General features: G+C 67.1%; 53 protein-coding genes and 1 tRNA gene (2 of these 54 running past the window's edge). 24 read left to right on the top strand and 30 right to left on the bottom strand.

The features are described from left to right. The 7 genes from KB874_RS10410 to KB874_RS10380 form a co-directional block, all read right to left on the bottom strand. Window positions 1–421, bottom strand: partial view of an NHL repeat-containing protein gene (locus KB874_RS10410; protein ID WP_212536519.1) — the 5' portion only. It extends 350 nt beyond the left edge of the window; the window shows 421 of its 771 coding nt (coding positions 1–421); the start codon lies at window positions 419–421; its stop codon lies beyond the left edge, outside the window. 83 nt (window positions 422–504) lie between these two features. After that, window positions 505–1854: a phosphoglucosamine mutase gene (glmM, locus tag KB874_RS10405; RefSeq protein WP_212536518.1), complete on the bottom strand. Its 1350-nt coding sequence runs from the start codon at window positions 1852–1854 to the stop codon at window positions 505–507. Next, the gene (gene folP, locus KB874_RS10400) at window positions 1844–2863 is read right to left on the bottom strand and encodes a dihydropteroate synthase (RefSeq protein WP_212536517.1); all 1020 of its coding nucleotides are present in this window, start codon (window positions 2861–2863) and stop codon (window positions 1844–1846) included. The genes glmM and folP overlap by 11 nt, the downstream gene beginning before the upstream one ends. 40 nt (window positions 2864–2903) lie before the next feature. Next, a complete protein-coding gene (locus KB874_RS10395) occupies window positions 2904–3842 on the bottom strand; it encodes a dihydroneopterin aldolase (RefSeq protein ID WP_212536516.1) in 939 nt (312 codons plus the stop codon). 72 nt (window positions 3843–3914) lie between these two features. Continuing rightward, window positions 3915–4553, bottom strand: coding sequence for a cell wall hydrolase (locus KB874_RS10390; protein ID WP_249200409.1), 639 nt, complete (start codon window positions 4551–4553; stop codon window positions 3915–3917). A gap of 127 nt (window positions 4554–4680) precedes the next feature. Then, a complete protein-coding gene (locus KB874_RS10385) occupies window positions 4681–7254 on the bottom strand; it encodes a putative PEP-binding protein (protein ID WP_212536515.1) in 2574 nt (857 codons plus the stop codon). A 99-nt stretch (window positions 7255–7353) separates the two neighbouring features. Further along, entirely contained in the window at window positions 7354–9099 is a 1746-nt protein-coding gene (locus tag KB874_RS10380; protein WP_212536514.1) for a trypsin-like peptidase domain-containing protein, read from the bottom strand. 150 nt (window positions 9100–9249) lie between these two features. On the opposite strand from KB874_RS10380, the gene KB874_RS10375 reads away from it, so the two are divergent. The 5 genes from KB874_RS10375 (at window position 9250) to KB874_RS10355 (ending at window position 14860) form a co-directional block, all read left to right on the top strand. Then, window positions 9250–10179, top strand: a complete 930-nt coding sequence (locus KB874_RS10375) for a glycine--tRNA ligase subunit alpha (RefSeq protein ID WP_212536513.1) — start codon at window positions 9250–9252, stop codon at window positions 10177–10179. Continuing rightward, on the top strand, window positions 10176–11078 hold the full coding sequence (locus KB874_RS10370; protein ID WP_212536512.1) for an FkbM family methyltransferase: 903 nt from the start codon (window positions 10176–10178) through the stop codon (window positions 11076–11078). The genes KB874_RS10375 and KB874_RS10370 overlap by 4 nt, the downstream gene beginning before the upstream one ends. Then, window positions 11075–11590 (top strand): DUF6446 family protein, encoded by a 516-nt coding sequence (locus tag KB874_RS10365; protein ID WP_212536511.1) that lies wholly within the window; start codon window positions 11075–11077, stop codon window positions 11588–11590. The genes KB874_RS10370 and KB874_RS10365 overlap by 4 nt, the downstream gene beginning before the upstream one ends. Before the next feature lie 3 nt (window positions 11591–11593). Continuing rightward, window positions 11594–13819 carry a glycine--tRNA ligase subunit beta gene (gene glyS, locus KB874_RS10360; RefSeq protein ID WP_212536510.1) on the top strand — a complete coding sequence of 742 codons (2226 nt, stop codon included), beginning with the start codon at window positions 11594–11596 and terminating at the stop codon, window positions 13817–13819. A 624-nt stretch (window positions 13820–14443) separates the two neighbouring features. Continuing rightward, a complete protein-coding gene (locus tag KB874_RS10355) occupies window positions 14444–14860 on the top strand; it encodes a hypothetical protein (protein WP_212536509.1) in 417 nt (138 codons plus the stop codon). Window positions 14861–14924: 64 nt separating this feature from the next. On the opposite strand, the gene ilvC is transcribed toward KB874_RS10355, so the two are convergent. Beyond that, the gene (gene ilvC / locus KB874_RS10350; protein WP_212536921.1) at window positions 14925–15992 is read right to left on the bottom strand and encodes a ketol-acid reductoisomerase; all 1068 of its coding nucleotides are present in this window, start codon (window positions 15990–15992) and stop codon (window positions 14925–14927) included. An 87-nt stretch (window positions 15993–16079) separates the two neighbouring features. Between ilvC and KB874_RS10345 the strand changes: the two genes are divergently transcribed. The 3 genes from KB874_RS10345 to KB874_RS10335 all read left to right on the top strand — a co-directional run bounded on the left by KB874_RS10345 (window position 16080) and on the right by KB874_RS10335 (window position 18225). Next, window positions 16080–16535, top strand: coding sequence for an Lrp/AsnC family transcriptional regulator (locus KB874_RS10345; protein WP_212536508.1), 456 nt, complete (start codon window positions 16080–16082; stop codon window positions 16533–16535). Beyond that, complete coding sequence (locus tag KB874_RS10340) at window positions 16532–16987, top strand: Lrp/AsnC family transcriptional regulator (protein WP_212536507.1); 456 nt, start codon at window positions 16532–16534, stop codon at window positions 16985–16987. The genes KB874_RS10345 and KB874_RS10340 overlap by 4 nt, the downstream gene beginning before the upstream one ends. Before the next feature lie 110 nt (window positions 16988–17097). Continuing rightward, window positions 17098–18225 carry an aminotransferase class V-fold PLP-dependent enzyme gene (locus KB874_RS10335; RefSeq protein WP_212536506.1) on the top strand — a complete coding sequence of 376 codons (1128 nt, stop codon included), beginning with the start codon at window positions 17098–17100 and terminating at the stop codon, window positions 18223–18225. Window positions 18226–18292: 67 nt separating this feature from the next. On the opposite strand, the gene KB874_RS10330 is transcribed toward KB874_RS10335, so the two are convergent. The 3 genes from KB874_RS10330 to KB874_RS10320 all read right to left on the bottom strand — a co-directional run bounded on the left by KB874_RS10330 (window position 18293) and on the right by KB874_RS10320 (window position 20496). Next, the gene (locus KB874_RS10330; RefSeq protein ID WP_212536505.1) at window positions 18293–19486 is read right to left on the bottom strand and encodes a UbiH/UbiF family hydroxylase; all 1194 of its coding nucleotides are present in this window, start codon (window positions 19484–19486) and stop codon (window positions 18293–18295) included. A gap of 64 nt (window positions 19487–19550) precedes the next feature. Next, window positions 19551–19754, bottom strand: coding sequence for a hypothetical protein (locus tag KB874_RS10325; protein WP_212536504.1), 204 nt, complete (start codon window positions 19752–19754; stop codon window positions 19551–19553). An 82-nt stretch (window positions 19755–19836) separates the two neighbouring features. Then, window positions 19837–20496 carry a pyrimidine 5'-nucleotidase gene (locus KB874_RS10320; RefSeq protein ID WP_212536503.1) on the bottom strand — a complete coding sequence of 220 codons (660 nt, stop codon included), beginning with the start codon at window positions 20494–20496 and terminating at the stop codon, window positions 19837–19839. Between the two features lie 100 nt (window positions 20497–20596). Here KB874_RS10320 and KB874_RS10315 point away from each other — a divergent pair, with 100 nt between their 5' ends. Beyond that, a complete protein-coding gene (locus KB874_RS10315; RefSeq protein WP_212536502.1) occupies window positions 20597–21241 on the top strand; it encodes a GntR family transcriptional regulator in 645 nt (214 codons plus the stop codon). Here KB874_RS10315 and KB874_RS10310 read toward each other — a convergent pair whose 3' ends face one another. After that, on the bottom strand, window positions 21242–23134 hold the full coding sequence (locus KB874_RS10310) for a glycosyltransferase family 2 protein (RefSeq protein ID WP_212536501.1): 1893 nt from the start codon (window positions 23132–23134) through the stop codon (window positions 21242–21244). 101 nt (window positions 23135–23235) lie between these two features. Further along, entirely contained in the window at window positions 23236–24390 is a 1155-nt protein-coding gene (gene carA, locus KB874_RS10305; protein ID WP_212536500.1) for a glutamine-hydrolyzing carbamoyl-phosphate synthase small subunit, read from the bottom strand. A gap of 179 nt (window positions 24391–24569) precedes the next feature. Here carA and KB874_RS10300 point away from each other — a divergent pair, with 179 nt between their 5' ends. Beyond that, complete coding sequence (locus tag KB874_RS10300) at window positions 24570–25034, top strand: GatB/YqeY domain-containing protein (protein ID WP_212536499.1); 465 nt, start codon at window positions 24570–24572, stop codon at window positions 25032–25034. A 28-nt stretch (window positions 25035–25062) separates the two neighbouring features. On the opposite strand, the gene KB874_RS10295 is transcribed toward KB874_RS10300, so the two are convergent. From KB874_RS10295 to KB874_RS10280, 4 genes are all read right to left on the bottom strand, one after another. Continuing rightward, the gene (locus KB874_RS10295; protein WP_212536498.1) at window positions 25063–25968 is read right to left on the bottom strand and encodes a hypothetical protein; all 906 of its coding nucleotides are present in this window, start codon (window positions 25966–25968) and stop codon (window positions 25063–25065) included. Between the two features lie 12 nt (window positions 25969–25980). Continuing rightward, window positions 25981–26475 (bottom strand): DUF2244 domain-containing protein, encoded by a 495-nt coding sequence (locus KB874_RS10290; protein WP_212536497.1) that lies wholly within the window; start codon window positions 26473–26475, stop codon window positions 25981–25983. A gap of 67 nt (window positions 26476–26542) precedes the next feature. Beyond that, window positions 26543–28216: a cytochrome c oxidase subunit I gene (ctaD, locus tag KB874_RS10285; RefSeq protein WP_212536496.1), complete on the bottom strand. Its 1674-nt coding sequence runs from the start codon at window positions 28214–28216 to the stop codon at window positions 26543–26545. 143 nt (window positions 28217–28359) lie between these two features. After that, the gene (locus KB874_RS10280) at window positions 28360–29406 is read right to left on the bottom strand and encodes an endonuclease/exonuclease/phosphatase family protein (protein WP_212536495.1); all 1047 of its coding nucleotides are present in this window, start codon (window positions 29404–29406) and stop codon (window positions 28360–28362) included. Window positions 29407–29568: 162 nt separating this feature from the next. On the opposite strand from KB874_RS10280, the gene KB874_RS10275 reads away from it, so the two are divergent. Then, window positions 29569–29775 carry a hypothetical protein gene (locus KB874_RS10275; protein ID WP_212536494.1) on the top strand — a complete coding sequence of 69 codons (207 nt, stop codon included), beginning with the start codon at window positions 29569–29571 and terminating at the stop codon, window positions 29773–29775. Window positions 29776–30077: 302 nt separating this feature from the next. After that, entirely contained in the window at window positions 30078–31004 is a 927-nt protein-coding gene (locus tag KB874_RS10270; RefSeq protein WP_212536493.1) for a sulfurtransferase, read from the top strand. Between the two features lie 175 nt (window positions 31005–31179). Here the strand turns inward: KB874_RS10270 and KB874_RS10265 are convergent, their stop codons facing one another. Beyond that, window positions 31180–33084 carry a PhoX family protein gene (locus KB874_RS10265; protein ID WP_212536492.1) on the bottom strand — a complete coding sequence of 635 codons (1905 nt, stop codon included), beginning with the start codon at window positions 33082–33084 and terminating at the stop codon, window positions 31180–31182. A gap of 105 nt (window positions 33085–33189) precedes the next feature. Further along, entirely contained in the window at window positions 33190–33870 is a 681-nt protein-coding gene (lipB, locus tag KB874_RS10260; protein WP_212536491.1) for a lipoyl(octanoyl) transferase LipB, read from the bottom strand. A gap of 142 nt (window positions 33871–34012) precedes the next feature. Here lipB and KB874_RS10255 point away from each other — a divergent pair, with 142 nt between their 5' ends. After that, on the top strand, window positions 34013–35686 hold the full coding sequence (locus KB874_RS10255) for a peptidoglycan-binding domain-containing protein (RefSeq protein WP_212536490.1): 1674 nt from the start codon (window positions 34013–34015) through the stop codon (window positions 35684–35686). Window positions 35687–35786: 100 nt separating this feature from the next. Continuing rightward, window positions 35787–35873, top strand: a tRNA-Leu gene (locus KB874_RS10250). Between the two features lie 55 nt (window positions 35874–35928). Here the strand turns inward: KB874_RS10250 and KB874_RS10245 are convergent. From KB874_RS10245 to KB874_RS10215, 7 genes are all read right to left on the bottom strand, one after another. Next, the gene (locus KB874_RS10245; protein WP_212536489.1) at window positions 35929–38094 is read right to left on the bottom strand and encodes an ATP-binding protein; all 2166 of its coding nucleotides are present in this window, start codon (window positions 38092–38094) and stop codon (window positions 35929–35931) included. A 165-nt stretch (window positions 38095–38259) separates the two neighbouring features. Continuing rightward, entirely contained in the window at window positions 38260–38991 is a 732-nt protein-coding gene (locus KB874_RS10240; RefSeq protein ID WP_212536488.1) for a hypothetical protein, read from the bottom strand. After that, a complete protein-coding gene (locus KB874_RS10235) occupies window positions 38988–39608 on the bottom strand; it encodes a cysteine hydrolase family protein (protein WP_212536487.1) in 621 nt (206 codons plus the stop codon). Before KB874_RS10235 ends, KB874_RS10240 begins: the two co-directional genes overlap by 4 nt. Window positions 39609–39617: 9 nt before the next feature. Next, window positions 39618–40421, bottom strand: coding sequence for an ABC transporter permease (locus tag KB874_RS10230; RefSeq protein ID WP_212536486.1), 804 nt, complete (start codon window positions 40419–40421; stop codon window positions 39618–39620). Beyond that, window positions 40418–41389, bottom strand: a complete 972-nt coding sequence (locus KB874_RS10225) for an ABC transporter permease (protein ID WP_212536485.1) — start codon at window positions 41387–41389, stop codon at window positions 40418–40420. Before KB874_RS10225 ends, KB874_RS10230 begins: the two co-directional genes overlap by 4 nt. Next, window positions 41386–42447, bottom strand: a complete 1062-nt coding sequence (locus tag KB874_RS10220) for an ABC transporter ATP-binding protein (RefSeq protein ID WP_212536484.1) — start codon at window positions 42445–42447, stop codon at window positions 41386–41388. Before KB874_RS10220 ends, KB874_RS10225 begins: the two co-directional genes overlap by 4 nt. A 2-nt stretch (window positions 42448–42449) precedes the next feature. Further along, the gene (locus KB874_RS10215) at window positions 42450–43529 is read right to left on the bottom strand and encodes an ABC transporter substrate-binding protein (RefSeq protein ID WP_212536483.1); all 1080 of its coding nucleotides are present in this window, start codon (window positions 43527–43529) and stop codon (window positions 42450–42452) included. 263 nt (window positions 43530–43792) lie between these two features. Between KB874_RS10215 and KB874_RS10210 the strand changes: the two genes are divergently transcribed. Then, window positions 43793–44893: an isopenicillin N synthase family dioxygenase gene (locus tag KB874_RS10210; protein WP_212536482.1), complete on the top strand. Its 1101-nt coding sequence runs from the start codon at window positions 43793–43795 to the stop codon at window positions 44891–44893. Between the two features lie 3 nt (window positions 44894–44896). Further along, window positions 44897–45352, top strand: coding sequence for a hypothetical protein (locus KB874_RS10205; RefSeq protein WP_212536481.1), 456 nt, complete (start codon window positions 44897–44899; stop codon window positions 45350–45352). On the opposite strand, the gene KB874_RS10200 is transcribed toward KB874_RS10205, so the two are convergent. Together KB874_RS10200 and KB874_RS10195 are read right to left on the bottom strand one after the other, a co-directional pair. After that, on the bottom strand, window positions 45349–46203 hold the full coding sequence (locus KB874_RS10200; protein ID WP_212536480.1) for a polysaccharide deacetylase family protein: 855 nt from the start codon (window positions 46201–46203) through the stop codon (window positions 45349–45351). The genes KB874_RS10205 and KB874_RS10200 overlap by 4 nt on opposite strands. Before the next feature lie 18 nt (window positions 46204–46221). Continuing rightward, the gene (locus tag KB874_RS10195; RefSeq protein WP_212536479.1) at window positions 46222–46836 is read right to left on the bottom strand and encodes a TetR/AcrR family transcriptional regulator; all 615 of its coding nucleotides are present in this window, start codon (window positions 46834–46836) and stop codon (window positions 46222–46224) included. A gap of 148 nt (window positions 46837–46984) precedes the next feature. Between KB874_RS10195 and KB874_RS10190 the strand changes: the two genes are divergently transcribed. From KB874_RS10190 to ppsA, 6 genes are all read left to right on the top strand, one after another. After that, entirely contained in the window at window positions 46985–48049 is a 1065-nt protein-coding gene (locus KB874_RS10190) for an ABC transporter substrate-binding protein (RefSeq protein WP_212536478.1), read from the top strand. Window positions 48050–48077: 28 nt separating this feature from the next. Continuing rightward, window positions 48078–48878, top strand: coding sequence for an ABC transporter permease (locus tag KB874_RS10185; RefSeq protein ID WP_249200405.1), 801 nt, complete (start codon window positions 48078–48080; stop codon window positions 48876–48878). Then, the gene (locus KB874_RS10180; RefSeq protein WP_212536477.1) at window positions 48875–49666 is read left to right on the top strand and encodes an ABC transporter ATP-binding protein; all 792 of its coding nucleotides are present in this window, start codon (window positions 48875–48877) and stop codon (window positions 49664–49666) included. Before KB874_RS10185 ends, KB874_RS10180 begins: the two co-directional genes overlap by 4 nt. Next, a complete protein-coding gene (locus KB874_RS10175; RefSeq protein ID WP_212536476.1) occupies window positions 49663–50436 on the top strand; it encodes an SDR family NAD(P)-dependent oxidoreductase in 774 nt (257 codons plus the stop codon). The genes KB874_RS10180 and KB874_RS10175 overlap by 4 nt, the downstream gene beginning before the upstream one ends. Beyond that, window positions 50433–51164 (top strand): SDR family NAD(P)-dependent oxidoreductase, encoded by a 732-nt coding sequence (locus KB874_RS10170; protein ID WP_212536475.1) that lies wholly within the window; start codon window positions 50433–50435, stop codon window positions 51162–51164. Before KB874_RS10175 ends, KB874_RS10170 begins: the two co-directional genes overlap by 4 nt. An 82-nt stretch (window positions 51165–51246) precedes the next feature. Continuing rightward, the gene (ppsA, locus tag KB874_RS10165; RefSeq protein WP_212536474.1) at window positions 51247–53643 is read left to right on the top strand and encodes a phosphoenolpyruvate synthase; all 2397 of its coding nucleotides are present in this window, start codon (window positions 51247–51249) and stop codon (window positions 53641–53643) included. 72 nt (window positions 53644–53715) lie between these two features. Here the strand turns inward: ppsA and KB874_RS10160 are convergent, their stop codons facing one another. Both KB874_RS10160 and KB874_RS10155 read right to left on the bottom strand, forming a co-directional pair. After that, a complete protein-coding gene (locus KB874_RS10160) occupies window positions 53716–54381 on the bottom strand; it encodes a cytochrome b/b6 domain-containing protein (RefSeq protein ID WP_212536473.1) in 666 nt (221 codons plus the stop codon). Then, window positions 54374–54700 carry a PepSY domain-containing protein gene (locus KB874_RS10155; RefSeq protein ID WP_212536472.1) on the bottom strand — a complete coding sequence of 109 codons (327 nt, stop codon included), beginning with the start codon at window positions 54698–54700 and terminating at the stop codon, window positions 54374–54376. The genes KB874_RS10160 and KB874_RS10155 overlap by 8 nt, the downstream gene beginning before the upstream one ends. Before the next feature lie 144 nt (window positions 54701–54844). On the opposite strand from KB874_RS10155, the gene KB874_RS10150 reads away from it, so the two are divergent. Together KB874_RS10150 and KB874_RS10145 are read left to right on the top strand one after the other, a co-directional pair. Then, entirely contained in the window at window positions 54845–55504 is a 660-nt protein-coding gene (locus KB874_RS10150; protein ID WP_212536471.1) for a response regulator transcription factor, read from the top strand. Next, window positions 55501–56085, top strand: partial view of an ATP-binding protein gene (locus tag KB874_RS10145; RefSeq protein WP_212536470.1) — the beginning only. The gene runs 762 nt beyond the window's last position; the window shows 585 of its 1347 coding nt (coding positions 1–585); the start codon lies at window positions 55501–55503; its stop codon lies off the right edge, out of view. Before KB874_RS10150 ends, KB874_RS10145 begins: the two co-directional genes overlap by 4 nt.

The following is a 56085-nucleotide window of genomic DNA, read 5'->3' as shown; positions in this document are numbered from 1 at the left end:
TGCGCAGCAGGCGCGATGGGTCATCCTCGACCACAAGGAACGATCCGTCGGCATCGCGGTGCAGGCCTTCGGTGTCGCGCAGGGTCTGCGACAGCGAGAACACCGCGTCGCGGCGGTTGCCCTGCCGGTCGATCCGCAGGAAGCGGCCCCAGCCATCGGCCAGCAGCAGCCCGTCCTCTTCCACCGTCAGGCTGCGCACGCTGCGCAATTCCGTCTCCAGCCGCAGGATCTCTCGCCCGTTGACCGCCGAGAGTAGCAGAACCGAGGGTCCCTCGGTCGCAACCCAAATCGCGCAGAGCTGGGCGTCATAGGCCAGGCTCACGCCGCGCGTGCCGAACAGCGTGTCGATATGCAACAACTCCGCCCGGGCGGGCAGGGCGGCCGTAAAAGCGGCCAGGAGGACGGCGAAAGCCTTGCGCATGGCAGCCTCGTTCGTGTTTCCACGCAACAGAGGGTGGCGCGGCCGCGCGCGGTTTCAAGCCTGTCCGGCGGCTCGGCGCGGGTTCAGGCCGCCGCGACCGCCTGCACCTCGGCCACGATGCCATCGACGACCTGCGCCAGCAGGCCCTCGTCCTCGCATTCCGCCATCACGCGGATCAGCGGTTCGGTGCCCGACTTGCGGATCAGCAGCCGCCCGTGGCCAGTCAGCCGCGCCTCGGCCTCGGCGATGACGCCCTTGACAGAGGCCGCCTCGAGCGGGGCCTGGCCCGCACCATACCGTACGTTCTTGAGCAGTTGCGGCACCGGCTGGAAGCTGCGGGCCAGATCGCTGGCCTGGTGGTTGGTGCGCACCATCTCACCCAGGAATTGCAGGCCCGCCATCAGCCCGTCGCCCGTGGTGGCGTAATCGGTCATCACGATGTGGCCCGACTGCTCGCCGCCCAGGTTGTAGCCGCCCGCGCGCATCGTCTCGACCACGTAGCGGTCGCCGACCTGCGTCCGTTCCAGCCGCAGCCCCATGCCCTGGAGAAAGCGTTCCAATCCGAGATTCGACATGACCGTGGCCACCAGCGCGCCGCCACGCAGGCGGTCCTCGGCGGCCCAGCGCGCCGCCATCAGCGCCATGATCTGGTCGCCGTCGGCGATCTTGCCGGTCTCGTCGATGATGACGATGCGGTCGGCGTCGCCGTCAAGGCAGATGCCCACATCGGCGCCATGCGCCACAACCGCCTCGGCAGCCGCCTGCGGCCGGGTCGAGCCGCAGTCGCGGTTGATGTTCAGGCCGTCCGGGCTGACGCCGATCTTGACCACCTCGGCGCCCAATTCCCACAGGACCTCGGGCGCGGTGCGATAGGCGGCACCATTGGCGCAGTCCACCACCACCTTCATCCCGTCCAGCCGCAAGCCGGCGGGCAGGGTGGACTTGACCCGCTCCTGGTAGCGGAAGCGGCCGTCGTCGATGCGCTGGGCGCGGCCAATATTGCGCGCCTGCGCGGGCTGCACGCCCTGTTCCAGCAGCGCCTCGATCTCGGCCTCGACCTCGTCCGACAGCTTGTAGCCGTCGGGACCGAAAAACTTGATCCCGTTGTCCTCGGCAGGGTTGTGGCTGGCCGAGATCATGATGCCCAGGTCGGCGCGCATGGAAGGCGTCAGCAGGCCCACGGCGGGCGTCGGTACCGGCCCCAGCAGCAGCACGTTCATGCCGGTGCTGGTCAGGCCGGCGGTCAGCGCGTTCTCGAACATGTAGCCTGACAGACGGGTGTCCTTGCCGATCACCACGCGGTGCACGCCGGCATGTTCCCGCCGGAAATGCCGACCCACGGCGGCGCCCAGATGCAAGGCCATCTCGGCGGTCATCGGCCAGGTGTTGGCCGTGCCGCGCACCCCGTCGGTTCCGAACAGCTTACGTCCCATTGCCTTGCCCTTCCACGATTGCCTGCCACAGTTTCAGGGCCTGCGCGGTCTCTGCCACGTCATGCACCCGCAGGATCTGCGCACCCTGCGCAACGGCGGCAAGTGCCACCGCGACCGATCCGTGCACCCGTTCCGCCGCGGTCTTGACCCCGGTGATCCGCCCGATGAACCCCTTGCGCGAGGCGCCGACCAGCATCGCGCAGCCCAGACCGTGGAACAGCGACAGGCCGTTCAGGACGGTCAGGTTGTGCGCCTCGGTCTTGCCGAAGCCGATACCCGGATCGACCAGGATGCGCGCCCGCGGGATGCCCAGCCCCTCGAGATGAGCGACCTGCCGTTCTAGGAAATCGTAGATGTCCAGCAGCACGTCGGCATAGCTCGGGTTCAGGTGCATCGTCTCTGGGTCGCCCTGGGCATGCATGACGCAGACCGGCAGCCCGTGCCGCGCGCAGTAGCGCGCCAGAGCCGGATCGTGGGTAAAGCCCGAGACGTCGTTGACTAGGCGGGCGCCGGCGTCCACCGCCGCCTGGGCGACAGAGCACTTGCGCGTGTCGATCGAGATCGGCACGCCCGCTTCGTGGCGCAGCGCGGTGATCACGGGTTCGACCCGCGCGATCTCAGCCTCGGCTGGAACGGTCTGCGATCCTGGCCGCGTGCTTTCGCCGCCGACATCGATGATTGCCGCGCCGGCCTGCACCATCTCGCGGGCATGCAGCAGGGCCGCGGTCGTGTTCTTGTGCCGGCCGCCATCGGAAAAGCTGTCTGGGGTCACGTTCAGGATGCCCATGAGGCAGGGCGCGTCCATCGGAATGCCCAGCAGGGGCGCCCGCGCGGCGGTCAGCCGCGTCATCCAGTCCTGCGGGATCTCGGACAGCGGCACGACCTGCGGCGCGGCATCGCGGCTGTGCCGCACGGCATGGGTAAACCAGAGAGTGCCACCGGCCAGTGGCGCGGCGTCCGTGGGCCGCGGGCGGGCCTGCTGCACGAGTGGGCGGTAATAGGCGCTCATGCGCCGTTCCTTCGACGATCCTGCGCGTTTTGGCAATGCTCTAGATTACCGGGTCGTTTACGCCAACGCCGCGCAGCGGCACAGAGGCGCTTTCCGGCAGATCTTCGCCGATCACGACCAGTTCGCGGGCCTCCATCTCGGCCGCGAACCAGGCCGCCAGCGCAACCGAGTCGCGCGGCCGCGTCCGTGGTCCCTGGGTCGCGTCCAGCACGATCTTGGAGGGTGCCCAGACGCAGGTCTGGCCGTTCTTCATCGCCCAGTCCAGCTCGGTGCGTGTCGCCACGACCTTGCAGCGCGGGTCGCGCGAGGCCAGGACCCAGCCGTTCTGCTCGATCGCCAGCAGATCGATGCGGCGCTGGGTCATCGGGTGGCCAGTCTGCGGGATCGCGCTTTGCGGGCGGCCGACGCAGAGGATCAGCGGTTCGGGTCGCGCGGTCAGCGCGTCGATCCAGCCGGTCAGCCGCTCGTCGGCGATGGCGCCGTTGGACAGGTAGACGACGCGGGGATGCGGGCGGGCGCGTGCAGCCTCTTCGGCCTTCTCGTTCAGATGATGGCCGAAGTCGCGCCGGGTGCGCACGATCTCGACGCCCAGCGCGCCGGGCCCGCGGTCGAGTTTCTCGATCCGGACGAAGGCGCGCATTGCCTGGGGTTCCAGCAGGATGCGTTCGGCGATACGTTCGGCCAGCGTTTCCAGCAGGTTCAGCCGCTCTGCGGCTAGTTCCTGCGCGATGGCCTCGGTCACGCGGTCATAGGACAGGATGCGGTCGACGTCGTCATCCAGCGGCGCGGCAAAGGGCTGGATCTCGACCACCACGTTGAAGCGCAGGCGCTGCGTGGTGCCGCGTTCGGCCTGAAAGGCGCCGATCTCGGCGGTGACGATGTGGTCGCGCAGGCTGATGCGGTCGCGTGGGGCGTCGCCCTCGGTGGCGATGGCGCGTTCGGACGGATGCGCGAAGGCAAGTCGGATCTCATCGGCCATGGGGGCCCTTTCTGACGGATGCCAGACCATAGCCTGCGGAGGCGGGTGGCCGCAATCGCGGTGCCGACCCGCTCAGCGCATCGAGGAGCGCCACTTGTGCCGGTAGAACAGGTGCGTTCCGATCGAGGCGGTGCGGGTATAGGTGCGCGACCATTTCGGGGCAACGGCGGTCGTGTGGTAATGCGTCGCGCCGTCCGTCAGCGCGCGAGGGGCGCCGCGCAGAACCGCGCGCGCCACCTTGCCGACCCGTTCCCAGGCGTCTGGCTCGGCGATCTGTTCGGGTTGGCCGTCGCAGGTATAGGTGAACTGGCAGGCATATTTCCGGCCCGTGCCTTGGTGCACCACGTCGCAGACGCTGTCGGGGAAACGCGGGCTGTCCACGCGGTTCATGATGACCTCGGCCACCGCGAACTGGCCCTTGACCGTCTCGCCGCGGGCCTCGAAATACAGCGCCTCGGCCAGGCAGCGCCATTCCTGGCCACCCTTGGCGGCGGGTTGCCGCTCCAGCCAGTCGCGGTTGTAGCGCACGTTGCCCGTGGTGGTGGGCGGGGGCGAAACCAGCCGAGACAGGTGGCCGCCGGTGGCCTTGTTCAGCGCCCGCTTTTCGAGCGAGACAAGCTGCATCGCGTTCGGATCACCCTCGGCATGGACGGGCAGGGCGAGCATCGAGAGCGCGAGAATGACGCGCAACGGGCGCAACAGGCGGAACATGAAACGGTCTCCTTGGCTGGCCGCGTCCGTCCTTGGGGGCGTTTTCCGCGACCCGCCTCTCCTACAGAAATTAATGAATTGCGTAAATAACCACAAATTGTGCCTATTGACACCACAAACAACGATATCAGCGTGCTGACACCATCCTGTCGCGAATCGCCAGCTGCGCGGCGGCGAGTCGCGCGACCGGAACCCGGAAGGGCGAACAACTGACATAATCCATGCCGATCGCCCGGCAGAAGGCGATTGATTCCGGGTTGCCGCCATGCTCACCGCAGATCGACAGGGTCAGCCCGGGGCAGGCCTGCCGCGCCCGTTCCGCGCCGATGGCCAGCAGCTCTCCGACGCCCTCGATGTCGAGCAGGTGGAACGGATCCTCGCGGAACACGCCCTGGCTGACATAGTCGGACATGAAGCGCCCGGCATCGTCGCGTGACAGGCCGTAGGTCATCTGTGTCAGGTCGTTGGTGCCGAAGGACAGGAACTGCGTATACGGCGCGATCTCGTCGGCGCGCAGGCAGGCGCGCGGGGTCTCGACCATCACGCCCAGCCGATAGTCGAAGCCGCGCCCGCGCTCGGCCTTGACCGCAGCGGCCACCGCGTCGATCCGGGCGCGCAGCAACTCGACCTCGCGCTTGGCCGAGACCAGCGGCAGCATGATCTCGGGCACCACGGGCGCGCCGTCGCGGCTGGCGTCCAGCGTCGCCTCGAAGATGGCGCGGGCCTGCATGTCGTAGATTTCCGGCACGGTGATGCCCAGTCGCACGCCGCGCAGGCCCAGCATGGGGTTGTACTCGCCCATCGATTCCACCCGTCGTGTCACGTCGGATACGGGCAGGTCCAACGCCTCGGCCAGGTCACGCAGGCCGGCGCGGTCGGTGGGCAGGAATTCATGCAAAGGCGGGTCGAAGAGGCGGATGCAGACCGGCATCCCTTCCATGATCCGGAACAGCTCGGTGAAGTCGGCGCGCTGCATCGGCAGGATGCGGGCCAGCGCGGCCTTCCGGTCCTCCGGCGCGTCGGCAAAGATCATCTCGCGCATGGGCGTCAGGCGATCGGCCTCGAAGAACATGTGCTCGGTCCGGCACAGGCCGATCCCCTGCGCGGCAAAGTTGCGCGCGGTTGCGGCGTCGTCGGGCGTGTCGGCATTTGCGCGCACGCCGATGTCGCGCCAGGTGTCGGCCCAGCCCATCAGCGTCTGGAACGCATCGTCGAGCGCCGCCTCGACCATTGCGGGCGCCCCGGCCAGGACCTGCCCGGAGGAGCCGTCGATGGTGATGACGTCGCCCTCGCGCAGGGTGCGGCCATCTTCGGCCACCAGGAACTTGCGTGTGACGTGGAACTTCATCCGCGCGGCACCCACCACGCAGGGCAGGCCCATGCCGCGCCCGATCACCGCCGCGTGGCTGGTCATGCCGCCGCGTTCGGTCAGCACCGCCGAGGCCGCGTGCATCCCGCGCACGTCCTCGGGCGAGGTTTCGCGGCGGACGAGGATGCAGGCCTCACCCCGTGCCGCGCTGGCCTGCGCCTCGGCGGCGGAAAAGACGATCTTGCCGGTGGCAGCCCCCGGCGAGGCGGCGACGCCCCGGCCGATCACATCGCGCCTTGTGCCCGGCGCCACCTGGCGGTGCAGCAGTTCGGTGATGGCATGCGGATCGATACGCAGGATGGCCTCCTGCGGGGGAATGATCCCGTCCTCGGCCAGCCGCACCGCGATCCGCACCGCCGCGCGGGCCGAGCGGCGCACGCGTACCCCGTCCAGGATGTGCACCGCGCCGTTCTCGATCGTGAACTCGATCTGCATTTCCTCGCGCAGGCGGTTGCGCATCGTCTCGGCAAAGCCGCACAGCGCCTTGAACGCCTCGGGCGCGGTTTCCTCGAGCGAGGGGCCGCGCGGATCGCAGGTCAGGAACAGCGCCGGGCTACCCTGTTCCAGCGCTTCGCGCCCCTGGCTCTGGCTCAGGTAACGTCCGGTGATCTGGCGCAGGCCGGTGTCGGAATCCGCCAGTTGCAGCACGCCCGAGCCGCATTCGCCCCGGCCGATCCCCAGCGCCATCTCCTGCACGACAAGGCCCAGGCCCGCATCCATCGGCGCGCCCTTGGCCTGTCTCAGCAGCCGCGCGGTCGTGCCTTCCCAGGCGCGGGCCATCGAGCGCAGAACCTGCGCCAGCTGGTGCGCGGGGTCCTGCGGAAAGGGCGCCTCGGCCTCTTCCTCGTAGGCGGCCATCGCGGCGGCAAGGCCTTCCTCTCCGGGATCCTCGATCTCGTCGAACAGGTCCGCGTCCAGCCGTTCGACATGGATCGCATAGGCTTGCACGAAGCGGAGGTAGAGGCAGGCGGCGGCCTCGGCGCCGATCCTTTCGGCCAGCAGGGCGCAGCTGGCGTCGTTCATGCCGATGTTCAGGATCGCGCCCGGCCCGCCCCAGTCTGGGTCCTCGGACGAGGGCCGCACGCACAGCAGCGCGCCGGCGCCGAAGATATCCAGCATGGCGCGGATGTCGGGCAGCTCTCCGGACGCGATCCGGTGCACGGTGCCAAAGGACAGTGCGACGGTGCGCGGCACCGGCAGATCGAGTCGGACAAGCCGTTGCAGGCATTTGGCCCGCCCCCCGTGCGTCGGCGTGGCGATTGGCGCCGAGGGTGTGATCAGCGTCACGTGCGGGTTGGCTTCGCCTGGTTTCTGCGGTGCGGCATCATTCATGCGGGCAGAATACGCCGCCTGCGCGCCCTGACAAGCGGGATTGACGTCGCGCTTGTCAGGTTCAGGATGCACCTTTTGCCGCAACTGCGAAAGGCGGCGTCATTCCCAGCAGCTGACCAGCACCGTCATGTCCGAGGCAAGCGCCGTCAGGTCCTCGGGCGCCATGACGCCCACCGACTGGCCAGAGGCGCTGCGCACACCGTTCTGCGCCAGAAAACCGACGATCCTCTCGGCCTTGGCGGCAAAGCTGACCTCGTCGGGCAGACGGCGGGTGGCGTCCTCGTCGCGCGGCAGCAGCATGCCGACAACGCCGCCGCCGGCATCCAGAACCGGCCCGCCGGCGTCACCCGGCAGGGCCGCCAGCGCGAGACGCTTGAGATCGGCCTCGCCGCCCAGCCCCTGGAGATCCTCGAGCGTGCCGAAGGTCAGCGTCGGCGCGGCCAGCACACCGCCAAAGGAATAGCCGGCCACGGCCACGTCCGATTGCAGGCGCGGGTCTGTCTGCGCGAAACTCGCGACGCCGCGCGGCGCCAGCGCCTCTGTCGGGCGCAGGATCGCCAGGCCCAGGGCCGCGTCGCGCGCCGCGATCCGGGTCTCGTGCACGCCGTCCAGCGTCACGCGGCCACAGCCCTCGACGGCGGCGGCGCTGGTCAGCACCGCGCCGCTCCGGTCGACGAAAAAGCCCGAGGCGGTGCGCAGGGGCGAGCGCACCCGCAGCCCCGCCACAAGATCGATGCGCTGGCCGTCATCGGTCACCGCGGCCGGGTCCAGCACGCCGCCGATCCGCTGAAAGCTGTCGCGCATGACCGACAGGACGCGCGTGCGCCGTTCCTCGTCGCCGGTGGGCCAGATCAGGGTCCAGCCCTTGATCTCGTTGCCGACCAGTGAGACCTCGGTATGGCTGACGAATCGCTCGTTCGCCCCGGTCAGCACAAAGCTGTCGCGGTCGCGCCGCCGCTCGCCCTGCAACGGCACGATTTCCAGCGTCTGCATGATCTCGTAGAGGCCCGCCATGGTCTGGCGGTCGCCGGGCTGCGAGATCAGCAGCACGCGCGCGCCCTCGACCGCGCCGGTGGGCTGGAACAGGGCAAAGGGCGCCTCGAACCGGTCGAAGCGCACGGTGCCCAGCGGCAGTTGCATGGCGATACCCGTCCGCGGGTCGCGATACGCGGCCATGCCGACGCTTTCCAGGGGGGCGTTATACTGTCGCAGCAGATCGGCGCGCTGCATCGTGGTCAGGATACCCGTCACCTCGAACCCGTTGGCCTGCTGCCAGGCGGCCATGGCGTTGCGTGTGCCTGGGCCAAAGGCCGCGTCGATGGCGGAATCGTAGAATCCCGCCCAGCGCAGGGCGACCTGCAAGGCGGCGCGCTCGTCGCGGTTCAGCAGCCCCTCGCTCGCGCGGGCCTGGCGCGGCGTTTCATCCACGACCGGGGCGACGATCGCGGGCGGCTCTGGCTGCGGCGCGACCAGCGCTTGCGTTCCGGGCTCGGGCGCGCGGGGCACCTGCATCGTGGCGCCGCCGATGGGCCAGAACTGCTGGCCATAGGTCGCGGCACTTTCGATATAGCTGTCGGGCGGGATGCGGCCCGATGCCCGCAGTTGCGACAACAGCGCCGCCGCCTCGTCGCGCGAATAGGGGCCCAGCGCCACGCCATACCATCCGCCGCCCAGTGCGAAACCGTTCACATCCGGCAGTTGCGCCGCGTAGCCGCGCACGTTGTCCTGCGCGACGGCCAGGCTCGACCGTGCCTCGATCTGGATGTAGACTGTGTCATCCTGTGCCTGCGCGGCCGTCGCCATCGCACCCGCGACGATGCACGCCGCGACAAATCCTCTGAACATGCCTGTCCGACCCTCTGGGTTCCAATTTCTTCTATACTGACCCGCATTGTTAGCAGATGGTCCGGGCGGTGCACCTCAAAACTTCGCGGGTTCGATTGACGCCCTGCGCGGGCTTGCCTAATCAGGCGCCAGATCCAGCCGGAGGCCGACATGACCCTTGCCACGGAGAAGCCGCGCAGTTTTCAGGAGATCGTCCTGAGGCTTCAGACCTACTGGGCGTCCAGGGGATGCGCGGTGCTGCAACCCTATGACATGGAGGTCGGCGCCGGCACCTTTCACCCGGCCACCACCCTGCGCGCGCTGGGATCGAAGCCGTGGGCGGCGGCCTATGTGCAGCCCTCGCGCCGCCCCACCGACGGGCGCTATGGCGAGAACCCGAACCGGCTGCAGCATTATTACCAGTTCCAGGTGCTGATCAAACCCAGCCCGCCGGACCTGCAGGACCTCTACCTCGGCAGCCTCGCCGCCATCGGCATCGACGCCTCGGTGCATGACGTGCGGTTCGTCGAGGATGACTGGGAAAGCCCGACGCTGGGCGCCTGGGGCCTGGGATGGGAAGTCTGGTGCGATGGGATGGAAGTCAGCCAGTTCACCTATTTCCAGCAGGTCGGCGGGCATGACTGCCACCCGGTCTCCGGCGAGCTGACCTATGGGCTGGAACGTCTGGCCATGTACGTCCTCGGCATCGACCACGTGATGGACATGCCGTTCAACGATCCCGCCAGCCCGCAGCCGCTGACCTATGGCGATGTCTTCCGCCAGACCGAGGAGGAATACAGCCGCTGGAATTTCGACGTGGCCGATACCGAGGTGCTGCTGCGCCACTTCGCCGAGGCCGAGGCCGAATGCGCCCGCATCCTGTCCTTGCCGCACGAGGACCCGCGCAACGGCAAGCGCATCGTCATGGCGCATCCCGCCTATGACCAGTGCATCAAGGCGAGCCATGTCTTCAACCTGCTCGACGCGCGCGGCGTGATCTCGGTGACGGAACGGCAGGCCTATATCGGCCGGGTTCGGGCGCTGGCCAAGATGTGCGCCGACGCCTTCGTGCAGACCGAAGCCGGGGGGCTCGGCGCATGACCGGCGGCACCTGGCACAAGGCCGCACTGGCCGCGCATGGACTGGCATATCGGCTCAGGCCGCCGACGGACCTGTTCCGGCGGTCGACGCTGAGCCACCTCAGGAAGCTGCCTCCGCAGGAGGCGGCGGAGGCCGCCAATGCCGTGCTGCGTGCCTGCGGTGTCACCGGGCAGCATTACACCCATGACGCCGAAAGCGGGCTTTTCGCCTGTCACGCCGGCGACCGGGTTCATCGCTTTTCCGAATACACCTGGATGAGGACGCTGTCCGCCGGACTGGAAAAGCGCGCCGAAAAGCTGATCCGCGAGTATCATCTTGCGCAGGTGCCGCTGGCGGATGGCGACAGTATCGTCGAGGTGGGGGCGAATGTCGGGGATCTGACCCTGGCGCTGCGGCACCTCGGCAAGTCGGTCCATCTCACCAGCTTCGAGCCTTCGCCAAGGGATTACCAGGCGCTGGCCCTCAACATCGCGGCAGCCGCGCCCCTGATCACCGGCGAAGCCCGCAACATCGCCCTGTGGAAGGACAATTCGGCGGCGCTGACCTTCTACCTCAAGACGGCCACCGCCGACAGTTCGATCCTGCCCATCGAAGGCTATGACAAGGTCATCGAAGTGCCGGCCATCCGGCTGGACGAGGCGATTCCGCGCGGTGCCTACCGGTTGCTGAAACTCGAGGCCGAGGGCGCCGAGCCCGAGGTTCTGGAGGGTGCCGGGGACAGCATCCGCCAGTTCCAGTATGTCACGGCGGATGTCGGCTATGAACGTGGCGTGAGCCAGGACACGACCCTGCCGCAGGTGACCAACTTCCTGCTGAAACATGGGTTTGAAATGCAGGCCATCGGACGCCGCCGCCTGGTCGTCCTGTATCGCAACCCGAGCTGGAGCGCGGACGCATGACCGGCAAATTCCTGGCAGGGATCATCGTGGCCTGTTCGCTGATCGCGGGCATCGCCATCTACTATCTTCAGGTCTACTACTTCTACGAGACCCTGCCGCCGCAGGCCAGCATCACGCTGACCGGCGCGGACGGCGCCCCGGTCGAGCTGGCCGTGACCGGCTTCGAGGGGATCGACGCCGACAGTTCTCCGATCCGCTACCGCGCCTGTTTCGACGTGGCGCTGTCGCTGGACGAGGCCACGGCCCGGCTGGACCCCTACCAGGGGAGCGAGCCGCGCACGGCACCGGGCTGGTTCACCTGTTTCGATGCCGAGGCGATCGGCGACCGGATCGAGGCGGGGACGGCCCGCGTCTTTGCGGTGCAGCGCAACCTCGAGTTCGGCATCGACCGCGTCATCGCCATCACGGATGACGGTCGCGGCTATGTCTGGCACGAGATCAACGATTGCGGCGACAAGGCCTATGACGGCTCGCCGCTGGGCGACGACTGTCCGCCGCGCGAAGGAAACTGACCCATGCCCGATCTGCTGATCGAACTCTTTTCCGAGGAAATCCCCGCGCGGATGCAGGGCAAGGCCGCCGAAGACCTGCGCAAACTGGTGACGGATGGCCTGGTCGAGGCCGGGCTGACCTATGCCGGCGCCGCCGCCTTTGCGACGCCGCGCCGCCTGACGCTGACGGTGCAGGGCTTGTCCGCCGAAAGCCCGACCCTGCGCGAGGAGCGGCGTGGGCCCAAGGTGGGCGCCCCCGACAAGGCGGTCGAGGGGTTCCTGCGCGGCGCGGGTGTGAGCCGCAACCAGCTGGAGGAGCGCGAGGACAAGAAGGGCGCCTTCTACTATGCGACGGTGGTCACGCCGGGCCGTCCCGCGCCGCAGATCGTGGCCGAGGTGCTGGAGAAGACCGTGCGCGGCTTTCCGTGGCCCAAGTCGATGCGCTGGGGCGCGGGAACCTTGCGCTGGGTGCGGCCGCTGCACTCGATCCTCTGCCTCCTGACCGACGAGGCGGGCGCCGAGGTGGTCGATCTGGAGATCGACGGCATCCGTGCCGGCCGCGCGACGCAGGGGCATCGCTTCATGGCGCCGGGCCGGTTCGAAGTGTCCAGCTTCGACGATTACGAGGCGAGGTTGAAGCGCCACAAGGTCATCCTGAACCCGGCCGAGCGGCGCGATGCGATCTGGCATGCGGCGACCAACATGGCCTTTGCCGCCGGGCTCGAGGTGGTCGAGGATGCGGGGCTGCTGGCCGAAGTCGCGGGGCTGGTGGAATGGCCGGTCGTCCTGATGGGCGAGATCGGCGAGGAATTCCTTGGCCTGCCGCCCGAGGTGCTGCAAACCTCGATGAAGGAACACCAGAAGTTCTTTTCGGTGCGGAACCCCAGGACGGGGCGCATCGAACGTTTCATCACCGTGGCCAATATCGACGCCCCGGATCACGGAGCGACGATTCTTGCGGGCAACCGCAAGGTGCTGGCCGCGCGACTGTCGGATGCGCGGTTCTTCTGGGAAAACGACCTGCGCGTGGCCAGAGGCGAGGGGTTGGAGGCCTGGACGGCCCGGCTGGAAAACGTCACCTTCCACAACAAGCTGGGCAGTCAGAAGGCGCGGATCGACCGCATCGCAGCGCTGGCGCGCGAGATCGCCCCGATGGTCGATGCCGACCCCGCGCTGGCGCAGCAAGCCGCAATCGTCGCCAAGGCCGACCTGTCCTCGGAGATGGTCTATGAGTTTCCCGAACTCCAGGGCCTGATGGGCCGCTACTATGCCGAGGCCGCAGGTCTGCCCGGCAAGGTCGCCCGCGCCTGCGAGGATCATTACCGCCCGCTCGGCCCCTCGGACGAGGTGCCGACGGCGCCGGTTTCGGTCGCGGTCGCGCTGGCCGACAAGCTGGACACGCTGACCGGCTTCTGGGCCATCGACGAGAAACCGACCGGGTCCAAGGATCCGTTTGCGCTGCGCCGCGCCGCGCTGGGCGTGATCCGGCTGGTGCTGACCAATGGCTTGCGCCTGCGTCTTGACCGGGTGATCGACGCGCAGTTGCTGCGCCACAAGATCGACCCGATCAGCGACGACGAGGAACGCGCGATCCTCGATGCCGTGCTCGAGGAGATCGGCAAGCATGGTGTCTTCGGCTCTGCTGTGCGCGCGTTGATCGACCGGATCGAGGGCGACGCCCCCGACTGGGTCGAGGAGGTCACAGCCCATGTCCCCGATACAAGCGACGACCTGATGGCCTTCATCCATGACCGGCTGAAGGTGTACCTGCGCGACCAGGGCATCCGCCACGACGTGATCGACGCCTGCCTTGCCATGCCGAACCGCGACGACCTGAGCCTGCTGGTGACGCGGGCCGAGGCGCTGTCGGCCTTCCTGGCAACCGAGGATGGCGGCAACCTGGTCCAGGGGTTCAAGCGGGCCAACAACATCCTGACCCAGGCCGAGGAAAAGGACGGCGTCGAATACAGTTTTGGCGCCGATCCCAAGTTCGCCGAGGACCCGGCAGAGACCGCGCTGTTTGCAGCGCTGGATTCCGCCGAGGCACGCATCGCCCCCGCGATGGAGGCCGAGGATTTCGAAGCCGCGATGGCGGCGATGGCCGCGCTGCGCGGCCCGATCGACGCCTTCTTCGAGGCGGTTCAGGTGAATTCCGACAACAACATCGTGCGGCGCAACCGCCTGAACCTGCTGTCGCGCATCCGGGCGATCTGCCTGCGGGTGGCCGATCTGACCCGGATCGAGGGCTAGGCGACCGGGGTCGGGCGGCCCGCTTGACGCTTTGACGAACCGAGCGGCGACATGCCTGTTTATTCATCGCCCCCGGCTGGCGGGCGGCGGCTCTGCGCCGACCCGGTTGCCCCGCCGCGGTGCGGGCCTATGCTCAGTTACATTCGATGCTCGAGGAGGAAAAGTGATGGACCCGTTCTTCGTCCTGCCGATATTTGCGCTGCTGGCCCTGCTGGGCTGGTGTGTCTACCAGCTCAAGAACGATCTCTGACACCGGCGACCCCTGCGCGCGACGCCGTACGGGGGCTCGGCTCTCCCTCCGCTTCCAGGTGATTTGTCCGGGCCTCTGGCCTAGGATGCCGGCATTCGTTGAAGGCCGGCGCGCGCCGTGCATGTGGCCCGCCGCGGCATTTCCGTGGGGAGCAGCGTCATGCATCGCAAGTTGCAGCCGGGATCCGTGATCCAGATCAGTGTCGCGACGATGAACGCGACACCGGGCGCGGCCGATCCCAACTTTCCAGGTCAGACCTACGGCGCCGTCTTCAAGCGGTTCAACCCGACAGCCTACTATCTCGACCGGCCCGAAAAAGGGGGGCCACGGGCGATCCCGACTACGAGGCGGTCAAGGTCGGCGCCGACCACAACGTGTCCCGAAACTTTGCCTGGCTGCCCTACCATCCGGGCCACGTGACGCTGGTGCCCTTCCAGGCCAACATGAACATTCTCACCGGATGGATGAGCGGGTGCTGGCTGGCGCTGGTCAGCGTGGGTGGAGCCAGCTACTTCGCCCATGTCGGGACCGAGACCAACGCGCAGCATCCGTCGACCATCGCGGTTAAGAACGGCATCAAGATAGCCATCGGCGCCGGGGTCATGACGGTGCAGCGCGCCTTTCAGATGATCTGTCAGGGCTCGCCCAACACGCTGGGATGCGTGTCGGTGAACCGGCATTTCTACACGCTGGGCCTGTCCATGTCGCCAACCTCGAAAGGGGCGATGAAGATGCGCATCGACAGCAAGACGCGGATCGTGCCGCAGCCGGGGCTGCCCTCTGGATATTGAGGCCGGAAAACGCAATCGCGCCGCCCCTTCGGGCGACGCGATCCTGGTGCCTTGAGGCGTGCGATCAGTTGCGCGACTTGTCGACCATCTTGCCGGCCGAGATCCACGGCATCATGCCGCGCAGCTTTTCACCGACGGCCTCGATCTGGTGCGCGTCGTTGATCCGGCGCGTACCCTTGAAGAAGGGCTGGCCCACGGTGTTCTCCGTCATGAAGTCGCGCACGAACTTGCCGGTCTGGATGTCGGTCAGGATCGCCTTCATCCGGGCCTTGGTCTCGTCATAGGGCAGGACGCGCGGGCCGCTGACATACTCGCCATACTCGGCGGTGTTCGAGATCGAGTAGTTCATGTTCGCGATGCCGCCTTCGTAGATCAGGTCGACGATCAGCTTCACCTCGTGCAGGCACTCGAAATAGGCCATCTCAGGCGCATAGCCCGCCTCGACCAGGGTTTCAAAGCCCATGCGAATCAGTTCCACCAGGCCACCGCAGAGCACGGCCTGCTCGCCGAACAGGTCGGTTTCGCACTCTTCCTTGAAGTTGGTCTCGATGATGCCCGAGCGCCCGCCGCCGATGGCCGAGCAATAGGACAGGCCGATTTCCAGCGCGCGGCCGGAGGCGTCGTTGTGCACCGCGACGAGGCAAGGCACGCCGCCGCCCTTGGTGTATTCGCCGCGCACGGTGTGGCCGGGGCCCTTGGGCGCCATCATGATGACGTCGACGCCGGGCTTGGGCTCGATCAGGCCGAAATGCACGTTCAGGCCGTGGGCAAAGGCGATCGCCGCGCCTTCCTTCAGGTTGTCGTGCACATACTGCTTGTAGGTGGCGGCCTGAAGCTCGTCGGGCATGGTGAACATGATCAGGTCGCACCAGGCGGCAGCCTCGGCGATGCCCATGACCTTCAGGCCCTCGGCCTCGGCCTTCTTGGCGCTGGGCGAGCCTTCGCGCAGGGCGACGGCCACGTTCTTGGCGCCCGAATCGCGCAGGTTCAGCGCATGAGCGTGACCCTGGCTGCCGTAGCCCAGGATCGCCACCTTCATGTCCTTGATCAGGTTGATGTCGCAATCGCGGTCGTAATACACGCGCATGATGGTCTTCCTTCCGGTTTGTTGTCTGGGGTGCAACCTAGGGATTTTTCGATGAAAGCGTTTGCGTTTTTTGGATCATTTGGGCTAAGTGCGGAAAAATCATTCGTCAAAAATCGGAAACGCGGGCAAGTCATGCTTGATGATACGGATCGGCGCATCCTGCGTCAGTACCAGGCCGCCCCGGACCTGCCCGCCGCCGATCTCGCGGACCGTGCCGGCGTCACCCCGACGACGCTGTCACGCAGGCTCGACCGGCTGCGCGGTGCAGGTATCCTGCGTGGTGTCCGCGGCGTGATCCACTGGCCCAGCCTCGGCTACACGGTCGAGGTGTCCTTGCGCATCCAGCTGGACAAGACCCAGCCGCGCGCCTTCGACGAGTTCATCGCGAGCGCCCGCGAGGTTCCCGAGGTGCTCGAGATCCAGACATTCCTCGGGTCGGTCGATGCGCGGGTTCAGCTGATTGCGCGGGACATGGCGGATTACCAGCGGCTTTACCGCGAGCGCATCCTGACCCTGCCGCATATCGCCGACATCGAGGCGCTGATGCATGTAGCCCGCGTCAAGTCGGCCGAGGCCCTGCCGCTGTGATCGCGCTGGATGAGATCGACCGAGGCCTGATCCGCGCCCTGGCCGAAGACGCGCAGGCCAGCGCCGGCGCGCTGGGGCGGCGTTTCGGCCTGTCGCAGCCGGCCTGCTGGCGGCGTATCAAGCGGCTGCGCGAGGCCGGGGTGATCGCGGGCGCGCGGCTGGATCTCGACCATGCGGCGCTGGGCTTTGGCGTGACGGTCTTCCTGGGGGTGAAGCTCGCCACCAAGGGGCGGGTGAGCCTCGAGGATTTCGAGCGCGCGGTCTCGGCCATCCCAGAGGTGCAGACGGTGGAACACGTGTTGGGCCTTTACGACTACCGCCTGCGGGTCGTGGCGCGCGACATTCCCGATTTCGAGCGCGTCCTGCGGCGGCGCATCATGACCCTGCCGGGCGTGGGCAACGTCGAGGCGAACGTGCTGCTGTCCGAGGAGCGGCGGCCGGGTCCCGTCTGAGCCCGCGCGCAACCGTGATCCCCGCCGCGGCGATCGGTCTGCCCGTGGCCTCTTACGGCCTTGGCCGCGATGCGGTAATCAGGACGCAAAGACACAGGAAGGAAATGGCCATGTCCGCACTGCTCGATACCGTCGATCCGGACGGGTTGGAGGAATTCTCGGTCGTGTTCACCGACCGTTCGCTGAACCACATGTCCGCCGCCTTTCAGCAGGTGATGCGCGACATCTCTGCCATGCTGCGCGAGGTCTACAAAGCCGACGCGGTGGCCGTGGTCCCCGGTGGCGGCACCTACGGGATGGAGGCGGTCGCCCGCCAGTTCGCCCGCGGCGCCGATGTGCTGGTGGTGCGCAACGGCTGGTTCTCCTACCGCTGGAGCCAGATCGTCGAGGCGGGCGGGTTCGCCGGCGACGTGACTGTGGTCAAGGCGCGGCAGACGGGCAACGCGTCGGACGCGCCCTTTGCCCCCGCCCCGATCGAGGAGGTCGAGGCGAAGATCGCCGAGACGAAGCCCGATATCGTCTTTGCCCCGCATGTGGAAACCTCGGCCGGGATCATCCTGCCCGACGATTACGTGACGCGGCTGGCGGCGGCGGCGCATGCCGTGGGCGCGCTGATGGTGCTGGATTGCATCGCTTCGGGTTGCGCCTGGGTCGACATGAAGGCGACCGGCGTCGACGTGCTGATCTCGGCCCCGCAAAAGGGCTGGTCCGCGACCCCGTCGGCGGGGCTGGTGATGCTGTCGCAGCGTGCGCTCGACCGGATGGCCGAGACCACCAGCGACAGTTTCGCCGTCGACCTGAAGAAATGGCGCCAGATCATGGAGACCTATGAGAAGGGCGGCCATGCCTATCATGCCACGCTGCCCACCGACGGGCTGCGCGCCTTCCGCGACACGATGGCCGAGACGAAGGCATACGGGTTCGGCCGGCTCAAGGATGCCCAGTTCGAGCTGGGGGCCAAGGTGCGCGCGCTCTTCGCGTCGAAGGGCGTGAAGTCGGTCGCGGCCGAGGGGTTCGGCGCGCCGGGCGTGGTGGTCTGCTACACTGGCGACCCCGAGGTGCAGTCCGGCCGCGCCTTTGCCGCGCAGGGCATGCAGATCGCCGCTGGCGTGCCGCTGCAATGCGACGAGCCGCCGGAATTCTCGACCTTCCGGATCGGGCTGTTCGGGCTGGACAAGCTCTATGACGTGGACGGCACGGTCGAGCGGCTGAAGCGGGTGGTCGACCAGGTTCTGTGACCCGGTCCCGGGGGCTCTGCCCCCAGACCTCGGAGATACTTGGAGCCCCAGGAGGCCCGGGTCCGCATCAGGTCCCGGCGCCCAGGCCCAGGCGCATCAGGCTCGTGCGGACCGGTTTCAGGCTGTAGAGCGCGTCTAGCCCCTTTGCCCGCAGGTCGCGCAGCACGGGTTGGCCCATCATCGAGATCCGGTTGAGCGCGGTGATCCCGGCGACGCGGGCACGGATGTCGGTGATCCGGGCGCGGTGATAGGCGTCAAGCATCTTCGCGTCGCCCAGCCCCTCGGGGCGTTGCACCGCGAGGTCTCGCAGGGTCGAGAGGTCGCGCAGGCTCATGTTCAGGCCCTGCGCACCGATCGGCGGCACCACATGCGCCGCCTCGGCCACAAGCGCGAGGCGCTGGCCCGACAGGCGTTCCGCCTCTTGTGCGACGATCGGCCAGAGCGTGCGGCGCGAGGCCAGCGTCAGCGGGCCGAACAGGTGGCAGGAGCGCTCCGACATGGCCTGCTCGAAGGCCTGCGTGTCGAGGGCCATCAGCGCCTCGGCCTTTGGGCCTTCTTCCATCCAGACGATGGCAGAGCTTGGGCGGCCATCGAAATCCGGCAGGGGAACAAGGGTGAAGGGGCCGCCGGTGCGGTGGATCTCGGTCGAGACGTTGTTGTGCGGGATCGGGTGGGTGACGGCAAAGGCCAGCGCCTTCTGGCCGAAGCGCGTGGTGCGCACGCCGATACCCGCCGCCTGCCGCATCGGAGAATTGCGCCCGTCCGCCGCCACGACAAGCCGGGTACGGACGCGGCTGCCGTCGGACAGGGTGACTCGGGCCTCTGCCTCTCGGGTGAAGAGGGCGGTGGTCGCGGTGCCGGGGCGGAAATCGACGCTGTCCATCTCGCCCAGCCGCGCCGCCATCTCGCGCCGCAGCAGCCAGTTGGGCAGGTTCCAGCCAAAGGGCAGGTCGCCCAGGTCGGTCGCGTCGAAATCGCGGGTGACGCGGGGTTCGGGCGTCTCGCCCCCGGCATCGACGATCCGCATGACCTGCAGCGGCATGGCGTGGTCCGCCAGCCTGTCCCACAGCCCCGACTCCTGCAGGAAGGCACGCGCCGGTTGCAGGAAGGCGGTCGAGCGCAGGTCGGCCCCCTCGGCCTCGCGCGCGGTCACGGGTGGGGCGGGATCGACGCAAAGCACCGAGAAGCTCGCCGAACCAAGGGCGGCGGCCGCGGTCAGACCCGCGATACCGCCGCCCGAGATGACGATGTCGTAATCCATGGACCTACTCCTTTGCCACGCAATCTAGGGCGCGCGGTGCGGGGCGGCCATGCGGCGAAGGCGCTTACTTGCCCACTGTGATGAGCAGCAGCACGACATAGATGACCGGGACCATCGACAGGGCGGCCATGGCCAAGCCGACAAGGCCCCAGAGGGCGGTCGAGCCGGCGAAAAGCCCGATGATCGTCAGCGCGACCAAGCCTGCGGCGCGTTCGTCGCTGATGCCTTCGCGGCGGGTGGTCATGGTGTCGGTGGTGGCAACAGTCATATTCGCGTCTCCTTATGTGTTCTGGAACGCGATATAGTGTGCTGCGGTGCAGCGGACAGGCGCAAAATGCCGCAGAGCGGCGCTAGCGGCGCGCCAGTCCGGTCAGGCGTGCGAGGAAGTCGCCGAGGTCCTCGGTGTGGTGGTGGATGTGCGGGGCGGGTTCGGGCTCGGGGGCGACGTGAACGGTGCGCAGGCCCATCGCGTGGGGGGCGGCCAGGTTGCGCGGGTCGTCCTCGAACATCGCCGCGGCACCCGGCTCCAGCCCGTCGCGGTCAAAGACCCGCTCGAAGGCCTCGCGGCGGGGTTTCGGCGCGTATCCCGCGTGCTCCACGCCATAGATCGCGTCAAAGGCGGCATCCAGTCCGCGCGCCCTGAGAACCTGCGCGGCATAGGGGGCCGAGCCGTTGGTGTAGACGATCTTGCGCCCCGGCAGGGCGGCGATGCAGTCCGCCAGGTGGGGGTCGGGTTCGAGCGCGTCGAAGGCGATGTCATGCACGTCCACGAGGTATTCGTCGGGATCGACGCGGTGGTTCTCCATCAGCCCGGCCAGCGTGGTGCCGTATTCGGCCCAGTAGCGGGCGCGCAGGCGGTCGGCCTCGGCCCGGCCGACCTGGGCCGTCTTCATCACGAAGGCGGTCATCCGCGTCTCGATCTGGTCGAAGAGGCGCGCGGCGGGTGGATACAGCGTGTTGTCCAGGTCGAAGACCCAGTGGCGGACATGAGAGAAGAACGGCTTTGGCATGTCTCTGAAATAGCGCGGCGTAGGGCCTGCGTCCATCGCGGTGGTTGATCGTTCGGCCCTGGCCTGTCTATCGTTGCCGGACGACGCCACGGAGCACGGCATGACCCTGACCAAGACCCCGCCGCGGGACGCCTACGGCATGATCCTCGACGCCATCGATTCGGGTATCTACCGCCCGGGCGACCGGCTGGTGGAAAGCGAGCTGGCAGAGCGGTTCGGCGTGTCGCGCACGCCCATACGCGAGGCGTTGCAGCGGCTCGAGACGCAGTCGCTGCTGACCCGAGACGGTCGGTCGCTGATCGTCGCCTCGCTGGATCACAACCAGATGGCCGAGCTTTACGCCGTCCGCACCGAGCTGGAGGGGCTGGCGGCCCGGCTGGCGGCGCGCCACGCCACCGAGGAAGAGGTGCAGGTGCTGCGCGACATGGTGAGCGACGATCGCGCGCTGCTGAAGGATCCCAAGGCGCTGGCCCGCGCGAACCGGCGGTTCCACAAGATGATCCACCTTGCCTCGCACAACCGCTTCCTGGTGCAGCAGCTGGACCTGGTGCACCGGTCGATGGCGCTGATGGCGACGACCTCGCTGGCGGCGCAGGGGCGCGGAGAGATCGCCCTGGCCGAACACCAGGCCATCGTCGATGCCATCGCGCGGCGCGACGAGGACGCGGCCTACAAGGCGCTGCGCGACCATATCTCGGTGGCCTTCGTGACGCGGCTGAAGCTGGACGTGCAGAACGCCGGCTGATCAGCCGCGCGGCAGGTCGGCGCCGGGCCCGTCGGGGGCGGAATGCCCGTGGTCGGTCTTGTCCCAGTAGAACGGCTTGCGCAGCACCTCCCAAAGCGCTTTGTAGATAGCGAACGTGCCCAGCGGGAAATACAGGAACAGGGTCGGCACCCAGGGGATCAGCCGGCGATGCGGGCTGCGCGCCAGCGCGATGATGCCAAAGGCCAGCGAGATCGCCTCGGCCGACAGGAAGGTGCCGATCAGGACGCGGCGCGAGGCGTCGCTCATGACACCGTCCAGCGGATGCGGCAGGCCCAGGAGGATCAGCCAGAAGGACCACAGAACCGGCGCCAGCACGAATTGCGCCAGCGTCGCCAGGAACAGCGTCTGCACCCCGAAGAAGCGCCACGGCCCAAGGTCGCGCCACAGCGCGCGGGGGTGGCGGCTGTGCACCCACCAGGTGATGGCATAGCCCTTGAGCCAGCGCGAGCGTTGCCGGATCCAGGGCCAGGCGCGGTTGTTCGCCTCTTCCCGGGTCACGGTCGGAATCACGTCGGTCCGATAGCCGCGCCGCGCCAGCAGCATGCCCAGGTCGGCATCCTCGGTCACGTTGTGGGCGTCCCAGCCACCCACCGCTTCGAGCGCGTCGCGGCGCAGGAAAACCGTGGTGCCGCCCAGCGGTACCGCAAGACCCAGCCGCACGAGGCCGGGCAGCAGCACCCGGAACCAGCTGGCATATTCGATGGCGAAACAGCGCGACAGCCAGTTGGCGCGCGGGTTGTAGAAATCGAGCACCCCTTGCAGGCAGGCCACGTCGCGCGGCGCCTGCGCGAAATGCGCCACCACGCGGTCGACCTGGTCGGGGGCGGGCGCGTCCTCGGCGTCGTAGATTCCGATGATGGTGCCCCGGGCAAAGTTCAGCGCATAGTTCAGTGCGCGCGGCTTGGTCATGGGCTGGCCTTGCGGCACTTCGAGCGTGCGGATCCAGCGTGGCAGGTGGGCCTCGGCCAGCGCGGCGCGGGTCTGGTCGTCGTGCTCCTCGAGGATCAGGATCACGTCCAGCAGGGTGCGCGGATAGGTCAGGCGCGAGAGTCGCGCGACCAGGGCGCGGGCGATCGCGCGTTCGCGGTAGAGTGGCACCAGCAGGGTAACGACAGGTGGCTGCGGTGGCATGCGCAGCTCGTCCGGCGGGGCGGGTAGGGGACGGCGCAGCGTCGCGACTAGCGCCGCCAGCTTCATCCCCTGGGCGACGATCAGCGAGCCCAGCGCCAGCGCCAGAGCCCCGCCAAAGAACATCTGCGGCGCCAGTGCCAGCAGCCCGACAGACAGCACCAGCGCCACCGCGGCCACGGCGCCCGCGCTGCGGTCCAGCCGCACCAGGTCGCGGCAGCTGTCAGCGGCGGGGCGCAAGGTCTCGGCGCCTCTCGCCAGTGCCGTGCCATGGCTTTCGGAGATGGTGGTGTGGATCTCGGCCTCGGAGGTGATCGCCATGGTGACCGGGCCGATATCGGGCGGCAACTTGGTCAGAATCCGCGGGAAATCGTCGGGCCGGGCGGTGGCCAGAACCAGCGTGTCGCCGCGCCGGAACCAGGGCAGCACTGCGTGGTCGAGGCAAAAGCGCGCGGGCAGGGCGGCGAGGGCGGTCTCGTCCGGCGGATGCGCGTCGCGGCGCAGCACAGGCACGCCGTGACGCTGCGCCTGGGCGTCCAGCAGGTCGGCAAGGGGCAGCAGGTCTTCGGCCTCGATCACCTGTGCCAGGGGCCGGTTGAGCCGCGCAGCCTCGGCCGTTGCTGACAGAAGGGCCTGTGGCGACAGGGCGCCGGCATCCAGAAGGATGCGGCTCAGCGGTTCGTCGCGCGGCCCCAGCGGGGAGGTGCGACGCAGGTCTTCCAGGATCTGTGCCTGCTGGTTCATGTCACGCTGTCGCCCGGTCCGGTTCGAAACCGATCCGAGCGTCACATGAAGTCGGTTAACAGGCGGTTAACCGGCTCGGGCCGTCTGTGGCGCGGGGCCGATTACCCGGCCGCCGCCATCGACGCCGCGAAGCGTTCGAACAGGTAGAAGCTGTCCTGCGGGCCGGGGCTGGCCTCGGGGTGGTGCTGGACACTGAACACCGGGCGGTCGGCCATGCGGATGCCGCAGTTCGAGCCGTCGAACAGGCTGACATGGGTTTCGACCACGCCTCTTGGCAGGGTCTGGCTGTCCACGGCGAAACCGTGGTTCATCGAGGTGATCTCGACCTTGCCGGTCTCCATGTCCTTGACGGGATGGTTCGCGCCATGATGGCCGTGGTTCATCTTGATCGTCTTGCCGCCCAGTGCCAGCGCCAGCATCTGGTGCCCCAGGCAGATGCCGAAGATCGGCAGCTCTGTCTTATCCAGCAGGTCGCGGATCATCGGAACGGCATAGGTGCCGGTCGCCGCCGGGTCGCCAGGGCCGTTCGACAGGAACACGCCGTCGGGCGAATGCGCCATCACGTCGTCATAGGTGGCAGAGGCTGGCAGCACGGTCACGTCGCAGCCCGCCGAGGCGAGGCAGCGCAGGATGTTGCGCTTGGCGCCGTAATCCACCGCGACGACCTTGTGTTTCGGGGCGACCTGGCGGGCATAGCCCTCGGGCCAGGCCCAGCGCATCTCGTCCCAGCGGTAGGACTGAGCGCAGGTCACGTCCTTGGCGAGATCGAGCCCGGTCAGGCCCGAAAAGCCGCGCGCGGCCTCGACCAGGCGGGCGAGGTCGAACTTGCCCTCGGGGTCATGGGCAAGCGCCACGTGCGGCGCGCCCTGCGCGCGGATGGCGCGGGTCAGGCGGCGGGTATCCACACCGCCGATGGCGATGCGGCCGCGCGCCGCCAGCCAGTCGGACAGACCGCCCACGGCGCGCCAGTTCGACGCCTCGGTCGGCATCCACTTGACCACCATGCCGGCTGCCACCGGGTCCGCTGTCTCGTCGTCTTCGGGGTTCACGCCGACATTGCCGATATGCGGGAAGGTGAAGGTCACGACCTGCCCGGCATAGGAGGGATCGGTCATGATTTCCTGGTAGCCGGACATAGAGGTGTTGAAGCACAGTTCGGCCACGGTCTGGCCGGTGGCGCCGAACCCCTGTCCGTAGAAGATGGTGCCGTCAGCCAGGGCGAGGCAGGCGGTGGGGCGCGCAGGAGAGGCGAGCATGGGCGACTCCGTGTTCCGATGGGCAAATTGGGCGGAACCTATGCCGGGGGCATTCCGGGGTCAAGGGTGATGGGGTGATATGAAGTTATTTGTTTTCAGTAGCTTGTGAGAAAGCCCTTGGTGTTGCCTGCATCCGCCTGTTTCGGTATGGTCCGCGCTCAGGCCATATGGGGATGGGCATGACGGATTTGCGCACTCAGGTATCGACTGCGACCAAGCAGGCGATGCGGGACAAGGACCAGGCGCGGCTCTCGACATTGCGGCTGATCAACGCCGCGATCAAGGACCGCGACATCGCCGCCCGGGGCGAAGGCAACGATGGCGGCGTCGACGATGCCGAGGTGCTGACCATCCTGGGCAAGATGGTCAAGCAGCGCCGTGAAAGCGCCAAGACCTACGAGGAAGGCGGCCGGCTGGACCTGGCCGAGCGGGAATTGCAGGAAATCACCGTGATCGAGGAGTTCCTGCCGCGCGCCCTGACCGAAGCCGAGGTCACTCAGGCGATCGAGGAGGCGGTGGCAGAGGTCGGCGCGGGTTCGATCCGCGACATGGGCCGGGTCATGGGGGCGCTGAAGGCGCGCTACTCGGGCCAGATGGATTTCGGCGCGGTGGGCGCACGGGTCAAGGACCGGCTGGCGGGCTGACCGCGCCCGGGGCGGGGGAAACGCCGCCCTATGCGACCGGCGGGAAATCGGTGGCGATGGCCGCCAAGTCCTGCGGATCGTCGATGCGAAAGCGCTGTACGAAGCGGGTCTTGAATCCGACCCGCCCGCGGCGCGCGCCGAAATTCTCGCCATGGTTCAGGATGTATAGCACCGAAGGGTGTTCGAGCGGCGTCAGCGCCCGCCCGGCCAGCGCGGCCAGGTGCGGGAACATCCGATGTTCATGTGCCGTCATCGCACGCAGGAAGGTCACGGCCTCGGGTCGGGTCGGGTCGAGGCGCAGCGCGGCGCAGGAGCCGCAGAGCTTCCAGAAGGGTTTGCGCAGCGGTTGCGCCAGAGAGGGCACATCGGCCAGCGCGATGTCTCCGGTCGCGTGATCCAGCACGAGACCCGCCTGAACAATGTATCCGCCCGGCGCCTGCCGGCGCAGCATCTCGGCCACGGTGCCGTGGCGCAGCAGGTCGTCGGCGTCGAAACTCATGACATAGCCCTCACCACCGCCCAGCGCGGGCAGGTGATCGCAGAGCGCGCCCAGCTTGCGCCACTTGTCGTTGCCGGGCGTGGGATCGTCGAAGGGCAGCCAGGTGATGCGGGGATCGTCGGGCAGGGGCGGACGCTGCTGGCAACAGATGACGGCGCGCCAGCGCGGATCGTCCTGGTCGAGAAAGCTTTGCAGGGTGGTCGCCAGCCGGGCGCAGACCGCCTGCCAGTCGCCCACGTGCTGCGGTCCGACCAGCGGGATCAGGAAGGTGACATGGCCGGCCGGTGCCGTGCTACGCGGCAGGCGTCGCAGTGCCAGGGCCGCCCGTTCAGACGGCGCCCGCGCCAGTCGCCCGGCCAGCGACGCCCCGCCCAGCGCCACCGCGAGGCGCAGCGCCGCGCGCCGTGTCTTGGGGGTGGCCGGTTCCTGCGCCATGCGCGCCCTTTCTCAGTCCCGGGTCAGACGCCGGACCCGGTCGTCCAGTTCGGTGAAAAGCGCCTTGCGCTCGTCTTCGCTCAGGAAGGCGCCGATCTCAACCTCTCGTCCGTCGCCCTTCATGGTGACGTAGTTCGGCACCGGCCCCCCCTTCGGGTGCAGCGAGACGCGGACCCAGTAGGTGTTCGACATCCATTCGCGCCGCGCGCCGCCCGGATCGGTCCGGGTCAGGTGCATTTCCTGCGGCGACAGCGTCAGCACCTCGAGGATGTTGCGGTCGCGCCCGTTGCGGTGCAGCGCATAGTAGAGCGCTGCCACTGCGCCCACGACGAAAGGCAGCATGCCCCAGAACAGCATCGTGCCGATCAGCCAGTAGAGCGGGATCGTGGCGAACAGGAAGAAGCCCAGCACCATCGCCGCGAAACCCTGCGGCGGCAACGAGTTGTGCGGCCAGAGGCGCAGCTCCAGCGGGGCGTCGGGAGGGTTGTCTGACCAGCGGTAGGGCATTGGCGTGTCCGTCAACTGGAAAGGCCCCGCACTGGGCGGGGCCTTTCGGTTGGTTCGCAGGCTCCGCTCAGTGGGCGTGCTGCTTGTCCCAGTCCTCGCGCTTCGGCAGTTGCTCGAACGTGTGCTCGGGCGGCGGCGAAGGCAGGGTCCATTCCAGCGTGTCCGCATATTCGTTCCACGGGTTGTTCTCGGTCGCCGGCTTGCCTGCGCGCAGGCTGTAGATGATGACGCCGAAGAAGAACAGGAACGAGGCAAAGGACAGGAACGCACCCCAGGACGAGATGTAGTTCCAGTAGGCGAAGGCCTCGGGGTAGTCGATGTAGCGGCGGGGCATGCCCTGACGGCCCAGGAAGTGCTGGGGGAAGAAGGTCAGGTTGGCGCCGATGAAGAACGTCCAGAAGTGCAGCTTGCCCGCCCATTCCGGATACATGCGGCCGGTCATCTTGGGGAAGTAGAAGTAGACCCCTGCGAAGATCGCGAACACCGCACCCAGCGACATCACGTAGTGGAAGTGCGCCACGACATAGTAGGTGTCGTGATAGGCGCGGTCCACGCCGGCCTGCGACAGGACGATGCCCGTCACGCCGCCCACGGTGAACAGGAACAGGAAGCCGAAAGCCCAGAGCATCGGCGTCTTGAACTCGATCGAGCCGCCCCACATGGTCGCGATCCACGAGAAGATCTTGACCCCCGTGGGCACCGCGATGACCATCGTCGCCAGCATGAAGTAGCTCTGCTGGGTCAGCGACATGCCGACCGTGTACATGTGGTGCGCCCACACGACAAAGCCCAGCGCGCCGATCGCGATGATCGCCCAGACCATCGGCAGGTAGCCGAAGACCGGCTTGCGCGAGAAGGTCGCGATGACGTGGCTGATGATGCCGAAGCCGGGCAGGATCACGATATACACTTCCGGGTGGCCAAAGAACCACAGGATGTGCTGATACAGGATCGGGTCACCGCCACCGGCCGGATCGAAGAAGGTCGTGCCGAAGTTGCGGTCGGTCAGCAGCATGGTGATCGCACCCGCCAGGACCGGCAGGGCCAAGAGGATCAGCCACGCGGTCACGAAGATTGACCATGAGAACAGCGGAACCTTGAACAGCGTCATTCCGGGGGCGCGCATGTTCAGGAAGGTGGTGATCATGTTGATCGCGCCCAGGATCGACGACGCGCCCGAGACGTGCACCGCGAAGATCGCGAGGTCCATCGAGTAGCCGGCCTCAGTCGTCGACAGCGGCGGATACAGGACCCAGCCCACGCCCGAACCCAGCTGGCCATTGCCGCCCGGCGCAAAGACCGAGCAGATCGCCAGCGTGGTGCCGGCGACATACAGCCAGAACGACAGGTTGTTCATCCGCGGGAACGCCATGTCCGGCGCGCCGATCTGCAACGGCATGAAATAGTTGCCGAAACCGCCGAACAGCGCCGGGATGACCACGAAGAACATCATCAGGATGCCGTGGCCCGTGATCAGCACATTCCACAGGTGGCCGTTGGGCGTACACTCGGAAACCGCGGCGGCGGTCAGCCGGGCACCCTCCATGCACATGTATTGAACGCCGGGCTCCATGAGCTCCATGCGCATGTAAACGGTGAATGCCACCGCGACAAAGCCTGCGAGCGCCGAGACGATCAGGTAGAGAATCCCGATGTCCTTGTGGTTCGTCGACATGAACCACCGGGTAAAGAAGCCCCGGTTGTCTTCGTGCTCGTGGCCGTGAATGGCTGCATCTGCCATTGTCTGCCTCCTGCTGCTGTTCCGTCGTACGCGCCGGGGAATCCCGGCACGTCGTTGCCTAGGTTTTCTAGAATGTGAGCGGCAGCGCAGCAATGGACGGATTTGACGCAGATCAAACATTTTTGTCGCACCCGGATCGGCGGTCAGTCGCGCGTCACGGTCTTGAAGGTCGCGCGCACCGGGGCGTGATCCGAGGTTTCCAGCGGGTTGGCCCCCGCCAGAAGGTGGGCGTCGAAGACCGCGTGGCCGGTCACCTGGGCCAGTGCCGCGGGGTTTTCGCCGTTCAGCGCGTTGCCGACCAGGATGTGGTCGAACGTGGCGCCCTTGCCGAAACCGGCCAGTGTCGGGCGCGGTCGCGGGGATGACGCGCCAACCGCGGCCCTGGCCGGGTAGAGCCGCCAGTCATGCAGGTGCGCCCGCTCTGCCGGAGGCAACTCGGCGGTCACGGTCCCCGCGATCTGCGGCACCGGTTCGGCTTGGGTCAGGATGCGCAGGGTCGTGCTGTCGGGTGTGTCGTTCAGGTCGCCCATGACGATCACCGGCAGGCCGGGCTCGCGATCGATCCGGTGCATGACCGCGGTATGCAGCATCATCGCCTCGCCGGTGCGGTGGATGATCTGCGCCGCGTCCAGCACCGCGCGCTGGTGCAGGTGAGACCGGAACCGCCCGCGCCAGTCGGCTGATTTCGCCACCGCCGCGTCGTCGATGCCGACACCCGGCGATTTCAGATGGCAGACCAGCACCAGCAGCGGCCGGGACAGGCCGGGAATCGCGATCCGCGCCTCGACCACGCCACGGCGGAAATGGAAATCCTCGGCCAGCAACCCCGCGCTCCAGAGATGGGTCGGCGGATCGAGCCGTCCCGCAGACAGGATCGGGTGGCGCGAGACCAGCGCGTTCACCGGCGCCACCAGCGTGCCGGACGCATCCGCGCGTCGCGGCGGGGTGTCGGGGATCGCCACGTGCGGATAGCCGGCCTCGGTCATCAACACGCGGAAGGCATCGGGCGAGAAGACCTCCTGGAAGCCCACGATATCGGCCTGCATCCGGTCCAGCGCCTGCCGGATGAAATCGCATTTTTTTGCCCATGCTTCAGGGTCGTAGCCGATGGAATCGCCATCCTGGAACCAGCGCTCGCCGGGGGTGCAGAACTGGCACAGGTTGAAGGTGGCGACGCTGAATTCGGGCATGGTGGGGCCTTGGCGGGAACGGACCGAGCCTAGCAGGTCGGCGCCGCAGGTCCAGCGGGCCGCGCAGGTCAGGCTTTCCGGACTGTGCGGAACCGTGAGGCGGGCCTAGCGTTGTCCATCTGCCCGACACTTGAAGGAGGGGGGCTGCCGCCCCGAAGCCACATGGCCTATTTCGACACCGACCTGAGCCTGACGGGGAAAGGCGTGCGCGACCTTCTTGCGCGGCTGTTCGAGACGCCCTTCGACCGGCGCCAACGCCGGCTTGCCGCCCGTGTCGCGGCGTTGCGCGCGCTCAGCGATGCCGACCTCGCGGCGCGCGGTCTGCGCCGGGACGAGATCCTGTTCCACGTCTTTTCCGGCCGCGAGTAGACGAGATCGCAAGTCGCTGGCGGAGGATCCCGTAAGGTCTGGAAGCGCCAGCGGCGAAAGCGCCGACCGCACTGATCCGCGCCGTCATCCACCGGATTGACGAGAGCGGCGCTGATCGCGGACGAGGGCGCAAACACTGCCTGGCAATGCCTTGCCGCCTCCTGCCGGCGTATTGACGAGGGTCAAGGAGGCGCAGTTTTCCGCATGCTATCCTCTTGCTTCGTTCACGGCGACCTGTCCGGCCTGTTTGCCCAGGCTGCTCCGGTCGTCCGTTCGCGATCTCAGACGGGAGGGAGGATCCCATGAAAATGCTGTTCAAACTGTCTGTCGCCGTGGCCGCCCTGGCCTCTGCCAGCATGGCGTTGGCCGCAGATCCCTTGGTCGATGTGGCCTGGGTGAAGGCGAATCTCGACAATGACGAGGTGGTGTTTGTCGATGTGCGGCCCATGCCCGCCTACCTGTCGGGTCATATCCCCGGTGCGGTTCACACGGACTATGGCGGGCCGAAGGACGCGTGGCGCGTCAGGGTTGGTGATGTGCGCGGCCTCGTCAGGACACCCGAGGACATTGCCGCGCATCTGGGGGCGATCGGCGTCTCCAACGACGATCACGTCGTGGTGGTGCCCGCGGGCGAATCCTCGGCCGACATGGGCGCGGCGACGCGGGTCTACTGGACGCTGAACTACCTTGGCCATGATGAGGTTTCGATCCTGGACGGCGGCATGGCTGCCTACCTGAAAGAGCTTGGCGCCGATAAGAAGCCCGTGAACCCGCTGGAAGAGGGCGCCGCGCAGGTTGAGGCCGCGCAGTTCGCGGCCGCGCCGCGCCCCGACATGCTGATTTCTGCCAAAGAGGTCGCGGCGCGGATCGCCGATGGGGCGGTCGCGGTCGACAACCGAAGCGCGGATTTCTACCTCGGCATCAGCAAGTCCGGCGCGGCGAAGGTCGCGGGGACGGTGCCGGGCGCTCTGAACCTGCCGCACAGCTGGACGACCGTGAACGCGGGCGGCACGTTCCGCGACCCGGATTCGCTGGTCAAGCTTTTCGGCGCTGCTGGCGTGCCCACGTCCGGCCCGCAGATCAGCTTCTGCAACACCGGGCAACTGGCCAGCATCGGCTGGTTCGTCAGTCATGAACTGTTGGGCAACGACGAGGCGATGATCTTCGACGGGTCGATGGCCGAATGGACCCATTCCGGCATGGAAACAGAGCGCAAGGTCGAGTTCTGATCCGACTCCGCCGGTGCCGGCCAGACCTCTCGCGCGGGATCATTGCCGCCATGTGCGGTCGGCGCCGCGACGGGATCCTGTTCCCCGTCTTTCCCGTGGGCACGGCCCTTGGCAGTATCCGCTGACGGAAAAGGGGCCGCCCTGTTGGCGGCCCCCCAATGCCTTCAGACCCGTCTCAGCCCACCAGGCCGCCATCGTCGCGCATCACGGCGATCACGGTTGACCGCGGCAACGCGCCTTCGCCATCCGGGAACGGGGCAGAGGGGTGCTGGATGCCCACGAACATCGCCCGGCGGTCCACCGACCAGGTTAGGCCCGTTACCTCGGACCCGACCGGCCCGGTCAGGAAGCGCTCGATCCGGCCCGTCGCCGGGTCGCCCGCCAGCATCTGGTTGTTGCCGTGGCCGGCAAAGTCGCCCTCGTTGCTGTCGTCGCCATCGGTCTGGATCCACAGCAGGCCGGTCTGGTCGAACATCATACCGTCGGGCGAGTTGAAGAGGTTGCCCTCGTTCACGTTGTCCGAACCGGCATAGGCGTCCGAATGAACGGTCGGGTTGCCCGCCATGACATAGAGATCCCAGCGGAAGCTTTCGGCCCCGTGATCCTCGCCGTCGGGGAACCAGCGCACGATCTGGCCGTAGTCGTTGGCCTCGCGCGGGTTGGCCGCATTCAGCGTCATCGCCTCGCCGCCCGCATTGGTGCGGATCGAGCCGTCATCCTGCTTGACGCCGCGGCGCGAGTTGTTGGTCAGCGCGCAATAGCCCTCGACCGAGACCGGGTTGACCGCGACCCATTCGGGGCGGTCCATCGTGGTCGCGCCCACCTTGGATCCCGCCATGCGCGAGAAGACCAGGATTTCCTCGGTGGTCATGCCGGTCGAGTCCGGGGTCAGCGCGACCCACTGGCCGGTACCGTCCTCGTTGAACTTCGCGGCGAAAAGCTGGCCGTCGTCCAGCAGCCCCTCGGTCGCCCCGCCCGGCGTGTAGAAACCGGTCGAGACGAACTTGTACATGTATTCGCCGCGCTCGTCGTCGCCCATGTAGACCACCACGCGGCCGTCCTTCGTCAGGGCGCATGCGGCGTTCTCATGCTTGAAACGGCCCAGCGCGGTGCGTTTGACCGGGGTGCTGTCGGGCTTCGCCGGGTCGATCTCGACCACCCAGCCGGCGCGGTAGGGCTCGTTCGGGTTCTTCGAGACGTCGAAGCGCGCATCGAACTTTTCATAGGCATAGCGGCTTTCCAGCCCGATGCCATAGCGCTTGTAATCCGCGGGCAGCGCGGCGTTCGGATCGGTCGAGCCGAAGTAGCCGTTGAAGTTCTCCTCGCAGGTCAGGTAGGTGCCCCACGGCGTCTTGCCGGACCCGCAATTGTTGAACGTGCCAAGGCTTTGTGTGCCGGTCGGGTCGGCCTCGGTCCTGAGCAGGTCGGACCCCGCCGCCGGGCCGGACAGGCGCATCGGCGTGTTGTGGTGGATGCGGCGATTGTAGGGGCTGTCGACGACGATCTGCCAGCCGTTCTCGCCCTCGGCCACTTCCATCACGGTCACGCCCTGGAGGTTCTGCAACAGGCGCGCCTCGTCGGCATTGGTCACCTCGCCGCCGGTGGCGGGCAGGTTGATCTCGGGGTTCACGTATTCATGGTTCACCGCGATGACCTGGCGGCCATCGACAAAGAACAACTCCATCCCGTCGGTGTTCTCGCCGAACACCTTGTCGGAAGAGGCCAGGTCGATGCCCCCGGCGGGGTCGAACGGCGCCGCGTCCGAGAATAGCGGATCGCCCCAGCGCGCGACGGGCTGCCAGCGATAGCCTTCGGGCACGTGCACGGTGGAGTCGGTGGCGATCGGGATCGGCTTGAAGCCGATGCGGCTGGCGGCCTGCGCCTCGGCGCTGGTGGTGCCTATCAGGGTTGCGGTGCCCATCACCGCCGCGCCAGAGCCGAAGGCGAGGATGCCGCCCAGGAAGCCCCGGCGCGAGATCGCCGCCTCGACCACGCGGTCGAAATCACAGGTCGCGGGGCGCGGGTCGTTCAACTCGTCCCATTCGTCCCAGCTCAATGCCTTCTTGTCGATGTCCTTCATCGGTTGTCCTCTCCTGATGGCATGGTATGCGGGCGGGGAATCCCGTGATCCCCCACAGGTCGACCGGGTAGACGTCCAGCGTATCCCGAAGATGACAGTTCGGATTCAGTTTTGTGACGGCAGGACCGCGCAGGCGCCACGCGTCATTACCGCGTCGAAGCTGCGCCGCAGCGCCACGTCGAGATCGTCCATCGTCACCGGCAGGCCCAGGTCGACCAGCGAGGTCACGCCGAAATCGGTGATGCCGCAGGGCACGATGCCGTCGAAATGGCTCAGGTCGGGTTCCACGTTGATCGAAATGCCGTGAAAGCTGACCCAACGGCGCAGGCGAATACCGATAGCGGCGATCTTGTCCTCGGCCATGCGGCCGTCGGGCAGGCGCGGCCTGTCGGGGCGTTCGATCCAGACGCCCACGCGGCCGTCGCGGATGTGCCCGGTCAGACCGAATTCGCCGAGGGTGGCGATTACCCAGGCCTCGAGATCACGCACGAAACAGCGCACGTCGCGCCCGCGCCTGCCCACGTCCAGCATGACATAGACCACCCGCTGGCCGGGCCCATGATAGGTGAACTGGCCGCCGCGTTTCGTGTCGTGGACCGGAAAGCGGTCGGGATCCCTGAGATCCTCGCGTTTTGCGCTGGTCCCGGCGGTGTAGAGCGGCGGATGCTCCAGCAGCCAGACGCATTCCTCGGCCTCGCCGCGCGCGATTGCCTCTGCCCGCGCCTCCATGAAGGCGAGCGCATCCTCGTAGGGCACCGGATCGTCGCTGATCTTCCATTCCACCATGCTGCCGCGTAGCCCGGAAAGGCTTGACAGGTCAATCGCGGCAACCCGACACTGTCCTGAAATAGATCAAATACGTTTTTCGGGGAATCGCCCGATTCCCCAAGCTTGCCCTGCGGGGCTCATCTGGCGGGAGTTTATTGCCATGTCACGGAAATCAATTGGAATACGTCCCATTGCGGCGGCGCTTGCGGCGGCGCTTGCACTCAGTCCGGCGGCGGCGGTTGCGGATAACGCCTTTGTCGGCGGATTGGTCGGCGGGATCATCGGTGGCGCCATCGCCAATTCCGCGCGGCAACAACCGCAGAAGAAGGTCTATCGCTCGGCCCCGGCGAGGAAGCCGGTCTATTCCGCAGCCCGCGAACAGAATCGCGAAGTCCAGCATTCGCTGAACTATTTCGGGTTCAACGCGGGCGGCGCCGATGGTGTTCTGGGCTCGAGATCCCGCAGCGCGATCTCAACCTTCCAGGCGCATCTGGGCTATCCCGTGACCGGCCAGTTGACCGAGTTCGAGCGCAGCTTCCTCGTCGGCTCCTACCATCGCGCGCAATCGGGCGGCCCGGCCACGGCGCAACTGGTGGCGTCGAACCCGCAAGGCTTGCGCGGCCTGCTGACCATCTACCGCGAAGAGCAGATGAACGGCACGGGCAGCATGGCCTCGGCATCGATCGGCGGGCATTACGGCCTGCCGTCGGTGGTGGCCGCGGCGGTGAACGAGATCGCCCGCAGTTCGGATCCCAGCGCCGAGCAGCTGGTGCAGCGCTCGGGCTTCATCCAGCTGGCGGACATGAACGGCGACGGCCAGACCGACTACATCCTCGACACTTCGGTGACGGGATCGGCCTTCTGGTGCAATGCCCAGTCCTGCGCGGTGCGGGTGTTCGCCTCGACCCCGGACGGGTATGAGCGGAACGACTTCCAGGCCTTCAACGTGACGCCCGCCATGTTCAGCTGCACCCGCGGCACCTGCAGCCGGACGGGCAGCGACGCACCGGTGATGGCGGCAGCGCCCGTGGCGCCGCAGCCCGCCGCGCCGCAGGCGACGATTCCCGTGGCCACGGCAGTGCCGTCGGTCAATGCCGGCGCGGCTGCGGCGGCACCCGCCGTGCCGCAATTCTTCGGGGCGGGCGCTGCGGCGCCGTCGCTGGCCTCGCATTGCAACATGGTCAGCTTGGTCACCACGACGAACGGCGGCTTCACCACCGCCCAGGACATGACCGACGCCGCCGCCGCACTGGGCGAGCAGATGTGCCTGTCGCGCACCTATGCCATCGCCAATGGCGAGACGCTGATCCAGAAGATCCCGAATGCCACGCCGCAGGCGGTGGCCGGACAGTGCGCGGGCTTCGGCCAGTTGCTGACCGAACAGGTCGCAGCGATCTCGGTCCAGTCTCGAGAGGACGTGCTGCGCGCGACCAGCAGTTTCGTGCTGTCGGCGGGCATGGCGCCGCAGCAGCTGGAGACCACGGCGCGGGTCTGCCTTGCCTCGGGCTACCAGAGCGACGACATGGACACCGCCATCGGCTCGGCGCTGGTGCTGGTCGCGCTGGGGCAGGCGCCCTACGCGGAACTGGTCGGCCACCATCTGAGCCAAGGATTCGGCGCGACCCAGCGTCGCGACCTGGCAGTCCAATGGTACAACCACGCCATAGAGGCGGTGGATGGCGGCGCGGTGCCGGTCTTTGGCGCAGGCCTGCCGGAACGGGTGGAGCTGCTGCGCGCGGCCATGGCCCGGATGCCCGGGAACTCCCTGCCGCCCGAAGGCAGCACGGTGCGCAAGGCCTCGGCGATTCCGCTGTTCGGACTGCCGTCCGACTGACCGGGACGATCCCGCGCCCGGCCTTGTCCGCCGGGCGCGTTTTTCCTCTTCACAAGCGCGGCGCGCTTCGCTAGGAAGCGCGTCACCAAGCCTAGGCAGTGCGGTCGTGGCGGAATTGGTAGACGCGCAGCGTTGAGGTCGCTGTGGGGTAACTCCCGTGGAAGTTCGAGTCTTCTCGACCGCACCATTTCTTCAGCAGACATCAGGTTCGATCAGTCCGTTGCCCAGACGGTGCCGCTGTGTCACTTGCCCTGTATCGCCCGCCGGACGCTGGTCAGAAGATCGTTGCGCGAAACGGGTTTCATCAGGCGGATGTCACTGGGATGCAGGCCATTGCCATGCACCGTTGCCTCGCTGGCATAGCCTGACAGGAAGACAAATCGCATATCGGGGTCGAGGTTGCGGATTTCCTTGGACATCATCGGGCCCTGAAGCTGACCCGGCATGACGATGTCCGTCACGACCAGGTCAAAGTCGCGATCCTTGCGGAAGGTTTCGAGCGCGTCGTCGCCGTTGCGGCACTGGACCACCTCGTAGCCCGCGTTGCGCAGGGTGCGGGTCAGGACGGCCAAAACGCGGTCGTCATCCTCGACCAGCAGGATGCGCCGCTGTTCCGACAGCCCCTCGTGTGCCGGGCGTTCCGCCGGGATGCTCCGGCGGGTCGTTGCCTCGGGTTCCTCGACCGCGGGAAAATACAGCTTGAAGCTCGTGCCGACGTCGATCTCGGTATAGACCCGGATCGCGCCGCGCGACTGCTTGACGAACCCCTGCACCATAGAAAGGCCAAGCCCCGATCCCTTGCCGGTGGGCTTGGTGGTGAAGAACGGATCGAAGATGTGATCGAGCCGTTCCATGGGAATGCCCGGGCCGGTATCCGACACCGCCAGCATGACGTAGCGGCCCGCAGCGATCTCCTCGTGGCGATCGGTGATGTATTCGTGGTCGATGCGGATGTTGCTGGTCTCGATCGTGACGCGGCCGGCGCCGCCCATCGCGTCTCGGGCGTTGACCACGAGGTTCACCAGCGCGCTCTGCATCGAGGCGCGGTCGACACGGGTGCTCCACAGGCCGGCTTGCAGGATCGTCTCGATCTCGACGCTGCTCTCGATCATCCGGCGCAGCCAGGAATCCGTCTCGCGCACCAATTCGTTGAGGTCGGTCAGCACCGGTTGCAACTGCGCCTTGCGGGCATAGGCCAGCATGTTGCGGCTCAGGTCTGCTCCGCGCTTGGTGGCCTCGATGGTGGCATCGATCAGGACATTGGCCTCGGAGACATCGACCGGCGGGTTGCGGATCGCGTCCCGCAGCAATTCCTGGTTGCCCATGATGACGGCCAGCAGGTTGTTGAAATCATGCGCGACGCCGCCGGTCAGCTGGCCGATCGTCTCGAATTTCTGCGCCTGGGCTGCCAGCGACTGCGCCTCGATCAGCTTTTCCTCGGCGCTGCGCAGCTCGGACAGGTCGAGATTTGTGCCCACCACCCGCAACGGCTTGGAGGCACGGTCAAAAAGAACGATGGCGTCGCCCTTGATCGCGCGCATCGCGCCGCCGGGCAGCACGACCCGGTATTCGACCGAAAACGGCTTCTTCTCGGCCAGGGCCGCGGAAAAGGCGGCCTGAACCATCGGCAGGTCGTCAACATGTACGGTCTTCGACCAATCCTCGTAGGTGCCGCGGAACGCCTCCTTGTCGATCCCGTGCATCTCTTTCGAGGTGTCGTCCCATTTCAACACGCCGCTTGTCACGTCGAAATCCCAGATTCCGAAGCGGCCCGCGCTTTTGGCGAGGTTAAGGGTCCGGCCCAGTTCCATCGCCTCGACGGTCTTGCTGAGGAACATCGCGGCAAGCGCGACCACCCCGACCGACACGCCGACGGACAACGCGTTTGCCAGCAGGATATAGGGCAGGTCGTCGTTCAGCCATTGAATGGCCCGTTCGGCAGGACGGATCACCAGGAACATCGCCGATGCAGCAATCCAGGAACCGCCGATCAGCAGCGCGATGCTGCGTGCAGTGGCCACGTGATCCCGTGGAATCACGCTGAACCGCTGCAAGATGATGCCGAACAGGCCGTAAAGGAAGTAGACCAGCATTCCGCTGGGGGCAAAGCTGCCGCCGACAAGGCCGCGCGCGATCGCTCCGAGGGTGGCGGCGATGCCGGCGGCAATCGGGCCGCCGAACAGGCCGGCGAGGATCACCGGCCCGGCGCGCGCGTCAACCGTGGCCCCGTCTATCAGCGTGACCGGCGTTGCCGTGACCATGAAACCAACGATCCCGAAGACCAGACCGGTGGCCAGCGATGCGCCGAGTGGACCGAGCCTGCCGCGATTGAGCTCGACAAAAAAATGGAAGACGCCGAGCATGCCCAGCAGAACGAGGTTGTCGAGAATATCGATGACCGTCTGCAATACAATTTCCCATATTCAATGGTGCCAACTCTGGCCTGTATCATAAGACCAGCGCACAAGGATTTGGCAAACGGATACTTTGGTGGTTTCGCCCATTCCGGGCGGTCTGGGGGCTTTTCGGGGCGTCCGGGCGTCTTTTTCCCGGAGATGCCCGGCAAGTCGGGGTCAGGCGGTCCACGTCTCGTCGCGAACCTCTCCGCCGAAGCCCGTCCGGACCAGTGTCAGGGCGGCCCGTTCGTCATCGGGTTTCGGCAGGATGGCGCGGCCCTCTTGCAGGGGATTGGTGGAAAGCGTGGCGATGCCCGTCCCGCCCTGCCAATGCCCCAGCGTGTACTCGCCGTCGAAGAACGCGGCCAGCGCCTCGGTCGGGCGCTCGCCCGTTTCGAGCGACTGGCGCAGGGGCAGGCTGTCGGCGGCGCCAGGTGTACCGATGGCCAGCAGGAACTCGGCCTCGGACCAGGTCAGCCGGCAGATGCGGTCGCCGCTGCGCCAGGCCCCGTGGCGCCAGCCTTCGCCGGGCTGGCGGTCCCAGATCTCGCGATAGGGCGCCTCGGCCCCGTCCTCGATCAGCCGTCCATCGGCGCGGAAGCGCAGGACGCCGATATCGGGCGCGGCACCCGGCGGCGTGCCGTGAAAGGCGATCTGCCGGTGCCAGGTGCAGCGGTCGCCGCTGACTTCGGTCTCGCCGGCGAAACCGAAGCCGTTCATCAGCCCCAGCAGGTCGGCGGCAGATAGTTCGGCCAGCGCGGCAGCCCCGGCGATGTCGGGCCGGGTGGTTGGGATGCGAATGTCGCAAAAGCCGCGCTCGGCCTGGAACCAATGCACCCGCGTGCTGCGGTCCTCCATGCCGGGACCGATGAACAGCGCGCGCCGCCAGTGACCGAGGACCGCGGTCATGCCGTCTGTCGCGCTGCCGCGCGCATCGCGGCGACGATCTGATCGGTGGTCTGCACCGCGCCTTCCTGGAGGTATTCCATCGCGTTCAGAGAGGCCTGGTGCGCCGCGTCCGAGGTGCCGCCCACCGCGTCACTGACCACGCGGCAGTAATAGTCGTGCTGGTGCCCGTCGACAAAGGTGTAGTGCACGCAGACATCCGTCATTCCGCCGATCAGGATAAGCGTCTGAGCCTTCAGCCCCTTCAGCAGGATTTCCAGGTCGGTGCCGAAGAAGGCCGAATAGCGCCGCTTCGGCACGAAGTAATCCTCGGGGCGCTGGCCGGTGATCTCGGCGGGCAGTCGGGTGCCGGGGTGATCCTCGCGGCAATGGATGCCCTCGGAGCCGTCCAGTTCGCGGCCGTAGTCGACCATGTTCTGCCGGTGGATTTCCTGCACGTAGACGGTGGGAATGGCGCAGTCGCGCGCCGCGCGGATCACGTCCAGCGCGCGTTCCATCCGGGCGCGGTAATCGGCCATGTGCGGGATGCCGTGGTCGCCCTCGCTTTCCATGAAGGCCGAGGCTTGGATGTCGATGACCAGCAGCACGGGGTTTCCGATAATGGTGGGCTGGCGGGGCATGGGTCTCTCCTATCTGCGTGTCTGGTCGGCGCCCATCAGGCGCGGCAAGTCGCCGAAGCGCGCCACCAGCGAGAAGGCAGCGACCGAGACGAGGATGAAGGCGATGGCGCCAACCGCCATCGTCGGGGTGAAACCGTTGCGCAGCGAGTTGAAGATTTGCAGCGTCACGGTGGCGTAGGACGAGCTCGAGACGAAGAAGATCACGATGAACTCGTTGAAGCTCAGGACCATGGCAAAGAAGAAGCCCGAGATCGTGTAGGGGATGGTCTGCGGCAGGACGATGGTGCGAAAGGCGATGCCCTCGGTCGCGCCCATGGTCGCGGCGGCGTCCAGGTGCGCCCGGTCGATGCCTTGCAGCCCGATCGAGATCGTGACCAGTGGCAGCGCGGCGAACAGCGCCGCATGGGACAGAATCCCCGCCCAGATCGTCCCCAGCCCGCCGGTGAACGCCCACATGAAGCCGAGGCCAACGCCAAAGACGATGGGCGGCACGGCGAAAGGCATGGCCATCAGCCCGGCGATCACCCGCGACAGGCGGTCCGACGATTTCCAGATGAAATAGGCCGCGGGCCAGGCCAGCAGTACCGCCAGCGCCGCCGAGGACAACGCTATGACCACCGAATTCCACAGCGCCTCGCGCCAGACCGGCTCGCTGACAAAGAACTCGCCGAACCGCGCCAACGTCGGGTCCTCGGGCGGGAACAGCATGCTGCGCCCGCCGTTCAGCGCGGCGGCCGAGACGACGAGGATCGGCATCAGCAGCACCAGCCCCGCCAGCCACATGAACCCGTGTCCCCACCAGCGCAGCCTCATGAGGCCGCAGCCGCACTCAGCCTGCGGCCCGCCAGAAGGAAGCCGCCCGCAGCCACCAGCAGGATGACGGATTGCGCCGCGCCGAAGGGCGCGTTGAGCGTCGAGCCGCGCACCGAGTCGTAGATCGACACCGCCAGCGTGTGCTGCGAGGGATCGGCAAAGACGGTGACCGTCACGTAGGTGCCCAGCAGGAAGACGAACAGCAGCAGGCTGGAGCCCACCAGCGGCAGGCGCACCAGCGGCAGGATCACCGTGCGCGTCACTGTGAGGGGCCGTGCCCCCATCGTCCGCGCCGCCTCGATCAGCGAGGGGTCGAGCCGCGACAGCGCCGGATAGAGCAGGATCACCGCGTAGGGCCAGACCAGATAGGCCATGGTCAGCACTGTTGCGAAGCCCGAGGTCTTGAACTTGAAATTGCGCGGCGAGGCGAGGCCCACATCGCGGAACCACCGGAACCAGCCGATTTCCTTGGTCCAGTCGGTGATGCCCAGCGCATCCAGCAGCGCCGGCAGGCCCGAACGCGCCGACAGCAGGATGTCCCAACCCATGACGATGAAGACCTCGGACAAGGACAGCGAACTGAGCAGGATCACCAGCCAGATCGTCTGTCCTAGCCGCGACAGACGCGTCAGGAAATAGGTAAAGGGAAAGGCCAGCGCGACAGCCAGCACCGCGGCGATCGCGGCGAAATAGACCGAATAGCCCAGGCGCTGCCAGTAAAGTTGCGAAAAACTCTCGGGCCATGCGGCGCCGAAGAAGAAGCGCGCGTAATGCGTGAATTCAAACCCGAATTCCCAGCCCGCGCCCTCGATCTTGTGGCCGAACGAGATCGCCAGCACGAAGAGAAACGGCACGAGACACAAGACCAGCAGCACCGCCAGCAGGCCCAGCCGCAGCGCCGCGCCGCTTGCGTCCGTGTGCGCTGGCCCCGGTGCGCTGGCCGCTTCCTCGGCGGCGCTGGCGCTCATGCGGCGGCCTCCGGCTCGCGCGCGAAGACGTGCAGGGTTTCCGGTGGCAGCTGCAGCGGCACGTCTTCGCCAACATGCATGGGCGGCAGGCTCTCGCCCGCGCCGTATTCGACGACGATTTCGCCCACGGGGGTCGAGAGATAAATGTCGCGGGTCGAGCCGACGTCGCGGATGAAGGTGATACGGGCGGGCAGGGCGTTCGGCCCCTTGCCGCCGATCACCGCGTTCTCGGGCCGGATCGCCAGCGTGACCTTCGAACCGGTCAGGAAACTTGGGGCGCGCGGCGCCTCGAAGGTGAACTCGCCCACCCGGAACCGCCCGCCCGTGGCCTCGCCGCTGAGGAAATTCGCCTTGCCGATGAACGAGGCGACGAAGGCGTTGGCGGGTCTGGAATAGATCTGCTGCGGCGGGCCCACCTGTTCGGCATGGCCGTGGCTCATCACCACGATCTGGTCGGCCATGGTCATTGCCTCGCGCTGGTCATGGGTGACGACGACGGTGGTGATCTTCAGCCGCTGTTGCAGCAGGCGCAATTCCACCTGCATGTCCTCGCGCAGCTTGGCGTCCAGCGCCGACATGGGTTCGTCCAGCAGGAAGACGCGCGGTTCCTGCGCAAGCGCCCGGGCGATGGCGACGCGCTGGCGCTGGCCGCCGGACAGCTCGCCGATGCGGCGGGCGCCGTAGCCGGGCAGCTGCACCAGCTCCAGCAGTTCCTCGGCCCGCGCGCGGCGTTTCGCCTTGTCCACACCCTCGATCGCCAGCGCATAGGCGATGTTGTCGGCCACCGTCAGGTGCGGAAACAGCGCGAAGCTCTGGAACACCATGCCGAAGCGGCGGCGATGGGCGGGAAGGGCGGTGATATCCTCGTCGCCCAGCAGGATCCGCCCGTGGGTCGGATCCTCAAGCCCCGCGATCATTCGCAACAGCGTGGTCTTGCCGCAGCCTGACGGCCCCAAAAGGGCCGTCAGCTTGCCATGCGGAAAGGTCAGGTTGATCCGGTCCACGGCCCGGGTGGCGCCGAAATCCTTGCGGATGCCCTTGAGGACCAGGTCGACCATGCTCAGCCTTCCGCGAGCATCTTGTCCCAGGCTTCCTGGATGAAGGTTTCCTTGTCCAGGTAGGCGCCATAGGCCGGCCGGATCGAGGGCACGCCCGAGACGGCGGCGAATTCCTCTTCGGTCAGGTCGGTCTTTTCGCGCTCCATCAGGGGCGCGGTGCCGATCATGCGCGACATCAGCGCCTGCGAGGCGGGCTCGCAAGAGAAGTTGACGAATTCCGCCGCCTCGGCCGATTTCTCGGACAGGCCTGACAGGCACCAGGAACCGTAATCCTGCACATTGCCTTCCTTGGGGAAGATCGACGCGATGGGAAACCCGTCAGAGGCCATGATACCGGCCACGTCGTGGTAATACATGCCCGCCACCACATCGAGGTTTTTCATCGCTTGTTCCATCTGGCTTTCCGCCGACCACCAGAGCGCCGCGTTGGGCTTCAGCTCGGCGGCCTTGGCGATGATCGCCACGATCCCGTCGTCGGTGTCGAAGGTGGAAACGCCGTCAAAGAAGGTCGCCGCGACGATATCCATCAGTCCTGCGTTGTACCGCTTGGCAAGGCCCAGGCTCTGTTCAAAGCGCGACGTGTCCCAAAGGTCCGCCCAGCTTGCGGGTGTCTCGAGCTCGTCGGGATTGACGACCATCGAGGTGAACCAGGACATCGCGCCCACACCCAGCGTGCCGGGCTGATCGTCGAAGACGAAATAGGGGTCGAGCAGCCCGGCATTCGGGATCATCCCCATGTCGAGCGGCTTCAGCAGGCCTTCCATCCGGCTGGCCTTGATCAGCGTGTCGCGGGCGTAAAGCGACAGGTCGGCCGGCACGTTGCCGGCCTGCGCCGCCTGCTGCATGGTCAGCAGCCAGTCGGCCGAGTTGGGCTGCGTCACGCTTTCCACGGCGATGCCCGTCGCCTCGGTGAAGGCGGGATAGACGAAGTTCTTGAAGCTGTCCTCGAAATAGCCGCCATAGGAGCCGATCTTGAGGCTGCGGCTTTGTGCGATCAGCGGCGCGCCCAGCGTCGAGGCGGCGGCGAATGCCGCGCCTCCCTGAAGCAGCCTGCGGCGGTTCACGATCAACTTGCTTGTCATTCCGGTCATCCCCCTGTGGTGACTGGCGCCGGTTCGATCTGGCGCATCCTGGGCCAAGTGCAGGGCCGGCATCCCGCACCTGTCCAGCATCGCCGGGGGCGAGCCGGTGGGCGTGCGCCGGTCTGCGCGGGAAATGGGCGGATCCGGGGTGCAGCGCCGAAAAAACGGGCGACGGGCTGCGCTATCGGGCTTTCGCGGGCCTGCATCGTGACAAGCCGCGTCGCCGCCGCCAGCCTGAGCGGCGACGCTATCGGAGGTGACACATGACCCGAGACCTGAAGGACCGCATCGAACCCGTCCGCGAGATCGCCGAGGACCAGAAGGCATTGACGATCGACGACGCCACGCTGCCGGTGGTCGATCTTGGCCCGCTTGCCACGGGCAAGCCCGAGGACCGGGCTGCGGTCGCGGTGGCGCTGGGCAAGGCCGCGCGCGAATCGGGTTTCTTCTACATCGTCAACCATGGCATCCCGCAGGAGCAGATCGACGCGTTGTTCGCCGCCTCGCGCGCCTTCCACGAGAAGCCCCGCAGCTTCAAGATGCGCTGGTGGTCGGGCTTCACCACCCATCACCGGGGCTATGTTCCGTTCGAGGAGAACGGATCGGACTTTCCCAAGTCGATCAATTTCAACGAAGCCTGGGACATGTCCTTTGAGGCGCCCGCCGATCACCCCGACTACCTCGCCGAGTGGCGGATGACCGGGCCGAATGTCTGGCCCGACATCCCGGGCTGGAAGCAGACGGTGCAGGGCTATTACGACTCGGTCTTCTCGCTTGGCCTGACGCTGCTCGACACTCTGGCGCTGGAACTGGGCGTCGATCCGGCCGAGCTGCGCCAGCACATCACTGCGCCCTGTTCGCAGATGCGCCTGCTGCGCTACGTGCCGAACGACATGCCGGCCACAAAGGAGATCGTCGGCATCGCCTCGCATTCGGATTTCGAGTGCTTCACCATCCTGTTGCAGGGCGGTCCCGGCCTTCAGGTGATGAACGCCGATGACGTCTGGATCGAGGCGCCGCCGATCCCCGGCGCCTTCGTGGTCAATATCGGCGATATCTTCGAGACGTGGTCGGGCGGACAGTTCAAGTCGACCCAGCACCGCGTCACCAATTCCGGGCGCGAACGTTATTCGGTGCCACTTTTCTTCGGGCTGGACTATCATGCGGTGGTCGAACCGCTGGAGAAGTTCCGCACCCCCGAGGCGATGGCCAAGTATCCGCCGATGCGCGCGGGCGAGCACCTCATGCGCATGTCGGTCAATGCCTTCCGCTACATGGCCGATGCGCGAGAAAAGGGCGAACTGGTTCTGGACTTCGACGTGCCCGAGGAAAACCCGTTCAAGCGAGAGGCCAAGCAGCCCTGAGCCATGAAACCGCACCCGGATTTCGTTGACACGACCTTGCCACGCCAAGCGGGTGTGGGTGCCTGGCACCTGACGCCGCTTTCGGTCGCGCAAGTAGACGAGGATTTCGAAGCCGTGACCGAGTCAGAACGGGTTCTGGTCGGCATCTTCGGCAGCGATTGGCCCATCGGGCTGACGCTTGAGGGCAACCTGATCGACATGGGCTGGCACGACCGAGAGTTCATCGCGAAACGGTCCTTCGCGTGGATCATCCGCGATGCTGAAGGCAGGTATTCCGGCTGTGCCTATCTCTATCCCGAAATCGGGGCGCGCGGGCAGGGCGAGGTCGTCACCTGGATGACAGACACGCGTGATCGGCTGGCGCGGCTGGCCGCGTTTAACGCGGCCTTTCGTGACTGGCTGGCAGCCTACCTGCCAGAGGGTTACGCGCTGGCGTGGACCAGCAACGACCAGCCCTAGAGGTCGATCGTCTCGCGCCGCAGCGTGTCGCGGTTGGCGGCAGCGTGCTGCGCGATTTGCTCCATCGGGGCGAACCAGACGTCGCCGGCGGCCAGCGCGCGTTCCAGCAGCCGCTCCATCTCGCGCCAGCGGGCCAGCCGCCCGGTTAGGAACGGGTGCAGCACCGGCATCCAAAGACCCCCGGCCTCGTGCGCCGCGTCGAATTCCTCGGCAAAGGCGCGGACGCCGTCCGAGGGTGCGCGGACCGGCATCAGGTAGTCGATTTCGGCGAAATGGGCGAAGGGCGGCCAGTCGTCATTGCCCCAGTGCGGCGGGATCTCGATCAAGTCGCCCCTGGATGTCTCGACCAGGTAGGGCAGGTCGTCGGCCATCATCGAGCTGTCGTAGAGGAAGCCGTGCTCGATGAGCCGCGCCACCATCGGCGGCGTGATCGAGTAGACCGGCGCGCGGTAGCCGCGCGGCTTGCGGCCGGTCAAGCTGACATGCACCTCGATGGCGCGTTCGAACAGTTCCGCCTCGACCGCGTCGGAATGGTGCATCGGATCCTCGTGACACCAGGAATGGTGCCCGATCTCGTGCCCGTCCTTCAGGATCGCCTCGACCGTGGCAGGGTATTCCTGCATCACCCAGGCCGGCATGAAGAAGGTCTGCGTCAGACCCAGCCGCCGGTAGGTTTCGAGGATGCGCGGCACCGCCACGGTCGGTCCGTAGCGGCCCATCGACACGGGTTGCAGGCGCAACTCTGCGTCGTCCGGCCGCGCGGTGCGGATCAGCGAATCCGCGTCGATGTCGAAGGTCACGCAGGCAGCGCTGTGCTTGCCCTCGGGCCATTGGATCGGGTGCAGGAACATCTTGTTTCCTTTCGTGTTTCAGCGGGAACAGACGGCGAAAAGGGCGGTCAGGTCGTTGCGAAGCCGCGTCTCGATCTCGTCGGGGCGCAGCCCCTCGGCCGAGACGAACTGAACGAAGCGCGCATTCTGGAGGTGGAACAGCGCCATGCCCAGATGCACCGGATCGACGCGGGCGGGCAGGTGGCCGTCCCGTTGCAGTGCCTCGATCCGGTTCACCAGAACGTAGGCCAGTTGCCGGTCGAGCTTGGCATAGGCGCGGCCCAGCGGCGTCTCCGACTCGGCGGTGACTGCGGCGAGGACCTGCCGCCAGATCGCCTTTTCCAGGTGGGACGTGGCGTGATCCATGACGACCCGGGCAAAGCACACCGTCAACGCGATCAGGTCGGTCTCGTCCCGGGGCAGCGATTCGTCGAGACGCCGCAGCAGCAGCGCGTCGTTCTCGATCACCAGTGCCAGCAGCACGCCCGCCTTGGTGCCGTAGTAATTGTGCACCGTCACGCCGGACACGCCCGCCGACTCGGCGATGGCCTCGATCGTGGTCCGGTCGTAACCGCTCTTGCGAAAAAGGGTTTTGGCCGAGGCGACGATCCTCTTTCGGCGGTCTTCCTTCTGGCGGGCGCGCAGGCTGGTCAAGGGCGTCTCCTGTCGTCGGGCAGGGCCCGGGCTTGGGGCTGACTTTAGTGCAGGCAAAAATTTTATTGAATAAAAATTTTTACCCGATACAGTTTTTTCAGCCCGGGCCGATCCCGAGTCCCGCAGCCAAAAAAGCGAGGAAAGACCCATGCGCCACGTCCAAACCATCGCCGCCGCCGCCACCCTGTCCGCCGCGGCCCTTGCCAGCGCGGCCACGGCCGACACCGTCAAGGTCGGCATCTGCGTTTCCTGGCCCGGTTACGCGATGATCGAGGTCGCCAGCCAGAAGGGACTGATCCCCAATCACGACATCGCCATGACGATCTTCGAGGATCCGCTGGGTGGCCATGCGGCGCTGGCGGCGGGCCAGATCGACGTCTACGAATGCACCGCCGACTACACCCCGCTGATCGTGGATCGCGGGACCGATGTGGTTAACGTCGGCTTCATGAACCCGTCCTACGGGGTTGACCACATTATCCTGTCGCCCGATGTCGAGGTCGCGGATATCCCCGGAGCCAAGGTCGCCGCACCCCAGGCCTATATCGGTCACTTGCTGATGGGCATCTGGCTGGATTCGGTCGGCATCACGCCCGACCAGGTGGAATGGGTGAACCTGAACGCCGACGAGGCCGTGGGCCCGATGATGTCGGGCGACCTGGCCGCCGCCTACATGTATGAGCCGTGGATTTCCAAGGTGCTCGAGGCCAGGCCGGGCGCGAAAAGCTCCGTCAACACGCTGGACGCCGAGGTGCTGAAGACCGGCATCTTCATGGACGCGCTGTACATGAACAAGAACTTCATCGCGGAAAAGCGCGACGTGGCGGTGGATATCCTGCGGGCGCGCTGGGATGGCCTTGGCTACTGGAACGCCAATACCGAGGAAACCAACGCCCTGATGGCCGATTTCCTGCAATGGCCGGTCGAGGATATCGGCTATGTCATCGGCACCGACGGCAAGAGCTTCGAGGGTGGGATCTACATGTTCGACTTCGACGAATCCGCGCGGCTGTGCGGCGCGCTGGATGGCGACGGGCCGTTCGGCATGGCCAATGGCTCGATGGCGGACACCGTGTCCCTGACCAACGACTGGTGGATCAAGCTGGGGCTGATGACGAACAAGGTCGAGGCCAGCGCGGGCATCGATTGCAGCCTGATGGGCGACCTGGTGACCAGCGGCTATCGCCAGTCGCTGGTGGCACACGGCGGCTGATCGCAGGCCACTGGCCGGGAGAGCGGATTTGTCCAGACCATCCCTCTGGAGTTTCGGATTGCGCGCCCCGGTTGGCCGGCCGCAACGGATGATTTCCGGCATCGGCATCTGGGCGCTGTTCTTTGGCGTCTGGGTGACGGCCTCGGGGCTGGGGCTGGTCAACGACCTGCTGGTGCCCGCGCCGCAGAAGGTCTTTGCGACGACGTGGGATCTTTTTTTCGCCCGCGACTTCGGCGGCGACGTGCTGATCTCCATCGGCCGGGTGCTGGCGGCCTTTGGTATGGCCTGCGCGGTGGCGGTGCCGCTGGGCGTGATGATGGGGGCCTTTCCCTGGATCGAGGCGATCTTTGCGCCCTTCGTCTCGGCCTGGCGCTATCTGCCGGCGCCGTCCTTCATCCCGATCCTGCTGATGTGGTTCGGCACCGGCGAGGCGCCAAAACTGGCGCTGCTGTTCATCGGCGTGATCTTTTTCCTCATCACGCTGATCATGGATCACACCAAGACCGTGCGCGAAGAACTGGTGGAAACCGCCCTGACGCTGGGCGCCAACCCGCGCACTGTTGTTCTGCGGGTGATCTTTCCCTCGGTCCTGCCGGATATCGTCACCGCCATGCGGCAGATGCTGGCGATGGCCTGGACCTACCTCGTGATCGCCGAGATCGTCGCCTCGACCACCGGGATCGGCGCCATGATGATGCGCGCGCGGCGCTTCCTGAACACCGACGAGATCCTGTCGGGCATCATCGTGATAGGGGCACTGGGCCTGCTGTTCGACCTTGCCTTTGCCACGCTGCACCGGCTGGCCTTTCCCTATCTGAGGACGCGATGACCGACGCCGCGCTGGAAATCCGCGCCGTGTCAAAGCGGTTCGACCTGGGCCGTGGCAAGTCGGTGCTGGCGGTGGACGGGATTGGGTTCGACGTGGCGCGGAATTCGATCTGCGTGCTGCTTGGCCCTTCGGGCTGTGGCAAGTCCACGGTGCTGCGGATGATGGCCGGGCTGGAAACCCCGACAGCGGGTGAGATCGTGATCGGCGGCCGCACGGTTCAGGGGCCGGGCCGCGACCGGGGCATGGTGTTCCAAGCCTATACGTCCTTCGACTGGCTGTCGGTGCGCCGCAATGTCGAATTCGGGATGAAGATCAACGGTGTTGCGCCCGACGAACGGCGCGAGCGCGCCGCGCGGTTCATCGATTTGGTGGGGCTGACGAAATTCGCCGACGCCTATCCCTCGCAACTGTCCGGCGGCATGCGCCAGCGGGTCGCCATCGCGCGGACGCTGGCCAACGGGCCCGAGGTTCTGCTGATGGACGAACCGTTTGGCGCGCTGGACGCCGAGACGCGCTGGCTGATGCAGGAACTGATGATCGACGTGGCCGAAAAGACCTCGACGACAATGGTGATCGTGACCCACGATCTGGAGGAGGCGATATTCCTCGCCGACAAGATCGTCTTCCTGTCCTCGCATCCCGGCCGGGTGAAGCAGGAGATCGTGCCGGAGTTCAAGCAAGGCCAGCGCATCGCCGACAAGGAGGACCTGGTCAGCCGCGACGGCTATGGCACGCTCGAGGCGCACCTGATGCGGCTGATGCGCGAGGAAGGACGCGGGCAGCCATGACCGGGCGACTGCGCTTCGACTTCACCGGGGTCAATGTGCTGGTCACGGGGGCCAGCAGCGGGATCGGGCAGGGCGTCGCCACAGCCTTTGCGCAGGCGGGGGCCGACCTGACGATCCTGTCGGAGGTGGACGCGATCCACGACGCCGCCGCCGCCATGCCGGGCAAGGTGCGCGCGATCCGCTGCGACATTTCCGATGCGGCGGCGGTGACAGAGGCGCTGGCAGGGATCGACCGCGTCGATGTGCTGGTGAACAACGCAGGTTTGGAACGACCGACGCCTTTGACCGGCACGAACCCGGACGGCGACGCGACGTTCGAGCGGATCATCGCCGTCAACGTCACCGGCACGCGCAACGTGACCGACGCGCTGATCGGGCACATTCCTGATGGCGGGCGGATCATCCTGACCGCCTCGATCTGGTCGCGGATCGGGGTTGCGGGGTTTTCCGCCTATGTCGCCAGCAAGCACGCGACGCTTGGGCTGACGCGGGCGTGGGCGCGCGAGCTGGGTCCGCGCCGGATCACCGTCAACGCGGTCTGCCCCGGCTGGGTGCGCACCGGCCCGGCGATGAACTCGCTGCGCGAGATGGCGCAGGCCTCTGGCCGCACCGAGGCCGAAATCGCCGCCGAGATCATGGCGGCGCAGGCCATAGACGGGCTGCTGGAGCCTGCCGACCTTGCCCCGCTCTACCTGTTCCTCGCCTCTCAGGGGGCGGCGGACATCACCGGGCAGGCGATGCACCTGGACCGGGGCGAGGTCATGGCGTGACCCTGTCCGCCAAGCATGCGCTGGTCACGGGCGCGTCGCGCGGCATCGGGCGGGCCATCGCTCTGGCGCTGGCGGGGCAGGGGGCGCGCGTGGCCTTCTGTCATCCGGGCGATGCGCAGGCCGTCGACACGCTGGCCGAGATCGACGCGCTGTCCGAAGGACTGGCGGTTGACGCCGACGTGGCCGAGGAAGCCGCCGTCGAGGCGTTCTTCGACGCCGCCTGCACCCGGTTCGGCCCGCCTGATATCCTGGTGAACAACGCAGGTATCCTGCGCGAGGCGCCGCTTTCGCAAACCGAAGCCGCCGAATTCGACCGCGTGATCGCGGTCAACCTGCGCGGCCCGTTCCTTTGCTCACGCGCCTTTGTGCGCCGCACGCAACAGGGGCGCATCGTCAATATCGCCAGTGACCTTGGCCTTCTGGGGCGAGAGCATATGGCGGCCTATACTGCCTCAAAGGGTGGGGTGATCGCGCTGACCCGGACGCTGGCGCGGGAACTGGCGCCAGGGATTCTGGTGAACGCCATCGCGCCGGGCGCCATCGACACCGACATGACCAGCCCCCAGTCCATGAGCACAGACCAGATCGCCCGCGACCTCGCCACGCCGCTGGCGAGGTTCGGCCAGCCGCAGGACATCGCGGCGATGGCGGTCTTTCTGGCGGGTCCGGGCGGCGATTTCATCACCGGCCAGTGTTTCGGGGTGAACGGCGGCAGCGTCATGGCCTGAGTGCCCGCGCCTTGACACGGGTCAAGGCCGCCCGCGCCGCGCCGGTCCAGTGTGGCCGGAGCAAGCCGGGAGGAGCACCGTCATGGAGCGCGAAGAAAACGCCGTCATCTGGTTCGAGGATCTGCGCCGGGGCGATGTTCCCCTGGTGGGGGGGAAAAATGCCTCGCTGGGCGAGATGATCTCGACCCTTGGGCCAAAGGGCATCCGCGTCCCGCCGGGGTTCGCCACCACCGCGGGGGCCTTTCGCGACTATATCGCGGCCAACACGCTCGACGCGACCATCGCCGACACGATGCAGCGGCTGGACGAAGGGCGGATGACGCTTCAGGACGCGGGACGCACGATCCGCAACGCCATCATCGGCGGCGAATTTCCCGAACGCACCCGCGCCGCGATCCTGACCGCCTATCGGGCGTTGTCCGAGCGCGCGAGTGTACCCGAGGTCTCGGTCGCCGTCCGCTCCAGCGCCACCGCCGAGGATTTGCCCGACGCCAGTTTCGCCGGCCAGCAGGAGACCTATCTGAACGTCCGCGGCGAGGCCGCGCTGCTGGAGACCTGCCGGCGCTGCTATGCCTCTCTGTTCACCGACCGGGCCATCACCTATCGACGGCTCAAGGGGTTCGACCACGGGCAGGTCGCGCTGTCCATCGGCGTGCAGCAGATGGTGCGCTCCGATATCGGCGGGTCGGGGGTGATGTTCTCGATCGACACGGAATCCGGCTTTGACAAGGTCGTTCTTATCAACGCCGCCTGGGGCCTGGGCGAGACCGTGGTGCAGGGCATTGTCAGCCCCGACGAATACCAGGTGTTCAAGCCGCTGCTCGACAACCCCTCGCTGGTGCCGATCCTCGAACGCAAGGTCGGCGCCAAGGACCGCAAGATGATCTACGCAGGCGCGACTGGCGGTGAAACCCGCATCGTCCCCTGTTCCAAGGCCGAGCGCGCGAAACTCGTGCTGTCGGATGACGACATCCTCGAACTGGCCCGTCATGCCGTGGTGATCGAGGACCATTACGGCATGGCGATGGACATGGAATGGGCCAAGGACGGCGAAACCGGCCTACTTTACATCGTTCAGGCCCGACCCGAAACGGTGCAGTCCCGCCAGACCGGGGCGCTCAAATCCTACAGGGTGACAAGCCACGGCCCGGAACTGCTGCGCGGGCTCAGCGTCGGACAGGCGGTCGTCTCGGGTCCGGTCTGCCTGATCGAAAGCGCCGAGGATATCGACCGGTTCATCGACGGCTCGGTGCTGGTGACGCCCAACACCGACCCCGACTGGGTGCCGATCATGAAGCGCGCGGCAGCCATCGTCACGGATCACGGCGGGCGCACCTCTCATGCCGCCATCGTCAGCCGCGAACTGGGCCTGCCCGCCATCGTCGGCGCGGGCAACGCCACCGAGCTGTTGCATGACTTGCAGGAGGTGACCGTCAGTTGCGCCGAGGGGGACGAGGGGATCGTCTATGCCGGAACCTCGGAATTCGAGGTCGAGGAACTGCATCCCGAAACCGTGCCCGAAACCCGCACGCGGATCATGCTGAACCTGGCAAACCCCGCCGCCGCCTTCCGCTGGTGGCGCCTGCCCGCCGATGGGGTGGGCCTGGCGCGGATGGAATTCGTCGTGTCGAACGCGATCAAGGTCCACCCGCTGGCGCTGACCCGGTTCGACCAGCTCAAGGACGAGGCCGCCCGCTCCGAGATCGAGGCGCTGACCAAGGGCTATGACGACAAGTCCCAGTATTTCGTCGACAAGCTGGCGCAAGGCCTGTCGCGCATCGCCGCCTTCTGCCATCCGAAGCCGGTGATCGTGCGGATGAGCGATTTCAAGACCAACGAATATGCGGGCCTGCTGGGCGGGCGCCAATTCGAGCCGGAGGAGGAAAACCCGATGATCGGGTTCCGCGGCGCCTCGCGCTATTACTCGCCGGCCTATCGCGACGGGTTCGCGCTGGAATGCCGGGCGATCCGCAAGCTGCGCGAGGAGATGGGGTTCGACAACGTCATCGTCATGATCCCCTTCTGCCGCACGCTGGGCGAGGCCGACCGCGTCTTGCAGGTCATGGCCGAGGCAGGGCTGGAACGCGGCAAGGCGGGCTTGCAGGTCTATGTCATGTGCGAGATCCCCTCGAACGTGATCCTTGCGACCGAGTTCGCGGAGCGGTTCGACGGCTTTTCCATCGGCTCGAACGACCTGACGCAGCTGACGCTGGGGATCGATCGGGATTCCGACGCGTTGGCGAGCCTCTGGGACGAACGCGACCCGGCGGTGCTGTGGATGATCCGCACGGTGATCGAAAAGGCGCACGCGGCGGGCGCCAAGGTGGGCCTTTGCGGGCAGGCGCCCAGCAACGACCCCGGCTTTGCGCGGCTGCTGGTCGAGGCGGGCATAGACACGATCTCGATCACGCCGGACAGCTTCCTGGCGGTCAAGGCGCATGTGGCCGAGGCGGAACGCGATCTGCCTGCAAAGGGCTGAGCCGAGCGAAAAAAGGCCCCGCCGGGGATGGCGGGGCCAGTCGGGCCGAAGGGACGCTCGGCCGGGGGATGCTCAGGCGATGTCGCCGGCGCCGGGGGCGCGCTTGTCGCCGGTTACCATGGCGCGGGGCAGGTTCTCGTGGTGGCGGAACGAGGCCAGCACCACGCCGCCCACATGCAGCGCGATAAGCAGAAGCAGCAGGTTTGCCAGCGTCTCGTGGATTTCCTCCAGCGCCTCACTGCCTTCGCCACCTTCTCCATGCTCTCCGCGTTCGTCGTCGCCGTCTTCGTCGGCAAAGGCGGGCGCCACGATCTGTGGCAGGGCGGGCAGCATCGCCATGCGGTCGGGTTCTTCCATCAGCCAGCCGGTAAAGGCCGTGCCCGACAGCGACAGCAGCAGCGCCACGATCATCGCCGCCCCCGCCGGATTGTGGCCCAGGTAGCGCCGTTCGCGCCCCCGTGCCATGTCGCCCAGGTAGGCCATCGTCTGGCCCGGACCCTTCAGGAACTGGGCGAACCGCGCATAGCGACTGCCGACCAGGCCCCAGACCAGACGGAAGGCGACCAGACCGGCGACGACATAACCCGCGACCTCATGCACGGTCGAGAGTTCCTCGGCGCTCAGCCAGGCGACAGCGAAGGCGGCGACGAGGCTCCAGTGGAACAGGCGCACCAGCGGGTCCCAGACCCGCACGGTGCCCTGTGTCCCGATGTCGTCATGGGTTGCCGTCTCAGCCATCGTCGCGTTCCTTGCTGTCGTCGTCCGAGCGGTTCTTGTAATCGTCGTCGTCATCCTCGTATTCGATCTCGACGACCTGAAGCGTGCCGGGATGCACCGTGACCTCGATCCGGCGGCCCTGCGCGTCGCGTCCGTCGATCTCGTAGCAGCCGTCATCCACCTTGATCCGCTGCACCGTCCAGCCGTTCTGAACGGCAAGTGCCGTCACCGCCTCCATCGGCTGCCAGTCGGCCATCGGCACGGCGCAGTCGTCATCGGCCAGCGCGGCACCGGCGGGAAACAGCGCCAGCGCGGCGAGAATTGTCAGGGTCTTGTTCATGGGTCACACTCCGTTCATGGATTTCCTGACACCTCTTCTGCACCCCGAATCTGACGCCAACCTGAAGCGCGGCGCGGCATTGCGTCAGGTCCCTGTCAGGCGTCGCGGCAAAGAAGGATGCGACGGACGGGACCAGGAGCGACCATGCGTATTCTGCTGATCGAGGACGACACGGTGCTGGGCGCCGCGGTGCGCGACCAGATCGCCGGCGACGGCCAGTCGGTCGACTGGGTCACGCGGCTGGACGCGGCGGGCGACGCGTTGCGCGGGGTCGGGTATGACCTCATCCTGCTGGACCTGATGCTGCCCGACGGCCGGGGCATTCCCTTTCTGCGCGCGCTGCGGGCGCGGGGTGACGTGACGCCGGTCATCATCCTGACTGCCCTCGACCAGGTGTCGGACCGGATCGAGGGGCTGAACGCGGGCGCCGACGACTACCTGGTGAAGCCCTTCGATCTTGCGGAACTGTCGGCGCGGATCGGATCGGTCGCGCGCCGCTACACCGGCAATCCCAACCCGATCGTCACGCATGGCCCGCTGGACATCGACCTGGCCGCGCGCCGCGTCCTGCGCGACGGCAAGCCGGTGACGCTGACCGCGCGCGAATGGGCCCTGTTCGAGGCCTTCCTGTCGCGCCCCGGCCAGTTGCTGTCGAGGGCGCAGCTCGAGGACAAGCTCTATGCCTTCGACTCGGAGGTCGAAAGCAACACGATCGAGGTCCATGTCAGCCGCCTGCGCAAGAAGCTGGGCAGCACGGTGATCGAGACGGAACGCGGCCTTGGCTACCGGCTGGGCCGGGCATGAGGCGGCCGTCGGGATTGCAGGCGCGGCTGGCGCTGTCGCTGGGCCTGGCCATCACGCTGCTGTGGCTGGTGACGGCCTCGGTCACGGCGGTGATCCTGCGCCAAGAGATGGACGAGGTCTTCGACTCGGCCCTGCGCGAGACCGCCGAACGCATCCTGCCGCTGGCCGTGACAGAGATCCTCGGGCGCGAGACCGAGGGAGTGACGCAGCGCCTTGCGGCGGTGCGCGCGCATGACGAGTTCTTCACCTACCTGGTCCGCGATGCGCAGGGGCGAATACTGCTGCAATCCCATGCCGCCGACCCGGCGGTCTTTCCGCCCTGGGACGGGCCGGGCTTTCGCGACACGCCGACCCATCGGGTCTATGGCGACGACGCGGTGATGGGGACGATCCGCATCACGGTCGCCGAACCGCTGGCGCATCGCGCCTCGGTCGCACGCGAGATCCAGATGGGGCTGGGCCTGCCGCTGCTGGTCGTCGTGCCGGCGGCGCTGCTGGCCATCGTGCTGGCGGTGCGCGCCAGCCTGGCGCCGGTCCGGCGGTTCCGCGACCGGTTGGCGGCGCTCGGCGCGCGCGACCTG

The organism is Thetidibacter halocola (assembly GCF_018224955.1).
Classification (GTDB): Bacteria; Pseudomonadota; Alphaproteobacteria; order Rhodobacterales; family Rhodobacteraceae; genus Thetidibacter; species Thetidibacter halocola.
This window is presented reverse-complemented; position numbering and strand designations above follow the sequence as displayed.

Bases quoted from the DNA above. Each gene is read 5' to 3' on its own strand.
- KB874_RS10380 (WP_212536514.1), bottom strand. From the start codon at position 9,099: ATGTTCAGAGGATTTGTCGCGGCGTGCATCGTCGCGGGTGCGATGGCG.
- KB874_RS10220 (WP_212536484.1), bottom strand. From the start codon at position 42,447: ATGGTCGACCTGGTCCTCAAGGGCATCCGCAAGGATTTCGGCGCCACC.
- KB874_RS10280 (WP_212536495.1), bottom strand. From the start codon at position 29,406: ATGCCCGAATTCAGCGTCGCCACCTTCAACCTGTGCCAGTTCTGCACC.
- KB874_RS10200 (WP_212536480.1), bottom strand. From the start codon at position 46,203: ATGTTCCTGCACCCGATCCAATGGCCCGAGGGCAAGCACAGCGCTGCC.
- KB874_RS10175 (WP_212536476.1), top strand. From the start codon at position 49,663: ATGACCGGGCGACTGCGCTTCGACTTCACCGGGGTCAATGTGCTGGTC.
- KB874_RS10215 (WP_212536483.1), bottom strand. From the start codon at position 43,529: ATGACAAGCAAGTTGATCGTGAACCGCCGCAGGCTGCTTCAGGGAGGC.
- KB874_RS10275 (WP_212536494.1), top strand. From the start codon at position 29,569: ATGGCCTATTTCGACACCGACCTGAGCCTGACGGGGAAAGGCGTGCGC.
- KB874_RS10395 (WP_212536516.1), bottom strand. From the start codon at position 3,842: ATGGCCGATGAGATCCGACTTGCCTTCGCGCATCCGTCCGAACGCGCC.
- KB874_RS10335 (WP_212536506.1), top strand. From the start codon at position 17,098: ATGTCCGCACTGCTCGATACCGTCGATCCGGACGGGTTGGAGGAATTC.
- KB874_RS10240 (WP_212536488.1), bottom strand. From the start codon at position 38,991: ATGACCGCGGTCCTCGGTCACTGGCGGCGCGCGCTGTTCATCGGTCCC.
- KB874_RS10290 (WP_212536497.1), bottom strand. From the start codon at position 26,475: ATGCCCTACCGCTGGTCAGACAACCCTCCCGACGCCCCGCTGGAGCTG.
- KB874_RS10180 (WP_212536477.1), top strand. From the start codon at position 48,875: ATGACCGACGCCGCGCTGGAAATCCGCGCCGTGTCAAAGCGGTTCGAC.
- KB874_RS10390 (WP_249200409.1), bottom strand. From the start codon at position 4,553: ATGTTCCGCCTGTTGCGCCCGTTGCGCGTCATTCTCGCGCTCTCGATG.
- KB874_RS10225 (WP_212536485.1), bottom strand. From the start codon at position 41,389: ATGAGCGCCAGCGCCGCCGAGGAAGCGGCCAGCGCACCGGGGCCAGCG.
- folP (WP_212536517.1), bottom strand. From the start codon at position 2,863: ATGAGCGCCTATTACCGCCCACTCGTGCAGCAGGCCCGCCCGCGGCCC.
- KB874_RS10230 (WP_212536486.1), bottom strand. From the start codon at position 40,421: ATGAGGCTGCGCTGGTGGGGACACGGGTTCATGTGGCTGGCGGGGCTG.
- glmM (WP_212536518.1), bottom strand. From the start codon at position 1,854: ATGGGACGTAAGCTGTTCGGAACCGACGGGGTGCGCGGCACGGCCAAC.
- KB874_RS10315 (WP_212536502.1), top strand. From the start codon at position 20,597: ATGACCCTGACCAAGACCCCGCCGCGGGACGCCTACGGCATGATCCTC.
- KB874_RS10190 (WP_212536478.1), top strand. From the start codon at position 46,985: ATGCGCCACGTCCAAACCATCGCCGCCGCCGCCACCCTGTCCGCCGCG.
- KB874_RS10155 (WP_212536472.1), bottom strand. From the start codon at position 54,700: ATGAACAAGACCCTGACAATTCTCGCCGCGCTGGCGCTGTTTCCCGCC.
- KB874_RS10310 (WP_212536501.1), bottom strand. From the start codon at position 23,134: ATGAACCAGCAGGCACAGATCCTGGAAGACCTGCGTCGCACCTCCCCG.
- KB874_RS10345 (WP_212536508.1), top strand. From the start codon at position 16,080: ATGCTTGATGATACGGATCGGCGCATCCTGCGTCAGTACCAGGCCGCC.
- KB874_RS10150 (WP_212536471.1), top strand. From the start codon at position 54,845: ATGCGTATTCTGCTGATCGAGGACGACACGGTGCTGGGCGCCGCGGTG.
- KB874_RS10270 (WP_212536493.1), top strand. From the start codon at position 30,078: ATGAAAATGCTGTTCAAACTGTCTGTCGCCGTGGCCGCCCTGGCCTCT.
- ctaD (WP_212536496.1), bottom strand. From the start codon at position 28,216: ATGGCAGATGCAGCCATTCACGGCCACGAGCACGAAGACAACCGGGGC.
- KB874_RS10375 (WP_212536513.1), top strand. From the start codon at position 9,250: ATGACCCTTGCCACGGAGAAGCCGCGCAGTTTTCAGGAGATCGTCCTG.
- glyS (WP_212536510.1), top strand. From the start codon at position 11,594: ATGCCCGATCTGCTGATCGAACTCTTTTCCGAGGAAATCCCCGCGCGG.
- KB874_RS10365 (WP_212536511.1), top strand. From the start codon at position 11,075: ATGACCGGCAAATTCCTGGCAGGGATCATCGTGGCCTGTTCGCTGATC.
- KB874_RS10235 (WP_212536487.1), bottom strand. From the start codon at position 39,608: ATGCCCCGCCAGCCCACCATTATCGGAAACCCCGTGCTGCTGGTCATC.
- KB874_RS10210 (WP_212536482.1), top strand. From the start codon at position 43,793: ATGACCCGAGACCTGAAGGACCGCATCGAACCCGTCCGCGAGATCGCC.
- KB874_RS10160 (WP_212536473.1), bottom strand. From the start codon at position 54,381: ATGGCTGAGACGGCAACCCATGACGACATCGGGACACAGGGCACCGTG.
- KB874_RS10370 (WP_212536512.1), top strand. From the start codon at position 10,176: ATGACCGGCGGCACCTGGCACAAGGCCGCACTGGCCGCGCATGGACTG.
- KB874_RS10295 (WP_212536498.1), bottom strand. From the start codon at position 25,968: ATGGCGCAGGAACCGGCCACCCCCAAGACACGGCGCGCGGCGCTGCGC.
- carA (WP_212536500.1), bottom strand. From the start codon at position 24,390: ATGCTCGCCTCTCCTGCGCGCCCCACCGCCTGCCTCGCCCTGGCTGAC.
- KB874_RS10300 (WP_212536499.1), top strand. From the start codon at position 24,570: ATGACGGATTTGCGCACTCAGGTATCGACTGCGACCAAGCAGGCGATG.
- KB874_RS10255 (WP_212536490.1), top strand. From the start codon at position 34,013: ATGTCACGGAAATCAATTGGAATACGTCCCATTGCGGCGGCGCTTGCG.
- KB874_RS10320 (WP_212536503.1), bottom strand. From the start codon at position 20,496: ATGCCAAAGCCGTTCTTCTCTCATGTCCGCCACTGGGTCTTCGACCTG.
- KB874_RS10325 (WP_212536504.1), bottom strand. From the start codon at position 19,754: ATGACTGTTGCCACCACCGACACCATGACCACCCGCCGCGAAGGCATC.
- ppsA (WP_212536474.1), top strand. From the start codon at position 51,247: ATGGAGCGCGAAGAAAACGCCGTCATCTGGTTCGAGGATCTGCGCCGG.
- KB874_RS10205 (WP_212536481.1), top strand. From the start codon at position 44,897: ATGAAACCGCACCCGGATTTCGTTGACACGACCTTGCCACGCCAAGCG.
- KB874_RS10385 (WP_212536515.1), bottom strand. From the start codon at position 7,254: ATGAATGATGCCGCACCGCAGAAACCAGGCGAAGCCAACCCGCACGTG.
- KB874_RS10330 (WP_212536505.1), bottom strand. From the start codon at position 19,486: ATGGATTACGACATCGTCATCTCGGGCGGCGGTATCGCGGGTCTGACC.
- KB874_RS10265 (WP_212536492.1), bottom strand. From the start codon at position 33,084: ATGAAGGACATCGACAAGAAGGCATTGAGCTGGGACGAATGGGACGAG.
- lipB (WP_212536491.1), bottom strand. From the start codon at position 33,870: ATGGTGGAATGGAAGATCAGCGACGATCCGGTGCCCTACGAGGATGCG.